Genomic DNA, 56,729 nt, shown 5'->3' on the forward strand with positions numbered 1-56,729 from the left:
GCTTATCGCGCCTGCCTGCCCTGCTTAAGCAGCATCAACCGCGATGGGTGCTGGTTGAACTGGGCGGCAACGACGGCCTGCGCGGCTTCCAGCCGCAGCAGACGGAGCAAACGCTGCGTACCATTCTGCAGACGATTAAGGCCGCTAACGCCCGGCCGCTGCTGATGCAAATTCGCCTGCCCGCTAACTACGGCCGTCGGTATAATGAGGCGTTTAGCGCTATCTATCCTAAGCTTGCCAAAGAGTTTGATATTCCGCTGCTGCCATTTTTCATGGAGGAGGTCTACCTCAAGCCCCAGTGGATGCAGGACGATGGCATTCACCCCAATCGCGATGCCCAGCCGTTTATTGCCGACTGGATGGCAACCCGGCTGGCACCTTTAGTAAAACATGACTCGTCAAACAGCTGAGAACCTGACAGGTAAAGTTATGCAAAAATCGGTCTTAATAACAGGATGTTCCAGCGGAATTGGCCTTGAAAGCGCCCTTGAACTGAAGCGTCAGGGGTTTTGGGTGCTGGCAGCCTGCCGCAAACCCGATGATGTGGAACGCATGAGAGGGCTTGGCCTTACCGGCATCCTGCTGGATCTGGATTCGCCAGAGAGCGTGGACCAGGCCGCCGATGAGGTCATCGCCCTGACCAACAACCGTCTTTACGGCCTGTTCAACAACGCGGGCTACGGCGTGTACGGTCCGCTACAGACCCTCTCACGGGAACAGCTGGAGCAGCAGTTCTCCGCTAACGTCTTCGGCGCGCATCAGCTCACCATGCGCCTTCTCCCCGCCATGCTGCCGCACGGCGAAGGGCGAATCGTGATGACCTCCTCGGTCATGGGCCTGATCTCCACGCCGGGTCGCGGCGCTTACGCTGCCAGCAAGTATGCCCTTGAAGCGTGGTCCGATGCGCTGCGCATGGAGCTGCGCCACAGCGGCATCAGGGTCAGCCTGATTGAGCCAGGCCCCATCCGCACCCGCTTTACGGAAAACGTTAACCAGACGCAGGCGGACAAACCGGTCGAAAACCCCGGTATTGCCGCGCGTTTTACGCTTGGGCCGGAAGCGGTTGTCGCCAAAGTGCGCCACGCTTTCGAGAGCGACAACCCAAAAATGCGCTATCCGGTCACGCTGGTGACCCATGCCGTCGGCTGGTTAAAACGCCTGCTGCCGGGACGGATGATGGACAAAATTTTGCAGGGTTGAGTTGAAGCGACGACGCTTACCCCCATGTAAAGAGTAAACCGACAAAAGAGAATGCCGCATGTCCGTACAGAATATCGTCAACATCACTGAAGCTAACCTGCAACAGACGCTCGAACAGTCGATGACTACACCGGTGCTGTTCTACTTCTGGTCTGAACGCAGCCAACACTGCCTGCAGCTGACGCCAGTCCTGGAAAGCCTTGCAGCGCAATACGGTGGTCAGTTCATCCTGGCGAAGCTGGATTGCGACGCCGAGCCGATGGTGGCCTCCCAGTTTGGCCTTCGTGCGATCCCAACCGTTTACCTGTTCCAGAACGGGCAGCCGGTCGACGGCTTCCAGGGGCCGCAGCCGGAAGAGGCGATCCGCGCCCTGCTGGACAAAGTCCTGCCGCGCGAAGAAGAGCTGAAGGCGCAGGAAGCCATGGCGCTGATGCAGGAAGGTAAATACGACGAGGCGCTGCCGCTGTTAAAAGACGCGTGGCAGCTGTCGAATCAGAACAGCCAGATTGGTCTGCTGCTGGCTGAGACCCAGATTGCGCTGCACCGCCCGGAAGACGCGGAAGCGGTTCTGAAAACGGTGCCAATGCAGGATCAGGACACCCGTTATCAGGGGCTGGTGGCGCAGATTGAACTGCTGAAGCAGGCGGCCGATACCCCGGAAATTCAGCAGCTCCAGCAGCAGGTGGCGGATAATCCGGCGGATGCCGCGCTGGCAAGCCAGCTTGCGCTCCAGCTGCATCAGGTCGGCCGCAACGAAGAGGCGCTGGCCCTGCTGTTCGGCCATCTGCAAACGGATCTGGCCGCCGCAGACGGGCAGGCGCGTAAGGTATTCCAGGATATCCTGGCCGCGCTCGGCACCGGCGACGCGCTGGCGTCGAAGTATCGTCGTCAGCTGTACGCGCTGTTGTACTGATGCCGAATGCCCGGTAGCGCTCGCGCTTACCGGGCCCCCCTCACCGCTCGTTTTTCAACGATGACGCCACCAGCTGGTGACGTGAGTTGTAGAATTTCCGATAGGTTAAGTAGCAGGCAACGATCGTCGACAGGCTCGCCGTTGCGAGCAGCATGAACGTCACCATAATTTGATACTTAATCGCTTTGACCGGATCGATGCCGGCAAAAATCAGCCCTGACATCATCCCCGGTAAGCTCACCAGCCCCACCGTTTTTGCGGAATCCACGGTTGGGATCAGCGATGAACGAATGCTGTCGCGGATCAATTGCGCCGAGGCCACCTTCGGCGTTGCCCCCAGGCTCAGCTTTTCCTGAAGCTGCTGCTGCTCGCTGCTGAAGCGCTGCCCCAGGTTGTTGTAGCACAGCCCCACCGCTACCATCGCGTTACCCGCAATCATCCCGGAAATGGGGATCACCTGCATCGGGGTAAACTCGATCGATCCGGACAGTACCAGCACGACCAGCGTTAATGCGGTTCCGGTAGTAATGGCGATAAGCGAAGAGATAAAGGCTTTATCGATGTATTTACTGCGCTTTTGCGCATTCCACGCCGCGTTAAAGCAGATAAACAGCACCATCAGCAGGGTCAACACCGCATTGTTGACGTTGAAGATGTATTTCAGCACATAGCCAACGATTATGAGCTGGATCACCGCGCGGGCGATACTCCACAGGATGTCTTTTTCCAGCCCCAGCTTTTCCCGGTAGCTCACCACAATCGCCACCAGCACCAGCACCATCGACAGCGCCAGCGATTCGTTCGTTATATTATGCTCACCCACGGCCAGCCTCCTGCATTTTTCCGCCCTGCGGCACGAGCGTGATGACGTCATCCGCATGGGTAATTTCGTTAGAATCGTGCGTCACCCAGAGCACGGCAATATGCTGTTCCCGGGCGTAGCGATGAATAATGACGTTGACGTTGCGCTTGTTGGCGTCATCCAGCGCGCTGGTGATCTCGTCCAGCAACAGCACCTTCGGCAAGAACTGCAGGTTACGGATCAGCGATACGCGCTGCTTTTCCCCGCCCGACAGGTCATTGATCGATTTGGTCAGCGTCTCCTTCGAAAGCCCAAACCGGGCCAGATCGGCGGTAAACTTCTCAGGTTCAGGCGTTTGGCTGCGGATTTGCCAGGGAAAAATCAGATTGTCGTAAACCGTATTGCCAAACAGCGACGGCGTTTGCACGCAGTAGGACACCTGCTGGCGATAGCGTTCCGGTGAAAGCGTAGCGATATCCTTGCCTTCAAAAAGGATCGTTCCCTCCGTTGGGCTCAGTAACGACGCCACGATTTTGAGGAGCGTACTTTTGCCGCAGCCGGATGGCCCGGTAATAAGCTTGAACTCACCCGGTGAAAGGCAAAAATCGACGTGCTGAAGGATCGTGTTGTCCCCCACGCGAAACCCAACGTCCCTGATATCCAGAAGATTTTTTTTATTATCCATTCCGATTCCATTAACCGCTTTTGTATGAACAGCCTGTAGCATAATCCTTTCAGGTTCACAGTGCGAATAGCCTTAAGCTATGGCTAGTGTTAAACTTTTTGTTTGCTAATTGTCACCTCTATCACTACAGGTAGTAAGCCGCATGACACATATCTTTTACGAGTTTTCTTCCCTGAAGCCAGGCGTTCCTGATGTCGAAACATTAATGGAAGTCATCAATTCTTCGGAACTCACGCGTTTTGTTATGGGTGCAGAGGTGGTCGATTTTGTTAAGAAGGCGCTCATCGTCAACACCACGATTGGCAGCTTTAAGAACTGCTATTTTGCTTTCGATGACGGGGCCTACTTTCTGGAATTTGACGGCAAGGGTAAATCCAGGCGTTTTACCGACGTGCCGGACTGGTTCGTCACGCCTGCGGAATTTGCCCGCTCCCAGTGGCTGATCAACCATGACCTGGCCGAGGTAAAGGCGACCGAGTTTATCGAGGTGCTGATGTCCTACCCGCTCAAAGAGCGCCGCGCGCACTGCAACCTGTTGTTTGGTCTGGACCTGCATAAGGTCAACGTGGTGCCGGCACCCGCGGCGCCTGCCGGAAAAATGGGGAATAAAAACGGCAAAACCACCAAGCCTCGCGTTACGGATCTCGGCTCATTCGAGCTTTTCACCGCGTTCTTCGCGCGTATGAAAGCGGCCGTTAACGCTAACGAATTTCCGACCCTACAGGTGCTGACCGGCCGGGAGGATCTCGCCAGGGCACCGCACAGCTTAAAGCAGGGGATCAGAACCTGGTTTAAGGCGATCGCGGGGGATCTGCCGCCCAATAACAAACGCGTCGGCGCGGGTAATGCAATCCTGTTTTGCGCCCCCATTCGTGAGCAGATCCGGCAGATAGAGGCCATTGGGCTGGAAAAATACTATCAGGGGTTATCGAAAGCCATCGCTGACGCCGGTGACGGGTTTATCACCGACTTCAGCTACACCCACTCAGAAAACTAATATTCTGCGCCCTGCTCTCCGGGCGGGGCGTTTTATTTTTACCAGTCCGGTTCCCACCTCTTTACAGGGGCGAAATCCAGCCCGTTAGCCGATATACTTACGTTCAACAATTACGCCGTTTTTCTCGTTACAGCATGCAAAACAGGAGGTTTTTATGCTCATCGTTATACCCGTACTTATTTTCGTTGCGCTGGTTATCGTCGGCGCAGGCGTCAAGATTGTTCCGCAGGGTTACCAGTGGACCGTTGAGCGTTTTGGCCGTTATACCACCACCCTTCAGCCTGGGTTAAGCCTGATCGTCCCGTTCATGGACCGAATTGGCCGCAAGATCAACATGATGGAGCAGGTGCTGGATATCCCTTCCCAGGAAGTCATTTCGAAGGATAACGCCAACGTCACCATCGACGCGGTCTGTTTTATTCAGGTCATTGACGCGCCGAAAGCGGCCTATGAGGTGAGCAACCTGGAGCTGGCCATCGTCAACCTGACGATGACCAACATCCGTACCGTGCTTGGCTCGATGGAGCTGGATGAGATGCTCTCCCAGCGCGACAGCATTAATACCCGCCTGCTGCATATTGTCGATCAGGCAACCAATCCGTGGGGGATTAAGGTCACCCGCATTGAGATCCGCGACGTGCGCCCACCGGCAGAGCTGATCGCCTCCATGAACGCCCAGATGAAGGCCGAGCGCACCAAGCGTGCCTATATTCTGGAAGCCGAAGGGGTGCGTCAGGCCGAGATCCTCAAAGCGGAAGGGGAAAAACAGTCGCAGATCCTGAAAGCCGAGGGCGAGCGGCAGTCCGCCTTCCTGCAGGCGGAAGCGCGTGAACGTTCGGCAGAAGCAGAAGCGCGCGCCACGCAGATGGTGTCAGAGGCGATCGCCGCCGGGGACATTCAGGCGGTGAACTACTTCGTCGCACAAAAATATACCGATGCGCTGAAGGAGATTGGCTCCGCGAACAACAGCAAGGTGGTGATGATGCCGCTGGACGCCAGCAGCCTGATGGGCTCTATCGCGGGGATTACCGAGCTGATCAAAGACAGCGGAAACGAGCGTAAAAAATGATTGAGCTCATCGTTGCACATCCTCATGCGTTCTGGCTAAGCCTTGGCGGCCTGCTGCTGGCCGCCGAGATGCTTGGCGGCAACGGTTACCTGCTCTGGAGCGGCGTTGCCGCGGTGATTACCGGGCTGCTCGTCTGGCTGCTGCCTGTCGGCTGGGAGTGGCAGGGCGCCCTGTTTGCCGGCCTGACGCTGGTGGCCGCCTGGCTGTGGTGGCGCTGGCTGAACAAACGGGTACAGGCGCAGAAACCGGTCGATGCGCATCTCAACCAGCGCGGGCAGCAGATCGTGGGTAAACGGTTTACGCTCGATACCGCGCTGATCAACGGACGCGGCCATATGCGCGTGGGCGACAGCTCGTGGCCGGTGATGGCCGACGATGACCTCAGCGCCGGAACGCGGGTTGAGGTCATTGCGGTGGAAGGGATAACCCTGCGGGTTAAGGCCTGTTAAGCATGCGTTTTACGATGGCAGCAGCCGGAAAGATTATCGATAATCGGACATTCGGCGCTGTCGTCCCCCGGGCAGGATTCAGCCAGCTGCAGCAGCTGTTCGCGCATCGCCTGTAGCTCGAGGATGTGGCGTTCGATCTCCGCCACCTTTTCCAGCGTGCGTTTTTTCACGTCGGCACTGTGGCGCTTCGGATCGTTAAACAGGTTAACCAGCTCGCCGCACTCTTCGAGGTTAAACCCCACCTGTCTTGCCTGGCGCAGTAACGTCAGTTCATCAAGGTGCAGTTGCGTATAGCTGCGGTAGCCGTTCTCACTGCGCAACGGTGGCGTCACCAGCCCTTTTTCTTCATAAAAGCGAATCGCTTTGCTGGTTAAGCCGGTTTTTTTCGCAACATCACTGATATTCACATTTCCCCCTTGACCTTCCCCTTGATGGAAGGTTTAACCTTCATAACAGTTAGCGAAAAGCGTTACTCCGGTCAACAACTGACCAGACTATTATACGGGAGTTTTGTTATGTCTCACACTATTGACCTGACGCTGGATGGCCTCTCCTGCGGCCACTGCGTCAAACGCGTTAAAGAAAGCCTGGAACAGCGTCCTGACGTCGAAAGCGCAGAGGTGACTATCGATCGTGCCGCCGTAACCGGCAGCGCCAGCGCCGACGCCCTGATTGATACCATTAAGCAGGCCGGTTACGGGGCGGAGTTAAGCCACCCAAAGGCTAAACCGCTGGCAGAGTCATCATCCCCGTCGGAAGCACTGACAGCGGCCACTCCTGAGCTTCCGGCAGCGGATGATATTGATGACAGCCAACAGCTGCTGATCAACGGCATGAGCTGCGCCAGCTGCGTTTCACGCGTACAGAATGCCCTTCAGGCGGTTCCGGGCGTCGCACAGGCACGGGTAAACCTTGCGGAGCGCACCGCGCTGGTGATGGGCAGTGCCTCCGCCGCAGATTTAGTGCAGGCCGTGGAAAAAGCGGGCTACGGGGCTGAGGCCATCGAAGACGATGCCGAGCGCCGCGAGCGCCAGCAGGAAACGGCTATTGCTACCATGAAGCGCTTCCGCTGGCAGGCGATTGTCGCCCTGCTGGTGGGTATCCCGGTGATGGTGTGGGGCATGATGGGTGACAACATGATGGTCACCGCTAATAACCGCACGCTGTGGCTGGTGATTGGCCTCATTACCCTTGCGGTGATGGTATTTGCAGGCGGCCATTTTTATACCAGCGCCTGGAAAAGCCTGAAAAACCGCACGGCGACGATGGATACGCTGGTCGCGCTCGGAACGGGCGCCGCCTGGCTGTACTCGATGAGCGTAAACGTCTGGCCCCAGTGGTTCCCGATGGAAGCCCGCCATCTCTATTATGAAGCCAGCGCGATGATTATCGGCCTGATTAACCTGGGCCATATGCTGGAAGCGCGCGCTCGTCAGCGCTCGTCGAAGGCGCTGGAAAGATTGCTCGATTTAACCCCGCCGACGGCCCGCGTGGTGACGGACGACGGGGAGCAAAGCGTGCCGCTCGCCCAGGTACAGCCGGGTATGACGCTGCGCCTGACCACCGGCGACCGCGTGCCCGTTGACGGTGAAATCACCCAGGGCGACGCGTGGCTTGATGAAGCGATGCTGACCGGGGAACCCGTTCCTCAGCAAAAATCGCAGGGCGACGCGGTGCATGCGGGTACGGTGGTGCAGGACGGCAGCGTGCTGTTCCGCGCCAGCGCCGTCGGTAGCCACACTACCCTGTCGCGCATCATTCGCATGGTCCGCCAGGCCCAGAGCAGCAAGCCGGAGATTGGTCAGCTTGCCGATAAAATTTCCGCCATTTTTGTGCCGGTGGTAGTCGGTATTGCCCTGCTGAGCGCGGCAATCTGGTATTTCTTCGGCCCGGCACCGCAGATTGTCTACACCCTGGTAATCGCCACCACGGTGCTGATCATCGCCTGCCCCTGCGCGCTTGGCCTGGCAACGCCGATGTCGATTATCTCTGGCGTCGGGCGCGCCGCCGAGTTTGGCGTGCTGGTCCGTGATGCCGATGCGCTGCAGCGGGCGAGCACGCTGGATACGATTGTCTTTGATAAAACCGGTACGCTGACCGAAGGCAAGCCGCAGGTGGTGGCGGTAAAAACCGCTGGCTTCCCGGAGGCTGACGCGCTGCGCCTTGCCGCCGCGCTGGAGCAAGGTTCCAGCCACCCGCTGGCCCGCGCCATCGCGGAGAAGGCCGGAACTATCCGCCTGCCGCAGGTAAGCAACTTCCGCACGCTGCGAGGTTCAGGCATCAGCGGTGAAGCCGAAGGGCACGCGCTGCTGCTGGGTAATCAGGCGCTGCTGAATGAAAAAGGTGTTGATACGTCCGCGTTCGAAGATGAGCTGAACGCCCAGGCTTCTCGGGGCGCGACGCCGGTTCTGCTGGCGATTGATGGTCAGGCGGCGGCGCTGCTTGCCGTGCGCGACCCGCTACGCCAGGACAGCGTGGACGCCCTTCAGCGCCTGCATCGTGCGGGCTACCGCCTGGTGATGTTGACCGGCGATAATCCGACCACCGCTAACGCCATCGCCAAAGAAGCAGGCATTGACGAGGTAATCGCTGGCGTACTCCCGGATGGCAAAGCGGATGCCATCAGGAAGCTGCAGGACGAAGGTCGTCAGGTGGCGATGGTGGGTGACGGCATCAACGACGCTCCGGCGCTGGCTCAGGCTGACGTGGGAATTGCCATGGGTGGCGGGAGCGACGTCGCCATTGAAACTGCCGCGATAACCCTGATGCGCCACAGCCTGATGGGCGTGGCGGATGCGCTGGCGATATCGAAAGCCACGTTGCGCAACATGAAGCAAAACCTGCTCGGAGCGTTCGTCTATAACTCGCTGGGCATTCCGATTGCTGCCGGCATTTTGTGGCCGCTGACCGGCACCCTGCTAAACCCGGTGGTTGCGGGTGCGGCGATGGCGCTCTCGTCAATTACCGTGGTGAGTAACGCCAACCGTCTGCTGCGGTTTAAACCGAAGGATTGAACCTAGTTCTCCTACGCGCTAGCATGAACCTTTCCGTTCATGGAGCGCGTATGGGTCTGTTTAATCGTATAAAAGCATCGTGTCGCGCCCTTTTCCCTCGTCGCTATCCCTGGCCCGGTATGGATATCTCTCTTCCCGGCGGGCAACATCTGCACCTCGTTGGCAGCATCCATATGGGCACGCAGGACATGTCCCCGCTGCCAGCCGGCCTGATAAAACTGCTCAGGAATGCCGACGCGCTGGTCGTTGAGGCCGATATATCGGGTCATGAGTCACCGTTTGCGGGGCTGGAGAGCGACCGCCCTCTTGCGGAACGCCTCAGCGAAGCGCAGCTTAGCGAACTGACGCGCCTCGCGGACGAAACCGGGGTCTCGCTCTCCATGCTCGACACCCTGCCCCTGTGGCAAATTGCCATGGTGTTGCAGGCGACACAGGCACAGCGCCTTGGGCTACGCGGCGATTACGGAATAGACTATCAGCTGCTTAACGCGGCAAGGGCGCGCAACCTCCCGGTCATCGAACTGGAAGGCACGGACAGCCAGATCGCTCTCCTGCGACAGCTTCCCGATGACGGCCTGATGCTGCTGGATGACACCCTGACCCACTGGCACACCAACGCGCGTCTGCTGCAAACGATGATTGGCTGGTGGCTGGATGCACCGCCCACGGGAAGCAGGCTTGCGCTACCGTCGACGTTCAGCGAATCGCTGTATGACGTACTGATGAACGCGCGCAACCGCGCATGGCGGGAAACGCTGCACGCCCTGCCTGCCGGTCACTATGTTGTCGCGGTTGGCGCGCTGCATTTGTACGGAGAAGGGAACCTGCCGTCGCTGCTGAAATAAAAAAAAATGGCCAATATCGCTATTGGCCCGTCAAAGAGGAATTTCATCGTTTTTATTATGCCGAAGTGACCTTCGGTTGAGCCGATTGTCGCTCAAAGTGACCATCACTGCCAATACTATTGCGCAAGATGGTGCTATTTTTTAGACAAACGTCAGGCGTATGCTGCTGGCATTAATCGTCTGTCGCAGGAAGGATAGCCATGACTCCCGCCGTTAAATTACTCGAAAAAAACAACATTACTTTCCGGATCCACACCTACGATCACGATCCGAACGAAACCAACTTTGGTGATGAAGTGGTGCGCAAGCTGGGGCTGAACGCGGACCGGGTTTATAAAACGCTGCTGGTCGCGGTGAACGGGGACATGAAGCACCTCGCCGTGGCGGTAACACCCGTCGCCGGACAGCTTGACCTGAAGAAAGTCGCCAAGGCGCTGGGTGCGAAAAAGGTGGATATGGCGGACCCGACGGTTGCGCAACGTACCACCGGCTACCTCGTAGGCGGCATCAGCCCTCTGGGGCAGAAAAAACGCCTGCCGACGCTGATCGATGCCCCTTCACAGGAATTTGAGATGATCTATATTTCTGGCGGCAAACGCGGGCTGGATATCGAGCTGGCCGCCGGCGATCTGGCGAAAATGCTGGACGCGCAATTTGCGGATATCGCGCGCCGGGATTGAGAACGTTGCCCGGTGGTGGCGTTTGAGCCGCCATGGCACGTTCACAAGTCATGCCGTTAAAGAGTAGCAAGGAATTTAAAGTGAACGGAATTACCTCTACAACCATATGTTCCCCCTCACCCCAGCCCTCTCCCTCAAGGGAGAGGGGGTCCTCCGTGCAGGCATTATTTTGTGGGGATCCCTCAGCCCGGTGGGAGAGGGTTGGAGTGAGGGCATCAGGCCGCACAACGCTACTGCCAGCTCACCTCGCCCTTCGGCTCGTACGCGTTCACGTCAATCGGGGAATTTTGCTGGATATACTGCTTCAGCACCTCCGCATCGATAAAGCCGGTATTCACGAAGCCCGGTTTGTTATCAATATGCGGATAACCATCGCCGCCGGTGGCGTTAAAGCTTAGCGTTGCCAGACGGTAGGTTTTCGCCGGGTCGACCGGCTCGCCTTTGATTTTGAGATCGTTGAGCTTGCCGTCCTTCGCCACGAAGCTGACGTTAGCAAACTGCGGATACGCCCCGGAGTCCGGCTTCATCTGCGCCACGGCTGTGAGGTAGTCAATGACCTCTTTCCCGCTCATATCCGCATACACCACCACGTTGCCAAACGGCTGCACTTTAAGCACGTCTTTGTAGGTGATGTTTCCGCCTTCGATGGAATCGCGGATACCGCCGCCGCTCATCACGGCGAAGTCCGCATTCGTGCGCGCCATTTGCGCGGCCAGCACCAGACGCCCCATGTTGGTCTGCACAAAGCGGACTTTGCTGCGATCGCCTTCCAGGCGACCGTTAAGCGTACCGATCTTCACATCCAGCTGCGCTTTACCCTTGCTCTGGAACGGCGTCAGCAGGGAGAGCATCTGCTGGTTTTCAGCGATTTCCGGGGTATAAAGCACGCGCTCGCTTTTGCCGTCCGGGTAGGTCACTTTTTTCTTCAGATTGACCGGGATGAGCTGATAGTGCACCAGCTTCATCTCGCCGTTACGGAATTCGAAATCCGCGCGGCCAACGTATTTGCCCCACTCGTGGGCCTGCACAATCCAGATCCCGTTCTGACGATCCGGCGCGCACGGCGTGCCCGGCACATAATCCACCTGCTTTTTGTTCTCAGAGGCCATACAGACCGGATCCTGAGAGTGACCGCCCACAATCATCGCCAGCGAGCCAGCCGGGAGGCTGCGCGCCATCTCCACGTCGCCCGGCGCGTTAGAGCCGTGCTGACCGTTGTCGTAGTGCCCCATGTGGGTGGTGGCGATAATCACGTCCGGTTTTTCATTCTGCTGCAATTCCTGAATAACCAGCTTCGCCTCGTCCGCCGGTTTACGGAATTCGATATCGGTGAAATATTCAGGGTTGCCAATTTTAGCCGTGTCGTCGGTCGTTAATCCGATAACCGCAATCTTCAGATCCTGACGCTTGAACAGCGCCCAGGGCTTAAACAGGCGTTCGCCGGTGCTTTTCTGATAAATATTGGCGGAGAGGAACGGGAATTTGGACCACTTCTCCTGCTGGCGCAATACGCTCAGCGGATTATCAAACTCGTGGTTTCCGACGGCCATCGCGTCGTAACCGATTAAATTCATGCCGCGGAAATCAGGCTCCGCATCCTGTAAGTCGGATTCCGGTACGCCGGTATTGATATCCCCGCCCGACAGCAGCAGCACGCTGCCACCCTGGGCCGCCACCTCTTTGCGAATGCCGTCCACCAGCGTTTTTTGCGCCGACAGGCCATATTCACCGTATTCGCTGCGCCAGAAATGGCCGTGATGATCGTTAGTATGCAGAATGGTTATTTTATAGGTTTTATCTTTTTCATACGCCTGAGCGGGCAGGCTTGCCAGCCCCCATGCGGCGATGAGCGCCAGCGCGACGCCACGCTTCATTAACTTCATCTTCTCTCTCCCTGACCAATAGACAAACGCAAAAATTACAGTGACTCACAAGAATAGACAAATAAGTTTTCAGAATTGCGACTTTCTTCAAATGTCACGGACGGGTATGTTAGTCGGATAATAATTACACCCTGCATCTCTAATAACAAATCGACGTGGTATTTATGGCAATCAGTGAATCAACCCAGCCCGTCCAGGGCGCTCCGGCGTCGCGCACCTCCTTTAAGGTCTTAGGCGCCATCAGTCTCTCACATCTGCTCAACGACATGATCCAGTCGCTGATTCTGGCGATTTATCCGCTGTTGCAGTCCGAGTTTTCCTTAACCTTCGTACAGATCGGCATGATCACCCTGACCTTCCAGCTCGCCTCTTCGCTGCTGCAGCCGGTGGTGGGCTACTGGACGGACAAATACCCGATGCCGTGGTCGCTGCCCATCGGCATGTGCTTTACCCTGAGCGGGCTGGTGCTGCTGGCCATGGCGGGCAGCTTTGAGGCGGTGCTGGTTGCCGCGGCGCTGGTGGGAACCGGTTCATCGGTATTCCACCCGGAATCGTCCCGCGTGGCGCGGATGGCCTCCGGCGGGCGGCACGGGCTGGCGCAGTCGCTGTTCCAGGTGGGCGGCAACTTTGGCAGCTCCTTAGGCCCCCTGCTGGCGGCGGTGATTATTGCCCCTTACGGTAAAGGCAACGTCGCGTGGTTTGTGCTGGCCGCGCTGCTGGCGATTGTCGTCCTGGCGCAAATCAGCCGCTGGTATGCCGCACAGCATCGCGTTAACAAGGGTAAGCCGGTGGCGAAGGTCGTCAATCCGCTCCCGCGCAATAAGGTGATCCTCGCGGTCAGCGTGCTGCTGGTGCTGATTTTCTCCAAATATTTCTACATGGCGAGCATCAGCAGCTATTACACCTTCTATCTGATGCAAAAATTCGGATTATCGGTACAAAACGCTCAGTTTCACCTGTTTGCCTTCCTGTTTGCGGTGGCGGCAGGCACGGTGATTGGCGGGCCCGTGGGAGATAAAATTGGGCGTAAATATGTGATTTGGGGCTCTATCCTCGGCGTTGCGCCGTTTACGCTTGTTTTACCGTACGCCAGCCTGGAATGGACCGGCATTTTAACGGTGATCATTGGATTTATACTGGCATCGGCCTTCTCAGCCATTCTGGTTTACGCGCAGGAGCTGCTGCCGGGACGTATCGGTATGGTTTCCGGGCTATTTTTCGGCTTCGCCTTTGGCATGGGCGGCCTTGGAGCCGCTGTGTTAGGGATGGTTGCGGACCATACCAACATCTTCCTGGTTTACAAAATCTGCGCTTTCCTGCCACTTCTGGGGATGTTGACCATATTCCTGCCTGACAACCGTCATAAAGCGTGATTTCCCGGCTGCCAAAGTTAAACTTTGGCAGCCGGATAACCTGATGCCATAAGGCTTTCCTCTCCCTCCCCTCTGCAAATTTACCAAAACCTGCCCTTTTTCACGCTTATTGCTCTTTTATTCTGATTTCAACAATTATTCATAAACATAAGCGTAAAAATTGTCATAAACTATTACTCGGCTTTTTGGTATTTACGCCAAAAATGGATCACTCACCACGAAAGGAGACGGAATGCACCACGCCACACCGCTTATTACCACCATTGTTGGTGGACTTGTGCTCGCTTTTATTCTCGGCATGATTGCCAACAAACTGCGTATCTCCCCTCTCGTCGGCTATCTGTTAGCGGGTGTACTGGCGGGGCCCTTCACGCCCGGTTTCGTGGCAGATACCAAGCTGGCACCTGAACTGGCGGAATTAGGCGTGATCCTGCTGATGTTTGGCGTAGGTCTGCATTTTTCACTCAAGGATCTGATGGCGGTAAAGTCGATCGCCATACCGGGAGCTATCGCTCAGATAGGGGTAGCGACGCTGCTGGGGATGGCGCTTTCCGCGGTGCTGGACTGGTCGCTGATGACCGGTATCGTATTTGGGCTGTGTCTTTCAACCGCCAGTACCGTGGTGCTGCTGCGCGCGCTTGAAGAGAGGCAGCTGATAGACAGCCAGCGCGGACAAATCGCGATAGGCTGGCTGATTGTGGAAGATCTGGTGATGGTGCTGACGCTGGTGCTGCTGCCCGCCGTCGCCGGAATGATGGAAAAAGACAACGTCGGCTTCGCCTCGCTGGCGCTGGATATGAGCATTACCATCGGTAAGGTTGTCGCGTTTATCGCCATCATGATGCTGGTGGGCCGCCGTCTGGTGCCGTGGATCATGTCCCGCAGCGCCGCCACCGGTTCGCGTGAGCTATTTACGCTCTCCGTCCTTGCGCTGGCGCTGGGTATTGCCTTTGGCGCCGTAGAGCTGTTTGACGTCTCCTTCGCGCTGGGCGCGTTCTTTGCCGGGATGGTGCTGAACGAATCCGAGCTGAGCCACCGCGCCGCGCATGACACCCTGCCGCTGCGTGATGCGTTTGCGGTGCTGTTCTTTGTCTCCGTCGGGATGCTGTTTGACCCGATGGTGCTTATCCAGCAGCCGCTGGCCGTGCTGGGCACGCTGGCGATCATCATCTTTGGTAAGTCCGCTGCCGCCTTCTTCCTGGTGCGGATGTTCGGCCACTCGCCGCGCACGGCGCTGACCATTGCCGCCAGCCTGGCACAGATTGGCGAGTTTGCCTTTATTCTGGCCGGTCTGGGTATGGCGTTAGACCTGCTGCCGCAGGCGGGACAAAACCTGGTGCTGGCGGGGGCGATCCTCTCCATCATGCTCAACCCGGTGCTGTTTGCCCTGCTGGAGAAATACCTCGAGAAGACCGAAACCCTCGAAGAGCAGACCCTGGAAGAGGCAATCGAGGAGGAGAAGCAGATCCCCGTGGATATCTGCAACCACGCGCTGCTGGTCGGTTTTGGCCGCGTCGGCAGCCTGCTGGGTGAGAAGCTAATCGAGCAGGGTATTCCGCTGGTGGTCATTGAAACCTCCCGTACCCGCGTGGACGAGCTGCGCGAGCGCGGTATCCGCGCGGTGCTCGGCAATGCGGCGAACGAAGAGATTATGAATCTCGCGCACCTCGACTGCGCCCGCTGGCTGCTGCTGACCATTCCGAACGGCTATGAGGCCGGCGAGATTGTGGCCACGGCGCGAGAGAAATGCCCGAATATTGAGATTATTGCCCGCGCCCATTATGACGACGAAGTGGAGTACATTACCGAGCGCGGCGCGAATCAGGTGGTGATGGGCGAGCGTGAGATCGCGAACACGATGCTGACGCTGCTGGCGAAACCGCCGGTTGCTGAGGCGGTGACGGGTTAGGTTTTGCGGCGGGTCACCTCACCCCGCCCTCTCCCCACAGGGGCGAGGGAGAAAAGACGGCTCTGTGCTATCCCCTCTCCCCTGTGGGGAGAGGGTTAGGGTGAGGGGTCTTCTTTTACCTGTCCCAGTACGCCTCTTCGAGGCTGTCTTCCCGCTCCGGCAGTCCGCGCGTTAAGCGCGGCGAATGCTGGTTCAGCACCTGATAGCTCACGCGGTTCGCGTACTTACACACCTGCGCCAGCGAGGAGTAGGTCAGCCAGCTGAACCGGTGCTTGCTGGAGTTTGGCACGTTAGTTTTGTGGTAGGCGTTAGCGGTAATGTCGTGCAGCAGCGCGGCCAGCGCGCCATCGCCCGCGCCGTTGGTGTTCATGATCTTCTCAGGTCCGCCCATGTACGGTGCGATGTGGGAGAAAATGCGCAGCGGGTTGATGCAGTCCTTATGACGCATGGCGCGGCTGAACTCGTACTGGTTAAATTCGGCAATCGCTCCCGGCAGCAGCGGATGCTGGGTTTTGCGTTTGCTCTCCTCTTCCGTGAAGCCCGCCATGTACAGCCCGACCGGGCCGGCAGTGCAGAGCACCAGATCCACCCAGTCCAGCGCCTTATCAGACGCCAGCAGCGGATCGCTCTCGCCGGTCAACGCTTCGGCTTCTTCTTCGTTCATCGCCAGAATGGAGACGTGCTCTTTCAGGAAGGCCTGCCACCACTCCGGGTTGTCGGCGATGACAAATTTCGTGCCCAGCGTCAGCACCACCGGCACGTTGTATTTCTTCGCATACTCTACCGCCTTCATGGTCGCTTCCGGCATCGGCTCGCCCGGCTTGCAGCGCACCAGATAGGAGGTCAGCACCAGTGCAGACGCGCCCGCAATCACCTCTTCAGGAATGCTGTCAGCGCGCAGCTGGTTCATATGGCCCGGGCTGATGGCAAAGGTACGTTCGCCAGAATCGCTAATCAGCGTAAAGCAGCGGCCAATCGGCCCGTCAACGCCCTGCAGATAGTTCAGATCGGTACGGCTGGAGGTATTGCACAGGTAGCGGTAGGCATAGCCACCGATTTCGATATTGCTGCACATCACGCCGAGCAGGACCGAGCGGTCATCAGCCAGTACGGAATAGTTGTGCATGGTGTTGCCGATGGTTCCGCCGGCAAACTGGTGGGTAATGAGATTTTCGCGCACCAGCTCCTGGTACAGCGCCTCGGCAACGTCGTCCTCAATCACCAGCGAGTGCCCGGCGCTCAGACCGTAACGTGCGACAAACGCATCATCCACTTTGGCTTCAATATCCACCAGCGTCTGATCGATACCGACCACCCAGGCAGCGCTGGTTTCGCTTTCTGGCTGAATTTGCTGAAGCAGCGGATCGCGGGCATCGACAGGGAAATAGTGTTTGGACTTGCGTTTACCGGGAAATTTCATGGTCTGAACTGTGCATTGAATACGGGCCGGGAATGGTAGCACAAACCCGGCCGTTAACGCGATCAGCGGCTGGTGGTGACCAGCGACACCATCATGTCAATGTGTTCAGGGGAGTCGTTAAGCGCAGGAATATACTCGTATTTCGTTCCGCCAGCCTCCATGAAGAACTCTTTGTTCTGGACGGCAATCTCCTCCAGCGTTTCCAGACAGTCCGCCGAGAAGCCCGGCGACATCACCTGAATATGCTTCACGCCCTTCTCGCCCAGCATCTTGAGGGTTTCATCGGTGTACGGGGTTAGCCACGGCTCGCGCCCAAAGCGCGACTGGAAGGTCATCATCACCTTCTCCGGCGGCAGGCCGAGGGCGGACACCAGCTCGCGGGTGGTATCGCGACAGCGCTGGGGGTAATCGTCCCCTTCATTAGCGAAACGCTGCGGAATGCCGTGATAGGAGAGCAGCAGCAGATCCGGCTCGCCGTGTTTTTCAAACGACGCGCGCGCGCTGCTGGCAAGGGCTTTAATATACAACTCGTTATCAGCGTAGTCGCGAATAAAGGTAACCCCCGGAATACGGCGACGGGTCGCCAGAATGCGGGCCAGTTCGTCCCAGACTGCCGCTACCGTGGAGCAGGAGTACTGCGGATACAGGGCCAGCACCACAATATGCTCAACGCCCTGGGCCAGCAGCGCGTCTACGGCGCTCTCCAGTGAGGGCTTGCCGTAGCTCATGCCGAGGGCTACGGGCATGTCCGGCAGGCGGGCGGCCAGCGCTTTCTCCTGACGACGGCTGTAGACCATCAGCGGCGAGCCCTCTTCCATCCACACGGACTGGTAGAGCTTTGCCACGCGCGGCGAACGAATCGGCAGAATGACGCCGCGCAGCAGTGGCCACCACAGCAGCCTTGGCGTATCCACGACGCGCGTGTCGCTTAAAAATTGTCGCAGGTAGCGTTTTACCGCCGCTGGAGTAGGTGCTTCTGGGGTACCCAGATTGGCAAGCAGGATGCCGGTTTTCGCCTGACTCATTCACGCCTCTTAACCATTTGATAGGTTGTCAATTGTAGCGGAAATGCGTTTAAACGAAACCCATTGCTGTAATAGGTAAGATGAGAATTTTTCTCACCCGGGAGTCCGGGTGAGAGGGATGCAGTTAGCCGAGGATCTTTTCCAGCTCTGCACGTACGTCAGCCACGGCTTTGGTGCCGTCAACTTTTGCGTATTTGGTGTTACCCGCCTGCGCTTCTTTGGAGTAGTAGCCGATCAGCGGAGCGGTCATCTGATGGTATTCCACCAGGCGCTTACGCACGGTCTCTTCCTGATCGTCTTTACGGGTGGTCAGCTCTTCGCCGGTCACGTCGTCTTTGCCTTCAACCTTAGGCGGGTTGAATTTGATGTGGTAAACGCGGCCAGAGGCAGCGTGCACGCGGCGGCCAACGATACGGTCAACGATCAGCTCGTCCGGCACGTCGAACTCCAGCACGTAGTCCACGTTGATGCCCGCTTCTTTCATGGCGTCAGCCTGAGGAATGGTGCGCGGGAAGCCGTCCAGCAGGAAACCGTTGCGGCAGTCTTCCTGCGCAATGCGCTCTTTAACCAGCGCGATAACCAGTTCATCGGTTACCAGCTTGCCTGCGTCCATGATGTCTTTAGCTTGTTTGCCCAGCTCGGAGCCAGATTTAACAGCGGCACGCAGCATGTCACCGGTAGAGATTTGCGGAATACCGTATTTCTCCATGATGAACTGAGCCTGAGTTCCCTTACCCGCGCCCGGAGCGCCAAGCAGAATAATACGCATTGCGAAAATCCCCTCAAATGTCGATTCAATTTTTCAAAAGCGCTAAACAATACCACCAGAACGGGTATCGCTCAAGGAAGGCGGGGAAGCTGAAACGGTTAACGGGGGGAGATTATTTGGGGGAGTGCGAGAATGCCCCCTTACCCTAACCCTCTCCCCAAAGGGGAGAGGGGACGATTATACCCTCTCCCCTTTGGGGAGAGGGCCAGGGTGAGGGGCAGGTGTTGAATTACGCCAGCAGCAGCGCATTCACACGTTTAATGAACAGGTTAGGATCTTCCAGCGTGCCGCGCTCGGCCAGCAGAGACTGATCCAGCAGCAGTTCAACCCACTCGGCGAAGCGCGCGTCGTCCTGAGTATCCGCCGCGCGTTTCACCAGCGGATGATCCGGGTTCAGCTCGAAGATATATTTCACTTCCGGCACCGCCTGGCCCGCCGCGGCGAACAGTTTCGCCATCTGGGTGCTCATTTCATCCGCATCGGTCGTGACGATGGCCGGGGTATCGGTCAGACGGTGCGTGAAGCGCACCTCTTTCACGCGGTCGCCCAGCAGGGTTTTCACGCGCTCAACGAACGGCTCCAGCGCCTTCTCGGCTTCTTTCGCGCTTTCATCCACCTCGTCCGCCAGCTTGTCGATAGATTCGTCGGCTTTGGCAACGGACTGGAAGGATTTACCGTCGAACTCGGTCAGGTAGTTCATCATCCATTCGTCGATGCGGTCAGAAAGCAGCAGCACTTCGATGCCTTTCTTACGCAGCAGCTCCAGATGCGGGCTGCTCTTCGCTGCCGCGTAGCTGTCGGCAGTGATGTAGTAGATCTTCTCCTGCCCTTCCTTCATGCGGGAGACGTACTCTTCCAGCGACACGGTCTGCGCGGAGGAGTCGTTGTGCGTAGAGGCGAAGCGCAGCAGCTTAGCGATAGCCTCCACGTTCGCGGTGTCTTCCGCCGGGCCTTCTTTCAGCACCAGGCCGAACTGTTTCCAGAAGGTCTGGTATTTTTCCGCATCGTCTTTCGCCAGTTTTTCCAGCATCTGCAGCGCACGCTTGGTCAGGGCGTTACGCAGGTTACGGGTGACGGTGCTGTCCTGCAAAATTTCACGGGAGACGTTCAGCGGCAGATCGTTGGAATCTATCAGGCCACGTACAAAGCGCAGGTAGTTCGGCATGAACTGCTCGGCGTCGTCCATAATGAACACGCGCTGCACGTACAGCTTCAGGCCGTGCTTGTGATCGCGGTTCCACATGTCCCACGGCGCCTGCGCAGGGATATAGAGCAGGCTGGTGTACTCCTGCTTGCCTTCCACGCGGTTGTGGCTCCAGGTCAGCGGATCGGTAAAGTCGTGGGCGATGTGCTTGTAGAACTCGTTGTATTCTTCGTCTTTAATCTCAGACTTGCTGCGCGTCCACAGCGCCTGGGCCTTGTTGATTTTCTCCCAGGAAACCACGGTTTCACCGTCTTTTTCTTCCTGTTTTTCAATCTCTACCGGCAGCGCAATGTGGTCGGAATATTTGCTGATGATGGAGCGCACGCGCCAGTCGTTCAGGAAATCATCTTCGCCTTCACGCAGGTGCAGGGTGATTTCGGTGCCGCGATCCGCTTTGGTGATGTCATCAACGGTGTATTCGCCTTCCCCTTTGGATTCCCACAGCACGCCGTTCTCGGCGCTATCGCCCGCCGCACGGGTGCGCACGGTGACTTTGTCCGCCACGATGAACGCCGAGTAGAAGCCAACGCCGAACTGGCCGATCAGCTGGCTGTCTTTCGCCTGGTCAGAGCCCATGGACTCGAGGAACGCTTTGGTGCCGGATTTAGCGATGGTCCCGAGATGGTCGATCACCTCGTCGCGGTTCATACCAATACCGTTATCGGCAATGGTCAGGGTGCGGTTCTCTTTATTGAAAGAGACGCGCACGCGCAGCTCGCCGTCGCCTTCATACAGATCCGGGTTGGACAGCGCGCGGAAGCGTAGCTTGTCCGCCGCATCGGAGGCGTTGGAAATCAGCTCACGCAGGAAAATTTCTTTGTTGGAATACAGGGAATGGATCATCAGATGCAGAAGCTGTTTTACTTCTGACTGGAAACCACGGGTTTCTTGTCCTTTCATCTAAGTCGACCTCAACAATGCCATTTAATGGGGTTGTAAAACGTTGAGTGAGAGATGGGGATAAGGGGGGAAATTTTCAAGCGGAGGCCGCGCGCGCAGCCTCCGTTTGGTCAGAAAATAATCTTATGGCGTCCGGCCAGAGAGTGCGACAGCGTGGTGCCGTCGACCATCTCCAGCTCACCGCCAACCGGCACACCGTGGGCGATGCGGCTGGCGTCAACGCCGTACTGCGCGCACAGCTCGGCGATATAGTTGGCCGTGGCTTCCCCTTCCACCGTTGGGTTGGTGGCGAGAATCACCTCTTTGATCGTTTCCGATTCAAGGCGCTGTTCCAGGCGATCGAGACCGATATCGTCCGGGCCGATGCCGTCCAGCGGGGAGAGATGCCCCATCAGCACGAAATAGCGGCCGGAAAACTGCCCGGTTTGCTCAATGGCGTAGATGTCCGCCGGACTCTCCACCACGCAAATCTGGCCGTTTTCCTGACGGCGCGGGTTCGTGCAGATGTTACACACGTCCTGCTCGGTAAAGGTACGGCAGTCCGCACAGTGACCAATCTCTGACATGGCGCGGGTCAGAGCCTGCGCCAGGCGCATCCCGCCGCTGCGGTCGCGCTGCAATAGCGTAAACGCCATGCGCTGCGCCGACTTCGGGCCAACGCCCGGCAGGCAGCGCAGCGCTTCCATTAACTGCGTGAGCAGCGGACTGGTTTGCATCAGAATGGCATCTTAAAGCCCGGCGGCAGCTGCATACCGCTGGAAACAGAGGCCATTTTCTCTTTCTGGGTTTCGTCGATACGGCGAGCGGCATCGTTGAATGCGGCTGCAACCAGATCTTCCAGCATCTCTTTGTCGTCTTCGAGCAGGCTTGGGTCAATTTCAACGCGACGGCAGTTGTGCGCACCGTTGATGGTCACCTTGACCAGACCGGCACCGGATTCGCCCGTGACTTCCAGCTGAGCGATCTCTTCCTGCATCTTCTGCATTTTTTCCTGCATCTGCTGAGCCTGCTTCATCAGGCCACCCAGACCGCCTTTTCCACCAAACATAGGCTTCTCTCTTCTTTCACGTTAAGGATTACAACCGTAAGTCAGACTCACGATCAAATGGGGCGAATACTCTCTTCATCCAGGTCCGCGTCGAAGAACCGTCGCAGGGTCTGGATGTTGTTATCCGCGATAATCGACTCGCGCGCCTGCGCGAGCTTCTCTTCATAAATGGCCTGTCGCCACTCCAGCGGCGTGCGCACCGCCGGATTATCATCTTCAATGATAATCAATTCAACCGGCGAGCCCTGCAATGTGGCGAGCGCCTCGGCCAGCGCCTTTTGTGCGCCGGGGGAATTAAGGTGCCGCTGGCCCGGGCGCAGGTGCAGACGCACCTGATTGCCGTCCTGCTCTTTCCAGGCGTTCAGCGCGACCTGCTCCACCAGCTTCGGCAGCTGAAGTTTGCTGACCTCAGCGGCCCAGGCGTCGCGCTCGATGGACTCTTCGGCCAGCTTCGCGGACAGCTCCGGCGTTTTTTCATGCTCCAGCGCCTTTTTCAGCGCCTTCGGCGTGGCGACCACTTCCTTGACCGTTTCAACAACGGTGGTCGCCTTCCAGCGGTAAGCCTCTTCTTTTGCCGGGGCTTTCTGCTCGAGCGCGGACGGCGCCGGACGCGACTGCACGCGCTCCGTTACCGAGGCCAGTCGTTCAAGCGCGGCGTTGTTCACCGGCCGCGCTCTTCCTGGCGCTGCCGGTTCACTCTTTTTTGGTTTGGTTGCTCCCTGCGCACGCTGCAGCTGGCTTCGTGCGGCAAGCACCGAACTGGTGGCATCCGACAGCGGCACGTTTTGCGGCGGAGGCGGCGTCGGCTGCGGTGGCACCTGCTGCGGTGACATCACCGCGGTCGGGGCGACCGGCGCAAAAGACTGCCTGGGAGCTTCCGGCTCCGGCAACGGCATGCGCGGATGGAAGGCCAGCGCGCGCAGCAGCGTCATTTCAACGCCCATCCGGCGATCCGGTGCAAACGGCAGCTCTTTGCGGCCAATCAGCAGCGTCTGATAATAAAGCTGTACGTCAGCCGGCGGCACGGTTCGCGCAAGTTCACGCATCCGCTGTTCAATGGTCGCCATGTCCGCGCCGATGGCCGACGGAGACAGCTGCAGCATCGCCACGCGGTGCAGCAGGCTGAGCATCTCGACCAGCAGCGCTTCCCATTCAACGCCACGGGCAGCGGCGGCGTTGACGAGCGACATCACCCGCTCACCGTTAGCGGCAATCATCGCTTCGATAAGCGAGAGCGCCTGGTCGTCATCCAGCGTGCCGAGCATGGTGCTGACCGCGTCGGTAGAAAGTTTACCGTCACCGCTGGAAATGGCCTGGTCGGTGAGGCTCAGCGCATCACGCAGGCTGCCGTCAGCCGCGCGAGCCAGCAGCTGAAGCGCGCGCGGCTCGTGGACAATCTTCTCTTCATCGAGAATGTGCTCAAGCTGAGCGCGGATCTGCTCGACGTCCAGCGCCTTCAGGTGGAACTGCAGGCAGCGCGACAGGATCGTGACCGGCAGCTTTTGCGGATCGGTGGTCGCCAGCAGGAACTTCACGTGCGCAGGCGGCTCTTCCAGCGTTTTCAGCAGGGCGTTAAAGCTGTGGCGCGACAGCATGTGCACTTCATCGATCAGATAGACCTTGAAGCGGCCGCGCGCCGGGGCGTACTGCACGTTGTCGAGCAGATCTCGGGTGTCTTCCACCTTGGTGCGCGAGGCGGCGTCAATCTCGATCAGATCGACAAAACGCCCCTGCTCGATCTCGCGGCAGTTATCGCATACGCCGCACGGGGTGGCGGTGATCCCGGTTTCGCAGTTCAGACCTTTTGCCAGCAGGCGGGCAATAGAGGTTTTACCGACGCCGCGGGTGCCGGAAAAAAGATAGGCGTGATGGATGCGACCTAGCGACAAGCCGTTCGCCAGGGCCGTCAGCACATGTTCCTGACCGACAACGTCAGCAAAGGTTTGTGGTCGCCATTTACGGGCTAACACCTGATAACTCATGGGCAGGCTCTGCAACGCTGGAAGGTGAATTAATGGAGGGGAATGCTATCACAACCTCACCCATTGAGCGAGGTTGTGAGAAACGGGATTAATGACCCGGGAATGGCACCAGGCTGTAGCTGGTAATGCCCTGTTTTTCCAGGCGCTGTTCGCCGCCAAGATCGAACAGGTTGATGATGAATGCCGCGTCGGTCACTTCACCACCCAGACGACGGATCAGCTTCACGGTCGCTTCGATAGTACCGCCGGTTGCCAGCAGATCGTCCACCACCAGCACTTTGTCGCCTGGCTTGATAGCGTCAACGTGGATTTCCAGCTGATCGGTGCCGTACTCCAGCTCGTAGCTCTCAGCGATGGTTTCACGCGGCAGTTTGCGCGGCTTACGCACCGGCACAAAGCCCACACCCATTGCCAGCGCAACCGGAGCGCCAAACAGGAAGCCACGGGCTTCGGTACCTACTACTTTGGTGATCCCGGCGTTTTTATAACGCTCGACCAGCAGTTCAATGCTGAGCGCGTACGCTTTCGGATCTTCCAGCAAGCTGGTGACATCGCGGAAAAGAATGCCAGGTTTCGGATAGTCCTGGATACTTTTGATGCTGTTTTTCAGATATTCAAGCTGCTGTGCAGTTGCGGTCATCGGTTTGTGCCTAAATGAAACAGTGTTACTCACGGCGCGCGACGAGTCGGTCAAAGTAAAAGTTGTTTAACCTTTGACCAGGCGCACCTGTGCTCGAAAACGGTCGAATTTACTGGCTGTGCGCCATAATTGCAACAGCCATGATGAGGCTTCAGTGCTTTTGTTGCTTTTCATCAACCACCGGGATCCGCCACATAAAGATCAGCAGACATGCCAGGATCGCCAGCAGCAGAATGCGTACCCACATCATTTTCACCAGCCATAGCGAGACGGCGAAGGTGATAAGTATGAAGACAATGGCGCGCGGCTTGGCTCCGGGCGGCATTGCCCGGTGTTTTTGCCAGTAGCGCAGGTAGCCGCCAAACCACGAGCGGTACAGCAGCCAGTGGTGAAAACGCGGCGACGAGCGGGCGAAGCACCAGGCCGCCAGCAGGATAAACGGGGTGGTCGGCAGCAAGGGCAAAACCACGCCCAGCGTACCCAGCACTACCGCGAGCCAGCCAATGATGATTAAAATAGTACGCTGCATAATGCGAATCGTTATCAAACTGAACGGCTACTTTACCACTGGAGAGCGCATTGAAAACAGCACTGCTTCTTGAGAAGCTGCAAAATCAGCTGATCGCTCTGCGCGCGCAGGCCACACCGCTGATGGGACATGCCACGCTGAAACCGCGCTTTGACCGACAGCTTTTCCGCACCCGCAGCACCGTCCTTCAGGATTACCTTGCTGAGGCGCAGACGAGCCTTGACGAACTTCGCCATGCGGTTGAGGGTGAACAGCGGGAACAGGTGGCGTGGCTTGCGGAGCATCTGGCCGAGCAGATCGCTGCCCTGCATCGCGAAATCGCCGCCTGGCCGCTACGCGCCTGGGACAGCGCCTCGCCGGGCCTCGGCAAATGGCAGCGCAGGCGGCTGGAAAACCAGGAGTTTGAGCGCCGTTTGTATGAGATGAAGCGCGAGCGCGAAGCCCGACTGAACGACAGCGAAACGCTGGAAGAGCAGCAGTTATTAATGCGTGAAATCAGCGCGCTGGAAGGCCGCATCGTCCGCTGCCGCCAGGCGCGGGATGAGATTGAACGCGTGATTGAACGCCTGACCCGTTAACAGGAGCCACACTGATGTCACTGGAAAATGCACCCGACGAGGTCAAGCTGGCCGTCGATTTAATTATGCTGCTGGAGAATCATGAGATCCCGGCGGAGACGGTGCTTAAGGCGCTGGAGATTGTGCGGCGTGATTTTGAGGGAAAATTACCCCCTCACCCTGCCCTCTCCCCTGAGGGGAGAGGGTAAAAGCAGCCCGCACCAGATTATTCCCTCTCCCTTCAAGGGAGAGGGTTAGGGTGAGGGTCATCCCCCTTAATCTCGCGCTTCACTTCCGTATGTTCGTCACCTTTTTCGTTACGCAGGTGAACCTCCAGCTGGTTGAAGGCGATATTAATGTTGTTTTCACGGCACAGACGGTCAATGGTGCGGTTCAGCTCATCGACGGTATAGCTGCGGTCGCGCAGCTCGCGCACGTATAGGCGCAGCTCATGATCCAGCGTGCTTGGCCCGAAGGTGGTGAAGAACACGTCTGGCGCAGGATCGTGCATCACTTTCGGGTGTGTATTCGCCGCTTTCAGCAGCACCTCTTTAACCTTGTCCAGATCGGAGCCGTAGGCCACCCCAAGTCGGATCACCACGCGGGTGGTGGTGTCAGAGAGCGACCAGTTGATCAGACGCTCGGTCACAAAGGCTTTGTTCGGGATGATCACCTCTTTGCGATCGAAGTCGGTGATGGTGGTCGCACGAATACGGATCTTGCTGACGGTCCCGGAGAAGGTGCCGATGGTGACGGTATCGCCAATACGCACCGGACGTTCGAACAGGATTATCAGGCCAGACACAAAGTTACCGAAAATCTCCTGCAAGCCGAAGCCCAGGCCCACCGACAGCGCGGCCGCCAGCCACTGGAGCTTATCCCACGAGACGCCGAGCGAGCCGAATACCGTCATCGCCCCAACGATAATAATGACGTAATTAAGGATGGTGGTAATGGCATACGATGCCCCCTGGCGCAGGTTCAGCCTTGAGAGCACCAGCACTTCCAGCAGACCCGGCAGGTTGCGAATCAACGCCCACGCAACCACCGACGACACCAGCGCAAAAAGCAGGCTGCCCATGGTTACGCTTTTCATTACCGCCGCGCCCGCTTCGGTACCGTTGTACTGCCAGAGGGTAATACTGTCGAGATAGGCGAAGACGGTAATTAAATCAGACCAGATAGCCCAGAACATCACCGCAAACAGCGCGATCATCACCAGCATGGTGATACGCAGGGTTTGCTGGTTGACCTGCTCCAGCGCAATGGTCGGCTCTTCCTGCGGCTCGGCCCCTTCCGCCCCCTCTTTCACCTGGTTCTGACGACGCGCGACGGCGCGGCGATAGGCGATACGGCGCGCCGCCACGCTCAGGCCGCGCAGCACGGTCTGGTAGAGCAGGTTCCAGATAATGACCAGATAGACGGTTTCAATCCAGCGGCCGGACAGGCGCAGCGTGGTATAGAAGTAGCCCGTTGCGGTGAGCACCATCAGCGCCAGCGGAACAATCGCCAGCACCGTCACGGTGAGCAGCCGAATGTTGTGCGACTCTTTATCGCGCCAGCTGTCGCGGCACATCGGCCACATCAGGACGGCAATCAGCAGCAGGTTCAGCATGATCGCCAGCTGGCCCAGCACGTCGTCCATTAAATGCAGCGGAGAAAGCTCCGCAACCACGGACCAGAAGTGCAGCGGCAGCAGCGCGAGGCTAATGCGCACGATCTGGCGACGCCAGTGGCTGGTGAGTTTCTCCGGCATGTTGAAGTGGCGAACGGCGACCCCGTCTTTTTCGAGCACTTTCCAGCACACGCCAAACACCAGCCAGAACAGCGCCAGCTTCTTGCTGAACGCCCACAGCAGATCGCTGATATTAAGCTGCATGGTCAGCAGGATCAGCCCGGCGGCCAGAATTAGCAGGCAGACCGGCAGGGCTCGAACGAGATCGATAAGGATCGCTTTCGGCGTGTGCAGCTGGCTGTCGTTACGCAGCTGCCCCACTTCCGAGGCCAGCTTCGCCTGGTACTGCTTCAGCCACTTCAAACGCCAGCGAATTAATCCGGCGATGAGCAACAACGGCAGGCCAGCAAGGAAGGCAATCATTACCGCAGGCCAGGCTTTCTCCCAGTTCACGGTGATTTTCATGCCCTGAATCTGGGATTTCAGCGTCTCAGGGAAAGATTTAAACCAGTCCCAGTCCATCGGTTTATTGCTGTTCACCCAGAAAATCTGCTGGGTCAGGATCTCCTGCAAGCTTTTGGAGACGCTCACCAGCTGCTGCTGGTTGATTTGCAGGTTGATCGCCATCATCAGCTGGTTGCCCAACTGCTTGTTGAGCTGATCCAGCAGTTCGCGGCGCATATCCACCACCTGCAACAGCGCGTCGTGAACCTCTGCGTTCACTTCACCTGAATGGCCCTCCTCCACTTTGGCGACGAACGCGTCGGTCTGGAAAAGCGCATCGCGCTGCTGGTTAATGTCAAACTGTTCAAGGCGCAAATCCGCAATGCGGTTGGTCATGTCTTCCAGCTCGTCGGCGGACGGCAGCGTCTGCTGCTGCTGGTACAGAATACGCGACAGCAGCAGGCTGCCCTTCAGAACGGCAATCTGCTCCTTAACGTTGCGCTCGGCCTGCAAGGCGCGATCCAGCCAGTTTTTGACTTTGATATTCTGCTGCACCAGGGTGCTGCCGTTTTCCGTCGCCTGAATCAGACGCTCGCTGAGCTGATGGTTAATCTCCAGCTCCTGCTTCACCAGCGGGTTGGCCTGAATGCGCGCCGTTTCATCCGGCGAGACCGCCTCCTGCGCCGTTTTTTCTGTGAGCGTCAGGCGCTTGCTGTTCACCGCTTCCTGCAGCAGCTGGAGCTGATGCTCAAGGCGGTTGATGTTAGCGGTCACGTAGTCACGCTGCTTTTGCAGCGCGTCCTGCAATACGGTATTGCCTTCCAGGCTCTTACGCTGCTGTTCAATCTCAGCATTGAGCAGCGTTTGCTGAATGGTCAGCAACGTTTGCTGCGTCGGGCGGAGCGACCCTTCCCCAACGGTGGTGCCGTTCAGACGGTTACGAATTTGCTGTAGCTGCTGCGACGCGGAATACATCGCGTTCTGCACGCGCTCCGGCTGGGTTTGCAGGGAAACCAGCTGGCTGTTGTAGGTTGAAAGATCGGACTGGGCCGTTTGCAGATCGTCCAGCAGCTGCGCCACGCGCGACTCAAGCTGGCGCAATGACAGCGTGGCGAGCGTTTTCCGGGTCTCTTCGTCATTATCGACGTCGCTGAGCGCGCTTAGGGCCTCGGTGGCCTTGCGCATGTTTTCCGGCGCCTGGGCGACCTTCTGGCGCAGCTGGGCCGTTTCGGTTTTTATGCGTTCGATCTTATCAAGCGTATCCAGAGTTTCCGTCAGATCCTGCTGAACGAGTTTGTCCTGGGCGGTGAGATCTTTCTGCTTATTCAGGGTGTCGAGTTGCGACTGGACCTCGGCACGGGTGGGAACGTCACTGCCGTTGTCTGCACGGGCGTATGAATGCGGTGCGGCTGCAAAGAAAAACAGCAGGATCAAAAAAACGGCCAGAACAGGATGTTTCGAGCGATTGGTGTGCAGCATAGTCGTGAATGTGATCTGAGAAATGACCGAAAATAGTCGGGCGTGAAGAATATCACGCCCGGCTGAAGCAGAATAGTACGACGGAAAGGGTCTCCGAATTTTCTCAGGCGCGATCAGGCAGAATGCTGAGGATGCTTGCCCTGAAGGGTCGGACAGAGCCGGCACATCTCCAGGAATATCTCGACGTAGCTGCGCGCCTCCGCGTGCAGATCGAACGACTGCGGCGCGAAAAGCCAGTTTTCCATCAGGCCGGAAATATAGCTGCGCATCAGGATCGCTGCCCGACGGGTCAGCAGCGTGGCGGGAAGCATGTCGGCCTGCATGCATTCCGTGAGAACCTGCTCGATGCGATCGTAGCTTTCCAGACACAGGTCGCGCTGCGCCTGCTGGACCACCGCCATTTCGCCAACGAACTCACATTTATGAAAGATGATTTCCATCATCAGACGGCGACGCTCTTCAACAACTGTCGCTTCAAGGATATATACTAGAATTTCTCTTAGCACTGAGAGTGGATCATGAGGGAATTTTGCCCGATACTCACTCTCAAGATCGCTAATGCTGGACTCTGAAAGCTCCCAGATTTCACCGAACAGATCTGACTTGTCTTTAAAATGCCAGTAAATCGCTCCCCGCGTGACGCCCGCGGCCTGAGCAATCTGTGCCAGCGAGGTTGACGAAACACCCTGCTGTGAGAACAAACGCATTGCCACATCCAGAATGTGTTGTCGGGTTTCCAGCGCTTGTTGTTTGGTTTTTCGTGCCATACGTTGATGAATTTACAGGAGTCAGATTTACATACATTTATGAATGTATGTACCATAGCATGACGATAATATAAACGCAGCAATGGGTTTTTAGACTCAGGACCCTTGATCAATTTGAAATCGGACACTCGAGGTTTACATATGAACAAAAACAGAGGGTTAACGCCTCTGGCGGTCGTTCTGATGCTCTCAGGCAGCTTAGCGCTTACAGGATGTGACGACAAACAGGCTCAACAAGGAGCGGAGCAGGTGCCAGAAGTTGGCGTCGTGACGCTCAAATCCGAACCTCTCCAGATCACAACAGAACTACCGGGCCGCACCAGCGCTTACCGCATTGCGGAAGTGCGTCCTCAGGTGAGCGGCATCATCCTGAAACGTAACTTCACCGAAGGCGGTGATGTGAAAGCAGGTGAGTCTCTGTATCAGATTGATCCAGCAACCTACCAGGCGTCTTATGAGAGCGCTAAAGGCGATTTGGCGAAAGCAGAAGCGGCAGCCAAAATTTCGCAGCTGACGTTGAATCGTTACAAGAAACTGCTCGGCACGCAGTACATCAGTCAGCAGGATTACGATACTGCACTGGCCGATGCACAGCAGGCCAATGCGGCCGTTGTGGCAGCGAAAGCGGCGGTAGAAACCGCGCGCATTAACCTGGCCTACACCAAAGTGACCTCCCCTATCAGCGGTCGCATTGGTAAGTCCGCCGTCACCGAAGGTGCGCTGGTACAAAACGGCCAAACCAACGCGCTGGCCACCGTGCAGCAGCTTGACCCGATCTACGTTGACGTCACGCAGTCCAGTAACGATTTCCTGCGTCTGAAACAGGAACTCGCCAGCGGCCAGCTGAAACAGGAAAACGGCAAAGCCAAAGTTGAGCTGGTTACCAACGACGGTATCAAGTTCTCACAGACCGGCACACTGGAATTTTCTGATGTGACCGTCGATCAGACCACCGGCTCTATCACTATCCGGGCCATTTTCCCGAATCCGGATAAAACGCTGCTGCCGGGTATGTTCGTACGCGCCCGCCTTGAAGAAGGGACTAACCCAACCGCACTGCTGGTTCCTCAGCAGGGTGTGACCCGTACGCCACGCGGCGATGCGAGCGCGCTGGTTGTGGGTGCCGATAACAAAGTCGAAACGCGCAATATCACTGCAACGCAGGCGATTGGTGACAAGTGGCTGGTGACGAAAGGTCTGAAAGATGGCGATCGCGTGATTATTACTGGTTTGCAAAAAGTTCGTCCTGGCGCGCAGGTAAAAGCGCAGGAAGTGAAATCTGACGACAAACAACAAGCGTCTGCCGCTGGCCAGTCAGAACAAACCAAGTCTTAACTTAAACAGGAGCCGTTAAGACATGCCTAATTTCTTTATCGATCGCCCCATATTTGCATGGGTGATCGCCATTATCATCATGCTGGCCGGGGGACTTGCGATCCTGAAGCTGCCTGTTGCGCAATATCCAACGATTGCGCCACCGGCGGTCACGATCTCCGCAACCTACCCGGGTGCTGATGCGAAAACGGTGCAGGATACCGTCACGCAGGTTATCGAACAGAACATGAACGGTATCGATAACCTGATGTACATGTCCTCAAACAGTGACTCAACCGGTACGGTACAGATCACCCTGACGTTTGAATCCGGTACGGATGCGGACATTGCGCAGGTTCAGGTGCAGAACAAACTGCAGCTGGCGATGCCGCTGCTGCCGCAGGAAGTACAACAGCAGGGTGTTAGCGTCGAGAAATCGTCCAGCAGCTTCCTGATGGTTGTCGGAGTAATCAACACCAACGGCACCATGACGCAGGAGGATATTTCCGACTACGTGGGCGCCAACATGAAGGACGCCATCAGCCGTACGTCTGGTGTGGGTGACGTTCAGCTGTTCGGTTCCCAGTACGCAATGCGTATCTGGATGGACCCGAACAAGCTGAACAACTTCCAGCTGACGCCGGTTGACGTGATTAACGCCATCAAAGCGCAGAACGCCCAGGTGGCAGCCGGTCAGTTGGGCGGCACGCCGCCGGTGAAAGGCCAGCAGCTTAACGCGTCTATCATTGCGCAAACGCGTCTGACCTCGGCGGATGAGTTCAGCAAAATTCTGCTGAAGGTGAATCAGGACGGTTCTCAGGTTCGCCTGCGTGACGTGGCGAAAGTGGAGCTGGGCGGCGAGAACTACGACGTTATCGCGAAGTTCAACGGCAAACCGGCTTCTGGTCTGGGTATCAAACTGGCGACAGGCGCTAACGCCCTGGACACCGCGACGGCTATCCGTGCAGAGCTGAAGAAGATGGAACCTTTCTTCCCGTCAGGTCTGAAAATTGTTTATCCGTATGACACCACGCCGTTCGTAAAAATTTCGATTCACGAAGTGGTAAAAACGCTGGTTGAGGCGATTATCCTCGTCTTCCTGGTAATGTACCTGTTCCTGCAAAACTTCCGTGCAACGCTGATCCCAACCATCGCCGTGCCGGTGGTACTGCTCGGGACCTTCGCGGTTCTGGCGATATTTGGCTACTCGATAAACACCCTGACGATGTTCGGGATGGTGCTCGCCATCGGCCTGCTGGTGGATGACGCCATCGTGGTGGTTGAAAACGTCGAGCGTGTGATGGCGGAAGAAGGCCTGCCGCCGAAGGAAGCAACCCGTAAATCCATGGGCCAGATCCAGGGCGCGCTGGTCGGTATCGCGATGGTACTGTCTGCGGTATTTATCCCGATGGCCTTCTTCGGGGGGTCAACCGGTGCGATTTACCGTCAGTTCTCAATCACCATCGTTTCAGCGATGGCGCTGTCGGTGCTGGTTGCGCTGATCCTGACGCCAGCCCTGTGTGCAACCATGCTGAAGCCGATTAAGAAAGGCGGTCACGGCGAGCACAAAGGGTTCTTCGGCTGGTTTAACCGCATGTTTGACAAGAGCACGCACCACTACACCGACAGCGTGGGTAATATCCTGCGCAGCACCGGTCGCTACCTGCTGCTCTACATCATCATCGTGGTAGGGATGGCCTTCCTGTTCGTTCGTCTGCCAAGCTCGTTCCTGCCAGATGAAGACCAGGGCGTGTTCCTGAGTATGGCCCAGCTTCCGGCAGGTGCGACGCAGGAGCGTACGCAGAAAGTGCTGGATGAGATGACCGACTACTTCCTGACGAAAGAGAAAGACAACGTTGAATCCGTGTTTGCGGTTAACGGCTTTGGCTTCGCGGGTCGTGGTCAGAACACCGGTATTGCCTTCGTTTCTCTGAAAGACTGGTCTGAACGTCCGGGCGATGAGAACAAAGTTGAAGCCATCACCGGCCGTGCAATGGCTACCTTCTCGCAGATTAAAGACGCGATGGTCTTCGCCTTTAACCTGCCAGCGATTGTTGAGCTGGGTACGGCGACCGGCTTCGACTTCCAGCTGATCGACCAGGGCGGTCTGGGCCACGAAAAACTGACCCAGGCGCGTAACCAGCTGTTTGGCGAGGTGGCAAAACACCCTGACCTTCTGGTGGGCGTGCGTCCTAACGGTCTGGAAGATACGCCGCAGTACAAGATCGACATCGACCAGGAGAAAGCTCAGGCGCTGGGCGTTTCCATCAGCGACATCAATACCACGCTGGGCGCAGCCTGGGGCGGTAGCTACGTCAACGACTTCATCGACCGCGGTCGTGTGAAGAAAGTGTACGTGATGTCTGAAGCGCAATACCGCATGTTGCCGAACGATATCAACAACTGGTACGTTCGCGGCAGCAATGGTCAGATGGTGCCGTTCTCCTCCTTCTCAACCTCGCGCTGGGAATATGGTTCGCCGCGTCTGGAGCGCTATAACGGCTTGCCGTCCATGGAAATTCTCGGTCAGGCGGCTCCGGGCCGAAGCACCGGTGAAGCCATGAACCTGATGGAAGAGTTAGCCAGCAAGCTGCCAGCAGGTATCGGCTATGACTGGACCGGCATGTCCTATCAGGAACGTCTGTCCGGTAACCAGGCCCCTGCCCTGTACGCCATTTCACTGATCGTGGTGTTCCTGTGTCTGGCGGCGCTGTACGAGAGCTGGTCGATACCGTTCTCCGTAATGCTGGTGGTGCCGTTGGGGGTTATCGGTGCGCTGCTTGCCGCAACCTTCCGCGGGCTGACCAACGACGTTTACTTCCAGGTGGGCCTGCTCACAACCATTGGCCTGTCGGCGAAGAACGCGATACTTATCGTTGAATTCGCCAAAGATCTGATGGAGAAAGAAGGTAAAGGCCTGATTGAAGCAACGCTGGAAGCGGTTCGTATGCGTCTGCGTCCAATCCTGATGACGTCCCTGGCGTTTATCCTTGGCGTTATGCCGCTGGTTATCAGCTCAGGCGCAGGCTCCGGCGCGCAGAACGCGGTAGGTACCGGCGTAATGGGTGGTATGGTCACCGCGACCGTTCTCGCCATCTTCTTTGTACCGGTGTTCTTCGTGGTGGTACGTCGCCGCTTTAGCCGCAAAAATGAGGATGTGGAGCACAATCATTCGGTAGAACATCACTGATACCGGTTTCACATGATAAAAAGGCCGCATTTGCGGCCTTTTTCATTTTCAGAAAAATTCATAAAATAGACTTATTGTGGTTTTATTTATTTTCACCCGTCCTGATAAGTCTTATCATAATAATCCGATAAGCTAATCGTAGAATTCAGCGTTGTTTTATTATCAATTCATCGCCTAAAATATTCGGACAATTCCTAAACCATCGTAAATACCGAAGATATCTGAATCCGGACTTCAAATGAAACGTTGCGCTAACTCAATGAATCTTAAGGAACGGATTAAAAAAAGTGTTTTTCAGGATAAAATTGTTCGCGTGAGTGGCCACATTTGCGTAAGCGCTCGCAGGGTAACGTTTTAATTGTAATTTTTCGTAATAGCGCGATGAAATCTTGATCAGAGTGGCTTATAGTTAGAGTTATCAGGAACACAGCACCCGTGTGGCTAAGCAAGTTGTATCCATCCCGACATGATGTTCGGTGAGTAAGAAATCACTCAAAAGGGGATGCGCTATGGACGAGTACTCGCCAAAAAGGCATGATATCGCGCAGTTGAAATTTCTCTGCGAATCCTTGTACCATGACTGCCTCGCCAACCTTGATGAAAGTAACCATGGCTGGGTGAACGATCCAACGTCTGCTATCAACTTACAGCTAAACGAGCTGATTGAGCATATCGCGACCTTCGCACTTAATTATAAAATTAAGTACAATGAAGATAATAAGTTGATAGAGCAAATTGATGAATACCTGGACGACACCTTTATGTTGTTCAGCAGCTACGGCATTAACGCACAGGATTTGCAGAAATGGCGTAAATCAGGAAACCGTCTATTTCGCTGCTTCACGAATGTCAGCAGAGCTAATCCGGTTAGTCTTTCCTGTTAAAATTATTACAAATACTAAGGTGAATTTATGTCTGATAAACCATTAACTAAAGTCGATTATTTGATGCGCCTGCGACGCTGTCAGTCAATTGACACGCTCGAACGCGTTATAGAAAAAAATAAATATGAGCTGTCTGATAATGAACTGGCTGTATTTTATTCAGCCGCCGACCATCGTCTTGCAGAACTGACGATGAATAAACTGTATGACAAGATCCCCTCTTCGGTATGGAAGTTTGTCCGTTAATCCCTGAAGAGGCAGTAAAGGCATTACGACCATTGTTAAGCTGAATTTACCTTTCGAATTACGCTTCACGTGCAAAAGCCAGGCTCCCGTGTAAAACGTCTGTACCCGCAATAATGTTGTGACTTCCGTCACAGCCATTTTTAGGGAACGTTCCCTTTCTGGTTAATCCTCATTACGCTACGTAAAACGATCCCAGAGAGGTTTCCCATGAGTGAAGAAAAACAGAAGATGATTGCGGGTCAATATTACCGCCCTGGCGATAACACGCTGCGGTCAGACCGTTTACGCGCGCGTCATCTTGTTCACCGCTATAATCATACCGCTCCCGATGAGAAAGCCGAGCGTAGCGCACTGCTGGCCGAGCTGCTGGGGCAAAGTGAAGGTGCCTACATCGAGCCGAGCTTCCGCTGCGATTACGGCTATAACATCTATCTGGGTAAAAATTTTTACGCCAACTTCGACTGCGTCATTCTGGACGTCTGCCCTGTTCATATTGGTGATAACTGTATGCTCGCGCCGGGTGTCCATATTTATACTGCCACCCATCCTCTGGATGCGGCCGAACGCAACAGCGGGCTTGAGTACGGTAAGCCGGTCACTATTGGGCATAACGTGTGGATCGGCGGGCGTGCGGTTATTAACCCGGGCGTGACGATTGGTGATAATGCGGTTGTGGCCTCCGGGGCCGTGGTGACCAAAAGCGTGCCGGCCAATACCGTCGTGGGCGGGAATCCGGCGAAAATCATAAAAATGCTCTAAACGTTCCCTGAGTAACTGTTATGCATTTTCCCGGCATAACTGTTACTTTCTTCGCGCAGATCCCTCTCATAAAATAGGCAGATCACCTGTATTTTCAACAATCATAAAGGCAAAAAATGACCGAGATACAGCGCCTGCTCATCGCCACCATCGACGATCTTAATATTCGCGAAAAACGTGACAACCGCCCGCGCTTTAGCATCAGCTTTATTCGTAAGCATCCCGGTTTGTTTGTCGGCATGTATGCAGCCTGGCTGGCAACGCTTATCGTGATGCTGAGGTCCGACACGCTGGCAGATTCCGTCTGGCTGCTTGTTGTGCTGTTCGTGGCGTTTAATGCGTTCTTCTTTTTCGACGTCAATCCGCGTTACCGGTATGAAGACATCGACGTACTCGATTTCCGCGTGTGCTACAACGGGGAATGGTATAACACACGCTATGTGCCGCCTGAACTTATCGACACCATAATGCGCTCACCTTCAGTCGAACCCGGTCTTAAGGAAAAGCTGAAAAAAATGGTTTCGACCAAAGGTGAACTCTCGTTTTATGACGTTTTCACGCTCTCCCGCCCTGCCAACGGCTAACGGGCCCCTCCCTGGAAGAGGCGCTAAGCGTTTGTTTAGCGCCTTTTTTTCCCCCCCTGAACCGCTTTAAAGCGCGGGTTGGATTTGCAAATAACGTACAGACGCCCTTTGCGCTTCACGATCTGACAGTCAGGATGGCGCTGTTTTGCGCTGCGCAGCGAGTTAAGTACCTGCATGGCTAGCCTCGCTTCGCGTCAAGAAAACCGCCAAAACGCTTGCGGAAGCGTGCCGCGCTACCGTCCGTCGAGAAGGTCTTCTGCTTCCCGGTATAGAACGGATGTGACTTTGACGAGACGTCAAGGGTGACGTAAGGATACGTGTTGCCATCAAGCTCAATCTCGCGGTCTGTCTTAATCGTCGAACCGACCTTAAAGAATTCATTGGCCGTGGTGTCGTGAAACACAACGGTACGATAGGTTGGATGGATATTGGGTTTCATTTCAGGCTCTCATGCATTGTTATAACATAACAAAATACTATCCGAGCCTTGATGCAAAAACAACCCTTCTGATAATGCAGCGGATCGCGGTATTTTTATGAAAGGCTTATCCGAGTACCTGCCTGAGAATTTCGCATGCTATAACTATATCATTTAGCGATAAAATCTTTCTTCACTGGCGAGCAGACTCAGAGCCTCCGGCGGGCAGATGAGAAGGAAACAGCAGCATGAAAACCCGACACCTGGTCAGTCTGGTAACAGGCGTACTGATCTTTTCTGTGCTGGTCCCGGTTTGCCTCAGCATCTGGCTGGCTCATCGCCAGGCAGAGGAAAAATTTGTGGATGCGCTGGACAACTATGCCTCACGCGTTCTGGTACGTACCGACAGGGTTGTCGCTCAGGCAAAGCAGGCGCTTACACACCTGCAAACCTTTGACGCTCCGCCCTGCAGTCCCCTGCATTTACATGAAATGCGTCGGGTCGCCTTTTCATGGCGCTACGTTCAGGAAGTCATGTACATCGACAGCCTGAAACCGCTCTGCTCTTCGCTTGAACAGTCCAGTAATACCGCGACCTTACCGCCCCCTTTGCGCATCACCGGGGATGGCTACAGCGCGTGGCTCACCTCGCAAAACGATCTTGGCATTCACCGCTATATGGTTGTGATGGGGAAAGGACACTACGTGGTAATGATCGATCCGGCGTCGCTTGTGGACGTCGTCCCGTTCGGCGAAATTACCACGGATGCGGCTCTGGTGGGCAGCACAACCCATCTTATCTTCGCCAGCAGCAACCGCTTCGATCCGCATCTTCTCAGGTATGTTAAGGATCGGCAGGATGTGACGAGCGTCCAGTACAACGGCTCAATGTACATCCTTAAGCCCGTACCCGAGCTGGGCTTTACGGTGATTGCCTGGGCGTCGCTAAAACCCCTGGCGGAAACCTGGCACCAGCAGCTGTTCATCTGGCTACCGGTGGGTATGCTGATAAGCCTGCTCGCAGCCCTTATTGTCCTGCGGATCCTCCGCCGCCTGCAGTCCCCGCGCAACCGCCTGATCGACGCGATCAACAACCGCGAGATCCAGGTTCATTACCAGCCCATTGTAGCGCTTTGCAGCGGCAGGCTGGTGGGGGCTGAAGCCCTGATGCGCTGGCCGCAGCCGGACGGCAGCAACCTGGCGCCGGATCTTTTTGTGCCCCTGGCCGAGGAAACGGGGCTCATCTCTCAGCTGACGCAGCTGGTGGTCAGCAGGGTATTTGAGGATCTGGGGTACTGGCTGCATCTTCACCCGGAGCTGCACATATCGATCAACCTTGCGCCCGGTGATTTAACCTCTCCCGAGCTGCCCCGTCAGTTGAGCAAGCTTCTGAACAAATGGGAAGTCCACCCGCAGCAAATCGCCCTTGAATTAACCGAGCGCGGGTTTGCCGATCCCGCCGTCAGCGCGCCTGCCATCGCCGCGTTTCGCCGTTCCGGGCACGCCATCTATATTGATGATTTCGGTACGGGCTACTCCAGCCTGAGCTATTTGCAGGATCTGGACGTGGATATCCTGAAGATCGATAAATCCTTCGTGGATGCGCTGGAGTATAAAAACGTCACGCCGCATATCATCGAAATGGCAAAATCGCTAAAGCTGGCGATGGTGGCGGAAGGGATTGAAACGGAGGGGCAGCTGGCATGGCTGCACCGCCACGGCGTGCAGTACGGACAGGGCTGGTACTACAGCAAGGCGCTGCCAAAAGAGGATTTCATTCTCTGGGCCGGGCAAAATATCAGCAAGCCTTCCTGCTGAGCGGGATGACGCGGCCACTGGCGTGGCCGCGCGTTACGTCTCAGCCGTTCTGCTGCCAGCTAAAGCTGTAGCGCAGCTGGCGGTTTTGCAGGATGAAGGCCGGCGCCACGCTCGGGCTCCAGGAGTCATCTCCCCCAACGCCCATGTGGAAGGCATCCAGGTTCAGCCAGCAGCCTGCCTCTTCCCGCAGCAGATGCTGATGCGTTGCCTCAGTCAGCTGCCGCTGGCCGTAGCGGCTCAGGGAGAAATGGAACCGCCCCTGCAGCTGATGCGAACCAAACGACAGCTCGCGGGTGTCGCAGCGCAGGCCGTTTTCCGACGGAAAGATATACGGCGTATGCATAGCCTTCAGCGGTAACGCCCACCGTCCCTGCTGCGCCGCCAGCTTTCTGTCCGGATAGTTTTCCAGCGGACCCAGCCCCAGCCAGCGTACCGTTTCCGGAATATCCACCAGCATAACGCTCAGGCCTACCCGGGCAGGCTCCGGAATATCGGACGCCACCGTCACCTGCACTTCACCGTGCAGCACGCCGTGGTCATCAATCCGCCAGATCTTGCGGCTCACGAACAGCGCTCTGTCCCGGTATTCCCAGACGTGCTGCGTGGTCACCACGGCTTCACGCTCGTGCTGCTCCGCATCACACCGGAGCAGGCGTGGCGACATCTCATACATACCCGCCGCTTTCCAGCGCTCCACCCATGCGTTCGGATCGATGCGGGTCGCCTCGCTGACGCCAATATCATTGTCCAGCGGCGCGCGGGTAAAGTTATCCGTGACAGGAGTAAGCAGCGTTTCAGCGCCCGTATTCCACCACTGGATCAGGTTCCCGGTGATGCGGCAAAACTGCCAGCGCTGCTGCTGATGGACGATATCCAGCAGCTCGTCCTGCACCGTTAGCTGCGGGGCCGTCCCGCCCGCTTCCGGTGGCGCAACGTACAGCGGAGCCGGAAGCGGCCATTGATCCCAGGCACAGCGGTGGCCGGACGGCGACCATGGCGTGCTCTTGGGTTGAACGATCTCAACGTTGAGCCAGACCTCACCCGGCCCGGCGGCAAGCGCAGGCAAAGGGATCTCAACGCGCTGTACTTCCTGCGGCGCGACAGAGAGCGCAATCTCGCCGGAGGCCACCGCCGCCCCGTCACGCGCTACGGACCAGTGCAGCTGTTCGTTGTCGGTATGACGGAACAGATAGTCGCTTTGAACCTCAACCACCAGCGGAGAAGTACTCACCAGCGTAAAGGTGAAAAACTGCTGGGCACGCTGCGCCTCGTAAAGGGCTGGATGCGGAGTGCGGTCCGGGAACACCAGTCCATTGAGGCAGAACTGACGATCGTTAGGCTTATCGCCAAAATCCCCGCCGTAGGCCCAGAATGGCGTGCCGTTCTCGTCTTCCTTCGTCAGCGCCTGATCGACCCAGTCCCAGACAAAGCCTCCCTGCAGCCGGGGATGGCTGCGGAACGCCTGCCAGTAGCTGGCGAAGCCGCCAAAGCTGTTGCCCATCGCGTGCGCATACTCGCACAGGATCAGCGGACGCGCTTCGTCCGGCATGCCGATCCACTTTTTAATCGACCACTTCGGCACCGCCGGGAACGGCTGATCCCAGTCGACGCGGGCATACATCGGGCAAACGATATCGGTTGCCGCCGTATTGGCCCCTCCGCCTTCATACTGCACCGGACGCGTGGGATCGGTGGTTTTCAGCCAGCGGTACAGCGCGTCGTGGTTCGCTCCATGACCCGACTCATTGCCCAGGGACCAGATGATAATTGACGGGTGATTACGGTCACGCTGGACCATACGGGTAACGCGCTCGCTCATGGCAGGCAGCCAGCGCGGATCGTCCGCGAGGCGGCTCATCGGCACCATGCCGTGGGTTTCGATATTCGCCTCGTCGACCACGTACAGGCCATAGCGATCGCACAGCGTGTACCACAGAGGATGGTTCGGGTAGTGCGAGCAGCGCACGGCGTTGAAGTTATGCTGCTTCATCAGCTCAATGTCGCGGCGCATGGTGGCTTCGTCCATCACCTGACCCTTTTCAGGATGATGTTCGTGGCGGTTCACGCCGCGGATCAGCAGCGGTTTGCCGTTGAGCTTCAGCAGGCCGTTGCTGATTTCAACGCGCCTGAAGCCGACATCGCAGGCTTCGGTCTCCAGCACGGTGCCCTGCGCATCCCTGAGCGTTATGGTCAGGCGATAAAGTGCCGGCGTTTCGGCGCTCCACAGCGCGGGGTTGTTTACCGGTATCGCAACCGTAAGCCGCTCCGCCCAGCTGCCGCGCTCGTCCACGACGGCCGAGCCTGGCTTTTGAACGGCGCGCGCGCAGGCTTCGCCATTACGCCACAGGGTAAACGCCACCTCGCACCCGGCGTAGCGTGATCCTTCCAGCGCAACGTCTGCCCGGAGTACCGCCCGATCGCATTCGGCATTCAGGTCGGTCACAATCCGGTAATCGGCGATCCGCGTTTCTGGCTTGTGCAGCAGCGAGACGTCGCGGAATATGCCGCTCATCCGCCACATATCCTGATCTTCCAGATAGCTGCCGTCGCACCAGCGCAGCACCATCACCGCCAGGCGGTTCTGACCCGGGCGCAGCACGGGGCTGAGATCGAACCCGGCAGGCAGGCGGCTGTCCTGTGAATAGCCAATCCACGTGCCGTTACACCACAGATGAAAAGCCGAATTAACTCCGTCAAAGACGATGCGGGTTTGCCCGCCGTGCAGCCAGGCCTCCTCCACGTCAAATGTGAGCGAGTAACAGCCGGTTGGGTTTTCAGCCGGAACATACGGCGGGTTCACCGGAAATGGGTAGGTGACGTTGGTATAAATGGGGGTATCGAACCCCTGCATCTGCCAGTTTGACGGCACGGGCATCCCGACGGCATCAGCGAGATCGTCCGTCACCCACGCCTCGGGCACCAGGTCTGGCGCGGCGTAGAAATTAAATCGCCAGCGGCCGTTAAGCGAGCGCTTACTCAGCGAAGGCTTATCCTCCCGGGCGAACGTTTCTTCACGCCAGCTGTGAAAAGGCGCGTGTGCGGGCAGACGGTTCCACTGCGTCACGCCGGGGTTTTCCCAGTCACGACGAGCGAGAAGTGCGCTGAGGGTCAGCGGGGGGATAGAAGACATATTAACCTCTTTGCGAAGCGCTCACAATTTACAGCCAACATGCCCTGGTAAACGGTCGCCGTAAAGGCCGAGATCGTCACCAGGCGAGCCCGATCACAAAAGCGTCAGCCTCGGGCCAGCTTCTCCGCCAGCAGCGCCAGCGCTCTGAGCTGTTGCGCCAGCGCTTCACGATCGGCCTGCTGCCCGGCGCGCGGTGCCGTGGAATGGCGAACGATCAACGTAACGGGAAGTTGTTTCTGCCAGCGCGCTTCGCTACGGGCTGGTGCCAGAAGCCATTCCACGCTGCGCTCGCCGGCTTCACGGAACGCCTGCCGAACGGTGGTAAGCGGGGGTGAAAACCAGGCGCTGTCGGCGGTATCATCAAACCCGACCACCGAAATCTGGCCCGGTATCGCTACGCCTTTTTCCGCACAGGCGCGCATGACGCCGAGCGCCATCTGATCGTTTGCAACGAGTATCGCCTCCGGCAGCGCCGGGCCCGCCAGCAGGTGATGCCCTTTTTCATAGCCAGAGGCCGCGCTCCAGTCACCGTGCGCCACAGCCAGCGCGTCCACGCCTGCCTTAGCCAGCGTGGTTTTCCATCCCACCAGACGTGCCCGGGCAGAGACAGAACTTTCCGGCCCGGCGAGCAGAGCGATTCGCCGGTGCCCGAGCGAAAGCAGATGCTCCGCCCCCAGGCTGGCACCCTGCCCCGCATCGAACACGAGGCTGTTCACCCGCGCGGAAGGGGACACGTCGAGAAAAAGCACCGGAACCGGCGAAGCCATGTCCTGTAGCGCTTCTGCCTGCGTATCCTCCAGCGGAACGTTCACCAGCAGCGCCTCCACGCGCTGGGCCAGCAGCTCCTGCAGCGCGGCCCCGCACCGGGCAGGCCGATCCACCATCGAGATAAGCACGCTTGCCCCCTGCTCCACCGCGCGGGATTTTACGGCTGAGGCAATTTGCGACGGCGCGTGCAGCGCAAGATCGGCCGTGATCAGCCCCAGCGTGCGGGTGCGCTTTCCGGCCAGCTGCTGCGCGCCGCGGTTAGGCACATAGTGCAGCTCCGCCATGGCCTGCCGGACCTTTTCCCGCGTGCGCGGAGAAACGTGCTCCGCGTCGTTAATCACGCGGGAAACGGTCTGATAAGAAACGCCCGCCACGCGGGCAACGTCATAAAGAGTGATGGCTTTCATGCATTCTGACATCGCAAAAAGAGAAGCCGCTATTCTGGCACAGTTACGCCATTAAAGCCTGTGAGCGCTTCGCAAAATCAAACAATGCGCTCCGGCCGCGGTGCGGTCAGCCCCCGTGGCTTCTGGCGAAACCACGGCAAACAGAGCTGGATCAGCGGGCCGATGGTTAACGCATACAGCACGGTTCCGACGCCAAACGCTCCGCCGAGCAGGCAGCCGATGAGTAACACGCTCACCTCAATGGCGGTGCGCACGCTGCGAATCGACCAGCCCAGCCGGGCGTGAATGCCGGTCATCAGGCCGTCGCGCGGGCCTGCGCCAAACCCCGCGCCGATATACATCCCGGTGGCAATGGCGTTCACCACGATGCCGGATACCAGCAGGGTAATGCGGACGGGCATCGAGGTAAGTTCCGGCAAAAGCGCCATCGACGCGTCTGCCGCCAGGCCGATACAAATGACGTTGCTGAGGGTTCCGAGACCAGGACGCTGGCGCAGCGGGATCCACAGCAGCAGCACCGCGGCCCCGGTCAAAATAATCACCGTGCCGATGCTTAACCCGGCCTGGATTGCCACCCCAAGGTGAAACACGTCCCAGGGGTCGACCCCGAGATCCGAGCGTATGAACATGGCGGTTGAAAGCCCGTAGAGGCCTAAGCCGACATAAAGTTGTACCAGACGACGTACCATTTTATCTTCTCCGAAGAACCAGGCTTCCATCTTCGGTGAAAATGGCACTATGATTAATGTCCAGTTTCCAAATAGTGGACTGCACATGTCATCACGTCGTTTTGGGAGCCAGTCTCTGGCACGTCTGTTAGGCCACTGGCAGCATGCCGCTTCCCGTACTCCGCTGTGGCGCCAGCTGGCCGATGCGCTACGGCTGTTAATTCTCGACGGCAGGCTGGCGCTGTATACCCGTCTGCCCGGCGAGCGGGAGCTGGCGGCCGCGCTTGACGTCAGCCGGACCACCATCAGCAGCGCGCTGGCCCACCTGCGGGACGAGGGGTATCTGGAGAGTCGTCACGGCAGCGGTTCGCGGGTGATCCTGCCAGACAGCCGCGCCGTGCCCACCCTCTCTACGGCAAGCGCCGCGCTCGATCTCTCTACCGCCGCACTCAACGCGGGGCCCGAGATCCATCAGGCTTACACCCACGCGCTTGCGGCCATCACGCCGCATCTGGCGCTGACGGGGTACGAAAGGCTTGGCCTGCCGGCACTGCGTGAGGCCATCGCCATCCGCTATACCGCGCGTGGACTGCCAACCCGGCCAGACGAAGTGATGGTGGTAAACGGCGCCGTCAGCGGCTTTGCCCTGGTCTTACGCATGTTGACCGGCCCCGGCGATCGCGTGGTGGTAGATCATCCAGGCTACCCGCTGGCGATAGCCGCTATTCAGGGCGCGCTCTGCCGTCCCGTGGGCGTCTCGCTTCCTGAGACGGGCTGGGATACCGATGGTTTTGCCGCAACGCTTGCCCAGACCTCTCCTCGTCTGGCCTATCTGATGCCGGATTTTCATAATCCGACGGGGCGCTGCATGGACGCCGCAACGCGCCAGACGCTAGCCGACATCGCCGCGCAAACCCGCACCACGCTGGTGGCGGATGAAACGATGGTCGATCTCTGGTTTGACGCGCCCCCGCCGCCGCCGCTGGCCGCGTTTAACCCGGAGGCCGACGTGATTACGCTGGGTTCCGCTGGAAAAAGCTTCTGGGGCGGGCTACGCCTCGGCTGGATCCGCGCCTCGTCCCGCACTATCGCCACGCTCGCCCAGACGCGCGACGCGCTGGATCTGGGCTCGCCTGTGCTCGAACAGCTGGCCACGCTCTGGCTTATCGAAAACGGTGAGACGTTCCTGCCCGCTCGCCGAAAAATGCTGGCTGAACGGCGCGACCGCTGCGGACAGATGCTGCGGGAACATTTTCCCGAATGGCGCTTTCATAAGGCGGAAGGCGGGCTTTCATACTGGATTGAATTACCCGGCCCGCTGGCGACCCAGCTGGCCGCGCGTGCGGAATCAATCGGGATCACCATGGGCACCGGCACGCGCTTTGGGCTTTCAGGGGCGTTTGACCGCTACCTGCGGATGCCCTTCTCGCTCGCCCCGCCCGAGCTTGAAGCGGCATTACTGCGGATCAAACCCCTGTGGCTTGCCCTAAATAACAGTACGCCGCCGGTAAAGCGGAGCCTGGTGTAAATTATTCGACAGAAACAATAAAAACTGCTGACTGTAACGCATGCAGTCAGCAGTTTTCATAACGGCAAGCTTAATGTTGAGGAGGGATCGGGAAGCCTTTCAGGGAAATAATAAAATTATCCCCTTCTTTCTTTATTTTTGCACCGGTATCACACCAGTCAGATGCAATTCTAAAGAACTCATCGCTTCCTACATTCCAGCCGAGACGGACGTGCTTCACGTAGCCGGAACGCAACAGGCTGCAGGCCTCGTTGTAGTCACTGGCAGTCGACAGTTGTTGTTTCATTTTCTCTTCTTCAGAAGTTTACGTAATGCTTTGATTTCTTTAGGAGTAAATGGAGTTACGCTCTCTTCTTCCGTATGCTGATTATCAATATCCTCTTCCGATACTCCCGCCTCTTCTACTGCTTCAAATGCCAGCAGCAGCAATTTCTCCGTGGTCACGCTTAAATTCTCATTATTTACTTCCGCATAGTGGCGAAGTCTTTCTTTTAGCGCTTCATCAATTTTAACGTTTAATACCGCAGTCACCATGATTGTCACATCCCTTCGGAATACGTGTTTTATTTAATACACGAAGATAACATTCTTATCCAGATATATATTTTTTGCTTATAACAACAAAAAGACGCCCGATAATAAAATGACAGTCTATTATTACAGGTTTATGACAATATTATTTCAACTGAATGAAAGATATATTACGCAGCCCGTAACAGGCACAGTAATAACAGGGATATTCTGAAGAAAAGATTGGGGAAGCACAAATGGGTGGGGGCCCTGCCAGCTACATCCCGGCACCCACGTCGTCTGCCCTGGCTGCTTCCTTCCGGACCTGACCTGGTGAACAGAGTAGCGTTGCGGGAGAACCAACAGAGCCCCCATTGAGAGCGTTGATAACCAACGCGCTGGCGCATTATCCCTGTGGTGCACCTCAATTGCAAGCCGTCGGCAACCGGATGCTGGATTATTGCGCAAACTGGCGAAGCAATCCGCGTTATCTTCGTTTACCATTGCCCTTCGCGGATTATTCCTCAGGAGTAACGATGGACGAACATGACACTTTTCCGCAGCGAGTATGGCAGATTGTGGCCTCTATCCCCGAAGGCTGCGTGACGACCTACGGCGAGGTCGCCCGGCTGGCGGGTTCACCGCGCGCGGCGCGTCAGGTAGGCGGTGTGCTGAGGCGGCTGCCGGAGGGGAGCACGTTACCCTGGCATCGGGTGGTCAACCGACATGGAGAAATCTCCCTGACCGGGCCAGATTTGCAGCGTCAGCGTCAGGCTTTACTGTCTGAGGGGGTGCAGGTAACCGGATCGGGCAGGATTGATATGCAGAGGTATCGCTGGGAGTACTGACGCCCTCTTCAGAAAGATGAAGAGGGCGAGAGGAAATTACAGCTGCGTTGGCGCCGTTGGCAGCGTCGGCTGATTGGTCTGAGTTGCAACAGGCACTTCAGTTTGCTGTACCGGGACCAGGGTCAGGTCGATTTTAGTGCCGCCTTTGTTGACCGCTTCCTGCACGGTATCGGTGATAAAGACCAGCTTATCGTTGATCGTTACCGCCGCGCTCAGGAGGATACGGGCGTTTGGCTGAACGTCAGACGGGTTGTACGGCAGTACGAAGCTGAACGGTGCCTGTTTACCCTCTGTACGAACTGCACGCTGTGCAAGCACTTTAGACGGTGCATCCGCCAGAGACGCATCGGATAACGTGACCGTTAAAACCGCGTCCGGCGGCAGAGCAACTTTCTGTTTGATCCAGATGGTACCGGACACGTTAGGCTGTCGAATAGCTTGCTGTGAAAGGGTGTTAATCCCGTTTGGGGTCGCCGTTGGTACCGCTACATCGGCACTCTTATCCGCACAGGCGGACAACGCCACCGCCATTGCAACACCGCTTAACATAGGCACGAGTTTCATTGAAGTCTCCTTATCATCAATGCACCGGCGGGATCGATCCCATCCGATGTCGTTTTATTCACATAACGTAAACAAGTGTGGCACAAATCACGGATTTATGCCTAATTTTGCCCAGGTATTAAGATAATTCCACCCATCGGACCACTATCGTTTCTGCGTTATACTCAGCCTATCTTTCGCCACGGCGTTTATTGAGGACGACTATGAGTCAGGCACTGAACAATCTGCTGACATTACTGAACCTGGAAAAAATAGAAGAAGGGCTTTTTCGCGGGCAGAGCGAAGATCTGGGGTTACGCCAGGTATTTGGCGGCCAGGTCGTAGGACAGGCGCTTTATGCAGCAAAGGAGACGGTTCCGGCAGACCGACTGGTGCACTCGTTCCACAGCTATTTTTTACGCCCCGGTGACAGCGCTAAGCCGATTGTGTACGACGTGGAGGTTCTGCGTGACGGCCAAAGCTTCAGCGCGCGCCGCGTCGCCGCCGTTCAGCATGGAAAACCCATCTTTTACATGACCGCCTCGTTCCAGGCGCCAGAGCCGGGTTATGAGCATCAAAAAACGATGCCCCCTGCCCCGTCGCCGGACGATCTGAAATCGGAAACCGACATCGCCCGGGCGCTGGCCCACCTGCTGCCTCCGCAGGTGAAGGAGAAGTTTCTGTGCGATAAGCCACTGGAGATCCGCCCCGTCGAATTTCATAACCCCATGAAGGGGCACACCGCTGAGCCCGCTCGCCAGGTGTGGATCCGCGCCAACGGCAGCGTACCGGCAGATTTGCGCGTGCATCAGTACCTGCTGGGCTATGCGTCAGATTTCAACTTCCTGCCGGTTGCGCTACAGCCCCACGGCGTCGGTTTCCTGGAAAAAGGGATGCAGGTCGCCACCATCGACCACTCCATGTGGTTCCACCGCCCGTTCGACATGAACGAGTGGTTGCTCTACAGCGTGGAAAGCACCTCAGCGTCCAGCGCCCGCGGGTTTGTTCGCGGGGAGTTTTATACCCAGGATGGCGTGCTGGTAGCGTCGACGGTTCAGGAAGGGGTCATGCGTAACAGGGGATGATGTTGCCCTCACCTCTCCCGCGGGTAAGTGAATACAGACTAAAACGGCAACCAAAGGTTGCCGTTTCGCTTTTTATTATGCGTTATACGCATTCTCACCGTGGCTGTTGACGTCCAGACCTTCGCGCTCCTGCTCTTCCGGCACGCGCAGCCCGACGGTCATATCCGCCAGCTTGTAGCCGATAAAGGCCACAACCCCCGACCAGACAACGGTAATGGCGATGCTTTCCAGCTGTACCAGCACCTGATGCATCATGGTCACGCCTTCCGCGTAGCCGACGCCGCCCAGGGACTGCGCGGCAAAGATGCCTGTCATTATGCAACCGATGATGCCGCACACGCCGTGCACGCCGAATACGTCACACGGATCGTCCACGCGCAGAACGCGTTTCAGCGCGGTAACGCCCCACAGCCCTGCCAGTCCGGCGACGATGCCAATCAGCAGCGCGCCGCCGACGCCCACGTAGCCACACGCAGGGGTGATACCCACAAGGCCGGCAATCGCCCCTGAGCAGGCACCCAGCAGCGAGGGCTTGCCGCGAACGGCCCACTCGCCAAATACCCAGGAGAGTATAGCGCCAGCCGTTGCCACAACGGTATTCACGAAGGCCAGCGCGGCGATTTCGTTGGCGGCACTGGCGGAACCGGCGTTAAAGCCGAACCAGCCAAAGTAGAGAATAGCGGTACCGGTGAAGACCATCGGCAGGTTGTGCGGCTTGAACGCTTCCTTCCCGAAGCCCACGCGTTTGCCAATCAGGTAGGCGCCCACCAGGCCTGCTACCGCGGCGTTAATATGCACAACGGTACCGCCCGCAAAGTCCAGCGCGCCATGAGAGGCCAGCAGACCACCGCCCCAGACCATGTGCGCGATCGGGATGTAGGAGAGGGTCAGCCAGACCACCACGAAAATCAGTACCGCAGAGAAGCGAATTCGCTCGGCCAGCGCCCCCACAATCAGCCCCACGGTGATGCAGGCGAACGAGCCCTGGAACGCGACATGGATATACTGATAGAAGCTGCCCATCACCGCGGTCAGCTCGATGTTTTTCAGCATCGCCCAGTTAACGTTGCCGAAGAAGGCGTTACCCTCGCCGAAGGCCAGCGAGTAGCCATAAACCACCCACAGCACGCACACCAGAGCGAACGTGACTGCAACCTGCGTCAGCATGGAGAGTACGTTTTTGCCGCGGATCAGGCCGCCGTAAAACAGCGCGATGCCCGGAATAGTCATGAACAGCACCAGCGCGGTGCAGATCATCATAAAGGCGTTATCGGCTTTGTCTGCCACGGCAGGTGCCGCCATTGCCAGGCCCGGCAGCAGCGCCAGCGACCCCAGACCCGTTTTGATTGTTGCTATCTTCATTTTCTCGATCCCTATCACTGTGTGCCAGGAGTTACTTACAACGCCGCTTCGTCGGATTCGCCGGTACGGATGCGAATGACGCGCTGAAGTTCGGCAACGAAAATTTTGCCGTCGCCAATTTTGCCGGTGTAGGCCGCTTTGCTTACGACATCAATCACTTCATCGAGCTGATCGTCCGCAATCGCCACGTCAATCTTCACTTTTGGCAGGAAGTTAACGCTGTATTCTGCCCCGCGATAAAGCTCGGCATGACCTTTCTGACGCCCAAAGCCTTTCACTTCGGTGACAGTCAGTCCCTGAATACCCATGGAAGACAGCGCTTCACGCACGTCTTCGAGTTTGAATGGTTTGATTACCACCGTAACCAGCTTCATAAATCCTCTCCTGTCAGAATTCGGTAATGGCCGCAGCTAACACGAAGGGGATATTGCAAAGGGTGTGCCAGAAATGAAATATGAGCAGGAAAGCGGCGCGGTGCGCGGTGCCCGGAAAGAGGCGAAAAAAAACGCACCATGACGGTGCATGGCGCGTTTCGGCTTTGCACCAACAGTTGAGTCTGTTAGCGCATTGCCTTGTTATGGTGCATCAGGCGCTGAGCGACTCTTCCTCGCGCGCGCTGGCGGCCAGCTCGTCGCCTGCCAGCTGCAACTGATACATCTGCCAGTAGCGTCCTTTTGCCTCCAGCAGATGGCGGTGCGTTCCCCGCTCAACGGCCTGTCCGCGGTGCAGCACCAGAATAGTATCCGCATCGACGATCGTTGAGAGGCGGTGGGCGATCACCACAAGCGTAGTGCGATCCCGTACGGCAGCCAGCGCCTGCTGGATCGCCTGCTCGGTGCCGGAGTCGATGCTGGCGGTGGCTTCGTCCAGAATTAACACCTGCGGCGTATCAATCAGCACGCGCGCCAGCGCCAGAAGCTGCTTTTGCCCGACGGACAGGTTGTTGCCCTGTTCACCCAGTCTGGTATTGATTCCCTCGCTTAACCCGCGCGCCAGATCCGCCAGCTGCACGGTTTCCAGCACTTCCCAGACCTGCTCCTGGGTAAAGGGCCGCCCCAGCGTAACGTTGGCGTAGAACGTATCGGCAAGCACCACCGGATCCTGCTGCACCATCGCGACGCCCCTGCGCAACGCGGCGTGGCTTAGCGACGAAAGCGGACGTCCATCCAGACGGATCTCCCCCTGCGTCAACGGATAGTAGCCCATCAGCAGGCTGGCGAGCGTGCTTTTGCCGCTGCCGGTGTGCCCGACCAGCGCGACGAACCCGCGCGACGGCACGTTAAGGTTGATATTCTGCAAAACAAGCTGGTCGTCGCGGTAGGCGAACGAGACATTATCAAACGCGATGGATCCGCTTTCCAGCGGGCGTTCGTCACTGCCGTAGGTCTGGCGCGGCCTGTCCATCAGTTCGAACACGCGCTCGCCCGCAACCACCGCCTGTTGCAGCATCGATTGCTGCGTGGTGAGTTCAATCAGTGGTTCATTAAGGCGGCCAAGGTAGCTGATAAACGCGTACAACACCCCAACTTCAATGGTTCCGCGCGTCGTCAGGCCGAACAGCATCAGCAGCCCGCACAGCACCAGCGCCGAGAAGAGGCTCAGCAGCGGGCGTAAAAGGAAACCGTCCAGGCGTAACGTCTGCATCCGCGCCATATAGTGCGAGCGGCTGGCTTCCCCCATTCGCTCGCCAAAACGCGCCTGCTGGCGAAACTGCTGAATAACGCTCATACCGTTGATCACTTCGTTGAAGCCATCATTGATATCCGCAAGGTAAGCGCGCACGCGGCGCACGATCGGCGTGCTGTAGCGCTGGTAAATCACCATCACGATCAGCACCGCCGGGAAAATGGTGATTGCCACCAGCGCCATCCGCCAGTCCAGGCTGAACATCGCCACCAGCATCGCGCCAATCAGCGCGGCACTGCGCAGTACCGTTGCGACAACGGTGACGTACAGGTCGCGGATCACTTCGGTGTCGTTGGTGACGCGCGAAATTACCTGCCCGACCGGCTGGGTATCAAACTCGCTCAGCGGCTGGCGCAGCGCGGCATCCATTACGTCCGTGCGCAGTTGCTGCACCACGCCCACGGCGGCCCGGTTAAACAGCAGTGACTGCGCGTAATGCAGCCCCGCCGCCGTCAGCTGTAGCCCGACGTATGCCACGCCCAGCCCGGCGACCAGGCCGAGAGGCAGATAGCTCTTCGCCACCATGTTATCGATGAAATAGCTGATAAGCAGCGGGCCGGTCACCTCCGCAATCGCGGCGATCCACAGCAGCAGCACGGCGATGGAAAGCGGCTTACGCCACGGTGAGCCGTAGGCCAGCAGACGTTTTAGCGTCGGCCACATCTTTCCAAACTTACGCATCGACGACCTCCTCATCCAGCGCGGCCTCAAGCTGCTGATAGCGGTACATATCCCGATACCAGCCGGCCTGCTCTGCGAGCTGGTCATGCTGACCGCGCTGGGCAATATGCCCGTGCTGAAGCACCAGAATTTCGCTGGCTTCGGTAAGCGCCGACAGACGGTGCGCGCTGATGATGACCGTGCGCCCCTCCCCCCACTGGCGAAGGTTATGCAGAATTTGATGCTCGGTACGCCCGTCAACCGCCGACAGCGCGTCATCCAGAATCAGGATCTCAGCGTCCAGCAGCAGCGCGCGGGCAATGGAGATGCGCTGCTTTTGTCCGCCGGAGAGCATCACGCCCCGCTCTCCGACCTCCGTATCGTAGCCCTGCGGCAGGCGCAGAATATCCTCGTGAACGCTGGCCAGGCGCGCAACATGCTCGATCTCCTGCCGGGTGGCCGTTGGGCACCCGAGCGCGATGTTGTTGGCTATCGTGTCGGAAAACAGGAACGGCGTCTGGCTGACGACCGCCAGGCGGCTGCGCCAGTCGTCCAGCAGCAGCCGCGGCAGCGGGACAGCGTGGAAGCGAATATCGCCTTCGCTCACGTCAAAATGGCGCTGAATAAGCGACAGGATCGTGCTTTTACCGGCCCCCGTCGGGCCACAGATGCCCAGCATCTGACCGGGCTGCAGCGTGAAGCTGACGTTTTCGAGCACCGGCTGCTCCGTTTGCGGATAGATAAAGGCGCGGATATTGGCCTTCAGCACCCCCGGCCCTTCCGGCACCGGCTCGCTGCCATCGTTCACCACCGGCACCTCTGCCAGCATGGCGCGAATACGGCTGTAGGCGGCGCTCCCGCGCTCAACGATGTTAAACATCCAGGCCAGCGCCAGCATCGGCCAGATCATCAGCCCGAGGTACATCGCAAAGCTGGTTAACTGCCCGAGGGTCATGGTGCCTCGCACCACCATCCAGCTGCCGCCGCCCACCGCCAGCAGGTTCGCCATGCCAATCGCTACGTAGATTGTCGGATCGAAACGGGCGTCGATGCGCGCCACGCGCATGTTTTTCGCGCCGGTGTCGGCAGCGTCTGCGGCAAACAGCGCCGACTGCCGGTCTTCCAGACCAAACGCCTTGATCATGCGGATGCTGGTCATGCTCTCCTGGGTGCGATCGTTGAGCGATGAAAACGCCGCCTGCGCCAGCTTAAAGCGGTCATGAAGCTGTTCGCCGTAGCGGTTAATCGCCAGCGCCATCAGCGGCATCGGCAGCAGCGCCAGCAGAGTAAGCTCCCAGCTGATCTGGGTAGACATTACAATCAGTACCGCACAGCCCATCACCAGTGAATCCACCAGCGTTAACACCCCTTCTCCGGCGGCAAACACCACGCGGTCCACGTCATTCGTGGCGCGGGCAATAAGGTCTCCGGTACGGTGACGCAGATAAAATTCGGGGTGCTGGCGGCTCAGCTGACGATAGAAATCTTCGCGCAGCTCAACGGCGAGCTGGTAGGACGCGCCGAACAGCAGCACGCGCCAGACGTAGCGCAGCAGGTAAACCACCACGGCCGTCAGCACCAGCGTACCGACCCACATCATCACCCGTGCGGCGGTGTAATGTTGTTCCGTAACGCCATCGACGACGTATCCCACCACTTTTGGCGGGATCAGCTGCAGGACGGCAATGATAATAAGCAGAGCCACCGCGCCGAGGTAGCGTTGCCACTCCCGACGAAAGTACCAGCTTAATTGGGCAAATAATCGCACGCGGTATTTTCCTGAAGGTATTTTACGAAGTTATTCAATGGGTAATGCTGTGGTGTATTTAATCTGTTCCATAGCAAAGCTGGAGGTGACATCGGACAAGCCCGGTACGCTGTTGACCAGCCGCTTGTAAAAATCATCGTAGCGCTTCATGTCCGCCACCTGAACGCGCATCAGATAGTCATATTCCCCCGCCATGCGCCAGAAGCCGAGCACTTCCGGCATTTCGGATACCTGCGTGACAAAACGACAGTACCATTCGCTGCTGTGATGCTGCGTTTTTATCAGGACGAAGGCGGTCAGCCCAAGCCCCAGTTTTTCGGGATCCAGCAGCGCCACGCGTCCCAGCAGAATGCCATCATCTTCCAGCTTTTTGAGGCGCTTCCAGCACGGGGTGGTGGTCAGATTAACGGCATCTGCCAGCGCCTGCAAAGAGAGGGTGCAGTCGTTTTGCAGCAATGAAAGCAGCTTGCGGTCAATTTTATCTAGCATGTCCACCTCGCAGAGAAAATTTTTCTCCCTTCATTCTATTTTAAAGGCCAGATAGCAACAATTTTTTCTGTGCTTTTCGCTATGCTGGGCACAAAATGACAAACGGATAATCACGATGAATAGCACCTGGGTTAAACATGCCATCAGCGAAATAAACGCCGACTATCAGCGCTCGGCAGATACCCACTTAATCCGCCTGCCTCTGCCCGGATTTCCCGGTATTCAGCTTTATCTGAAGGATGAAAGTACCCATCCTACCGGCAGCCTGAAGCATCGCCTGGCGCGTTCACTCTTTTTATACGGCTTATGTAACGGCTGGATTAAAGAGGGCACCACGATTATTGAATCCTCGTCCGGTTCAACGGCCGTTTCCGAAGCCTACTTTGCCCGCCTGCTGGGCCTGCCGTTCATCGCCGTCATGCCTTCCTGCACGGCAAAACGTAAGGTAGAACAGATCGAATTTTACGGCGGACGCTGCCACTTTGTGGAAAGCGCCTGCGAAATCTATGCCGCCTCCGAAATGCTGGCCCGCGAGCTGAACGGCCACTATATGGACCAGTTCACCTTCGCCGAGCGCGCCACCGACTGGCGCGGCAATAACAATATCGCGGACAGCATTTTCCGTCAGATGACCCACGAGCCGCACCCCGTTCCCGCTTACATCGTCATGAGCGCGGGCACGGGCGGCACCTCCGCCACCATCGGGCGTTATATCCGCTGCCAGGGTTATGATACGCAGCTGATGGTCGTTGATCCGCAGAACTCGGTATTCCTCGACTACTGGCAATCACGCGACGCCAGCCTGCGCAGCCCGGTGGGCAGCAAGATCGAAGGGATTGGTCGCCCGCGCGTCGAACCCTCGTTCATTCCGGACGTGGTGGATGAGATGCTCCGCGTCCCGGACGCTGTCAGCGTCGCAACGGCGCACTGGCTGGAAACACAGCTTGGCCGCAAGGTCGGGGCTTCTACCGGCACCAATATGTGGGGCGCGCTACAGCTGGCCGCGCGGATGCGCGAAGAAGGCCGTACCGGCTCCATCGTTACGCTACTGTGCGACAGCGGGGAGCGCTACCTCGACACCTACTACAATACAGACTGGGTGCAGGCCAATATTGGCGACGTTGAACCGTGGAAAGCGCAGATTGCGCAGCTGGTGAAATAAAAAAAGCCAGGCCGAAGCCTGGCTTGCTGGAAGGGTCTCGCTATTCGGGGGAATAAGGGAGGTTGTTATTGTCCAGCCAATGCGTCAAAAAATGGGACACCGCTTCGTTACGGCAGTGTCCGATAACCGGAAGATGGGGGAGCGCGGCAATAAGCTGCGGCATCGCGTTCCCCATGATCAAACCACGGCCAACGCTGCTCAGCATCTCGTGGTCGTTCATGGCGTCGCCAAACGCCATACAGTCCTGCATCGTCAGCCCCAGGTGGTCGCTCAGAACCGCAAGCGCGGAACCTTTGTTACAGCCCACCGGCAGCACTTCGAGACAATCCACCGCTGAGAAAGTCAGATGCGCCCGAACGCCCAGCGCCTCGTTCAGCTGAATGCGCAGGCGGCAGAGATCGTCATGATCGCCGCAGAAGCAGATCTTGGTCACCTTATGTGCCGGGATCCGGCGCAGATCGATAAGCTGATACCTGAAGCCGCTATAAACATGAGCGTGCAGCAGGTCCGGAATGTCGCGCCCGGTAAACCAGCCCTCGTCGTTAAATACGTGTACGCTGGCCCGCGTATCCCATGAGCTATGCAGGACGATATCCGCCACTTCCGGATCAAGATCCTGACGGTGCAGCACATCACCGTTGACGG

53 protein-coding genes, 1 other RNA gene and 1 other annotated feature (2 of these 55 cut by a window edge) are annotated in these 56,729 nt (G+C 57.5%); of the genes, 24 read left to right on the forward strand and 30 right to left on the reverse strand.

The genetic code is table 11. The features are described from left to right. The 3 genes in view from tesA to MOQ06_RS12620 are tightly spaced (at most 58 nt apart) and all read left to right on the forward strand, a layout consistent with a single transcriptional unit that may run on beyond the window. Positions 1 to 410, forward strand: the 3' portion of a protein-coding gene (gene tesA, locus MOQ06_RS12610; RefSeq protein ID WP_148419398.1) for a multifunctional acyl-CoA thioesterase I/protease I/lysophospholipase L1. Its footprint begins 223 nt before the window's first position; the window shows 410 of its 633 coding nt (coding positions 224-633); its start codon lies beyond the left edge, outside the window; the stop codon is at positions 408 to 410. Further along, positions 391 to 1,200 carry an SDR family oxidoreductase gene (locus MOQ06_RS12615; RefSeq protein ID WP_242173352.1) on the forward strand — a complete coding sequence of 270 codons (810 nt, stop codon included), beginning with the start codon at positions 391 to 393 and terminating at the stop codon, positions 1,198 to 1,200. Before tesA ends, MOQ06_RS12615 begins: the two co-directional genes overlap by 20 nt. A gap of 58 nt (positions 1,201 to 1,258) precedes the next feature. Next, positions 1,259 to 2,113, forward strand: a complete 855-nt coding sequence (locus MOQ06_RS12620) for a co-chaperone YbbN (RefSeq protein WP_148419400.1) — start codon at positions 1,259 to 1,261, stop codon at positions 2,111 to 2,113. Between the two features lie 40 nt (positions 2,114 to 2,153). Here MOQ06_RS12620 and fetB read toward each other — a convergent pair whose 3' ends face one another. Both fetB and fetA read right to left on the reverse strand, forming a co-directional pair. Continuing rightward, complete coding sequence (gene fetB, locus MOQ06_RS12625; protein ID WP_242173355.1) at positions 2,154 to 2,936, reverse strand: iron export ABC transporter permease subunit FetB; 783 nt, start codon at positions 2,934 to 2,936, stop codon at positions 2,154 to 2,156. Then, positions 2,929 to 3,600 (reverse strand): iron ABC transporter ATP-binding protein FetA, encoded by a 672-nt coding sequence (gene fetA, locus MOQ06_RS12630; protein ID WP_242173358.1) that lies wholly within the window; start codon positions 3,598 to 3,600, stop codon positions 2,929 to 2,931. The genes fetB and fetA overlap by 8 nt, the downstream gene beginning before the upstream one ends. A gap of 142 nt (positions 3,601 to 3,742) precedes the next feature. On the opposite strand from fetA, the gene MOQ06_RS12635 reads away from it, so the two are divergent. From MOQ06_RS12635 to MOQ06_RS12645, 3 genes are all read left to right on the forward strand, one after another. Next, complete coding sequence (locus tag MOQ06_RS12635; RefSeq protein WP_242173362.1) at positions 3,743 to 4,597, forward strand: hypothetical protein; 855 nt, start codon at positions 3,743 to 3,745, stop codon at positions 4,595 to 4,597. 154 nt (positions 4,598 to 4,751) lie between these two features. After that, a complete protein-coding gene (locus MOQ06_RS12640; protein WP_148419404.1) occupies positions 4,752 to 5,666 on the forward strand; it encodes an SPFH domain-containing protein in 915 nt (304 codons plus the stop codon). Continuing rightward, positions 5,663 to 6,115, forward strand: a complete 453-nt coding sequence (locus tag MOQ06_RS12645; RefSeq protein ID WP_193355938.1) for an NfeD family protein — start codon at positions 5,663 to 5,665, stop codon at positions 6,113 to 6,115. Before MOQ06_RS12640 ends, MOQ06_RS12645 begins: the two co-directional genes overlap by 4 nt. Here MOQ06_RS12645 and cueR read toward each other — a convergent pair. Continuing rightward, positions 6,112 to 6,522, reverse strand: coding sequence for a Cu(I)-responsive transcriptional regulator (gene cueR, locus MOQ06_RS12650; RefSeq protein WP_242173364.1), 411 nt, complete (start codon positions 6,520 to 6,522; stop codon positions 6,112 to 6,114). The genes MOQ06_RS12645 and cueR overlap by 4 nt on opposite strands. Before the next feature lie 108 nt (positions 6,523 to 6,630). Here cueR and copA point away from each other — a divergent pair, with 108 nt between their 5' ends. From copA to ybaK, 3 genes are all read left to right on the forward strand, one after another. Then, a complete protein-coding gene (copA, locus tag MOQ06_RS12655; protein ID WP_242173366.1) occupies positions 6,631 to 9,129 on the forward strand; it encodes a copper-exporting P-type ATPase CopA in 2,499 nt (832 codons plus the stop codon). Between the two features lie 50 nt (positions 9,130 to 9,179). Then, positions 9,180 to 9,974, forward strand: a complete 795-nt coding sequence (locus MOQ06_RS12660) for a TraB/GumN family protein (RefSeq protein ID WP_242173368.1) — start codon at positions 9,180 to 9,182, stop codon at positions 9,972 to 9,974. Between the two features lie 200 nt (positions 9,975 to 10,174). Further along, positions 10,175 to 10,654: a Cys-tRNA(Pro)/Cys-tRNA(Cys) deacylase YbaK gene (gene ybaK, locus MOQ06_RS12665; protein WP_242173370.1), complete on the forward strand. Its 480-nt coding sequence runs from the start codon at positions 10,175 to 10,177 to the stop codon at positions 10,652 to 10,654. A gap of 230 nt (positions 10,655 to 10,884) precedes the next feature. Here the strand turns inward: ybaK and ushA are convergent, their stop codons facing one another. Further along, on the reverse strand, positions 10,885 to 12,537 hold the full coding sequence (gene ushA, locus MOQ06_RS12670) for a bifunctional UDP-sugar hydrolase/5'-nucleotidase UshA (protein WP_242173372.1): 1,653 nt from the start codon (positions 12,535 to 12,537) through the stop codon (positions 10,885 to 10,887). 164 nt (positions 12,538 to 12,701) lie between these two features. On the opposite strand from ushA, the gene MOQ06_RS12675 reads away from it, so the two are divergent. Next, the gene (locus MOQ06_RS12675; protein ID WP_242173374.1) at positions 12,702 to 13,910 is read left to right on the forward strand and encodes an MFS transporter; all 1,209 of its coding nucleotides are present in this window, start codon (positions 12,702 to 12,704) and stop codon (positions 13,908 to 13,910) included. A 232-nt stretch (positions 13,911 to 14,142) separates the two neighbouring features. After that, positions 14,143 to 15,819, forward strand: coding sequence for a YbaL family putative K(+) efflux transporter (gene ybaL, locus MOQ06_RS12680; protein WP_148420320.1), 1,677 nt, complete (start codon positions 14,143 to 14,145; stop codon positions 15,817 to 15,819). 115 nt (positions 15,820 to 15,934) lie between these two features. On the opposite strand, the gene MOQ06_RS12685 is transcribed toward ybaL, so the two are convergent. The 9 genes from MOQ06_RS12685 to MOQ06_RS12725 form a co-directional block, all read right to left on the reverse strand. After that, entirely contained in the window at positions 15,935 to 17,239 is a 1,305-nt protein-coding gene (locus tag MOQ06_RS12685) for an inosine/guanosine kinase (RefSeq protein ID WP_148420319.1), read from the reverse strand. Between the two features lie 62 nt (positions 17,240 to 17,301). Then, entirely contained in the window at positions 17,302 to 18,264 is a 963-nt protein-coding gene (gene hemH / locus MOQ06_RS12690) for a ferrochelatase (protein ID WP_148420318.1), read from the reverse strand. Positions 18,265 to 18,388: 124 nt separating this feature from the next. After that, the gene (gene adk, locus MOQ06_RS12695; RefSeq protein ID WP_022647279.1) at positions 18,389 to 19,033 is read right to left on the reverse strand and encodes an adenylate kinase; all 645 of its coding nucleotides are present in this window, start codon (positions 19,031 to 19,033) and stop codon (positions 18,389 to 18,391) included. Between the two features lie 229 nt (positions 19,034 to 19,262). Then, a complete protein-coding gene (gene htpG / locus MOQ06_RS12700; RefSeq protein ID WP_148420317.1) occupies positions 19,263 to 21,137 on the reverse strand; it encodes a molecular chaperone HtpG in 1,875 nt (624 codons plus the stop codon). Positions 21,138 to 21,247: 110 nt separating this feature from the next. Further along, positions 21,248 to 21,853, reverse strand: a complete 606-nt coding sequence (gene recR / locus MOQ06_RS12705) for a recombination mediator RecR (RefSeq protein WP_006809843.1) — start codon at positions 21,851 to 21,853, stop codon at positions 21,248 to 21,250. Beyond that, entirely contained in the window at positions 21,853 to 22,185 is a 333-nt protein-coding gene (locus tag MOQ06_RS12710) for a YbaB/EbfC family nucleoid-associated protein (RefSeq protein ID WP_003858972.1), read from the reverse strand. The genes recR and MOQ06_RS12710 overlap by 1 nt, the downstream gene beginning before the upstream one ends. A 53-nt stretch (positions 22,186 to 22,238) precedes the next feature. Then, on the reverse strand, positions 22,239 to 24,167 hold the full coding sequence (gene dnaX / locus MOQ06_RS12715; protein ID WP_242173376.1) for a DNA polymerase III subunit gamma/tau: 1,929 nt from the start codon (positions 24,165 to 24,167) through the stop codon (positions 22,239 to 22,241). Beyond that, positions 22,845 to 22,909 (reverse strand) — a sequence feature (DnaX frameshifting element). Its footprint overlaps the gene before it by 65 nt. Positions 24,168 to 24,255: 88 nt before the next feature. Beyond that, entirely contained in the window at positions 24,256 to 24,807 is a 552-nt protein-coding gene (gene apt, locus MOQ06_RS12720; RefSeq protein WP_000127359.1) for an adenine phosphoribosyltransferase, read from the reverse strand. Between the two features lie 151 nt (positions 24,808 to 24,958). Further along, positions 24,959 to 25,336: a DUF454 family protein gene (locus MOQ06_RS12725; protein ID WP_176611025.1), complete on the reverse strand. Its 378-nt coding sequence runs from the start codon at positions 25,334 to 25,336 to the stop codon at positions 24,959 to 24,961. Between the two features lie 50 nt (positions 25,337 to 25,386). On the opposite strand from MOQ06_RS12725, the gene priC reads away from it, so the two are divergent. Both priC and rsmS read left to right on the forward strand, forming a co-directional pair. After that, positions 25,387 to 25,914, forward strand: coding sequence for a primosomal replication protein N'' (priC, locus tag MOQ06_RS12730; RefSeq protein ID WP_242173378.1), 528 nt, complete (start codon positions 25,387 to 25,389; stop codon positions 25,912 to 25,914). Positions 25,915 to 25,928: 14 nt separating this feature from the next. Further along, positions 25,929 to 26,102 carry a pleiotropic regulatory protein RsmS gene (rsmS, locus tag MOQ06_RS12735; protein ID WP_023334736.1) on the forward strand — a complete coding sequence of 58 codons (174 nt, stop codon included), beginning with the start codon at positions 25,929 to 25,931 and terminating at the stop codon, positions 26,100 to 26,102. 32 nt (positions 26,103 to 26,134) lie between these two features. Here rsmS and mscK read toward each other — a convergent pair whose 3' ends face one another. Together mscK and acrR are read right to left on the reverse strand one after the other, a co-directional pair. Continuing rightward, entirely contained in the window at positions 26,135 to 29,491 is a 3,357-nt protein-coding gene (gene mscK, locus MOQ06_RS12740; protein WP_242173382.1) for a mechanosensitive channel MscK, read from the reverse strand. A gap of 113 nt (positions 29,492 to 29,604) precedes the next feature. Continuing rightward, the gene (gene acrR, locus MOQ06_RS12745; RefSeq protein WP_148420312.1) at positions 29,605 to 30,258 is read right to left on the reverse strand and encodes a multidrug efflux transporter transcriptional repressor AcrR; all 654 of its coding nucleotides are present in this window, start codon (positions 30,256 to 30,258) and stop codon (positions 29,605 to 29,607) included. A gap of 141 nt (positions 30,259 to 30,399) precedes the next feature. On the opposite strand from acrR, the gene acrA reads away from it, so the two are divergent. The 6 genes from acrA (at position 30,400) to MOQ06_RS12775 (ending at position 37,235) form a co-directional block, all read left to right on the forward strand. Then, complete coding sequence (acrA, locus tag MOQ06_RS12750) at positions 30,400 to 31,593, forward strand: multidrug efflux RND transporter periplasmic adaptor subunit AcrA (protein WP_148420311.1); 1,194 nt, start codon at positions 30,400 to 30,402, stop codon at positions 31,591 to 31,593. Positions 31,594 to 31,615: 22 nt separating this feature from the next. After that, positions 31,616 to 34,762 (forward strand): multidrug efflux RND transporter permease subunit AcrB, encoded by a 3,147-nt coding sequence (acrB, locus tag MOQ06_RS12755; RefSeq protein WP_148420310.1) that lies wholly within the window; start codon positions 31,616 to 31,618, stop codon positions 34,760 to 34,762. A gap of 509 nt (positions 34,763 to 35,271) precedes the next feature. Further along, positions 35,272 to 35,646, forward strand: coding sequence for an Hha toxicity modulator TomB (gene tomB / locus MOQ06_RS12760; protein ID WP_176611029.1), 375 nt, complete (start codon positions 35,272 to 35,274; stop codon positions 35,644 to 35,646). A gap of 27 nt (positions 35,647 to 35,673) precedes the next feature. Further along, a complete protein-coding gene (locus MOQ06_RS12765; RefSeq protein WP_015571250.1) occupies positions 35,674 to 35,892 on the forward strand; it encodes an HHA domain-containing protein in 219 nt (72 codons plus the stop codon). 207 nt (positions 35,893 to 36,099) lie between these two features. Continuing rightward, positions 36,100 to 36,651: a maltose O-acetyltransferase gene (maa, locus tag MOQ06_RS12770; protein ID WP_242173385.1), complete on the forward strand. Its 552-nt coding sequence runs from the start codon at positions 36,100 to 36,102 to the stop codon at positions 36,649 to 36,651. 116 nt (positions 36,652 to 36,767) lie between these two features. After that, a complete protein-coding gene (locus tag MOQ06_RS12775) occupies positions 36,768 to 37,235 on the forward strand; it encodes a YlaC family protein (RefSeq protein WP_242173387.1) in 468 nt (155 codons plus the stop codon). A gap of 35 nt (positions 37,236 to 37,270) precedes the next feature. Here MOQ06_RS12775 and ykgO read toward each other — a convergent pair whose 3' ends face one another. Together ykgO and MOQ06_RS12785 are read right to left on the reverse strand one after the other, a co-directional pair. Then, on the reverse strand, positions 37,271 to 37,411 hold the full coding sequence (gene ykgO / locus MOQ06_RS12780; protein WP_034458060.1) for a type B 50S ribosomal protein L36: 141 nt from the start codon (positions 37,409 to 37,411) through the stop codon (positions 37,271 to 37,273). Between the two features lie 2 nt (positions 37,412 to 37,413). Beyond that, positions 37,414 to 37,674, reverse strand: coding sequence for a type B 50S ribosomal protein L31 (locus MOQ06_RS12785; protein ID WP_148420306.1), 261 nt, complete (start codon positions 37,672 to 37,674; stop codon positions 37,414 to 37,416). Positions 37,675 to 37,901: 227 nt separating this feature from the next. On the opposite strand from MOQ06_RS12785, the gene MOQ06_RS12790 reads away from it, so the two are divergent. After that, positions 37,902 to 39,470, forward strand: coding sequence for an EAL domain-containing protein (locus MOQ06_RS12790; protein ID WP_242173389.1), 1,569 nt, complete (start codon positions 37,902 to 37,904; stop codon positions 39,468 to 39,470). Between the two features lie 40 nt (positions 39,471 to 39,510). Here the strand turns inward: MOQ06_RS12790 and MOQ06_RS12795 are convergent, their stop codons facing one another. From MOQ06_RS12795 to MOQ06_RS12805, 3 genes are all read right to left on the reverse strand, one after another. Beyond that, positions 39,511 to 42,600, reverse strand: a complete 3,090-nt coding sequence (locus tag MOQ06_RS12795) for a beta-galactosidase (protein ID WP_242173391.1) — start codon at positions 42,598 to 42,600, stop codon at positions 39,511 to 39,513. A gap of 104 nt (positions 42,601 to 42,704) precedes the next feature. Beyond that, positions 42,705 to 43,775, reverse strand: a complete 1,071-nt coding sequence (locus MOQ06_RS12800; RefSeq protein WP_242173393.1) for a LacI family DNA-binding transcriptional regulator — start codon at positions 43,773 to 43,775, stop codon at positions 42,705 to 42,707. A gap of 77 nt (positions 43,776 to 43,852) precedes the next feature. Continuing rightward, positions 43,853 to 44,464, reverse strand: coding sequence for a hypothetical protein (locus tag MOQ06_RS12805; RefSeq protein WP_242174431.1), 612 nt, complete (start codon positions 44,462 to 44,464; stop codon positions 43,853 to 43,855). Between the two features lie 85 nt (positions 44,465 to 44,549). On the opposite strand from MOQ06_RS12805, the gene MOQ06_RS12810 reads away from it, so the two are divergent. After that, positions 44,550 to 45,971, forward strand: a complete 1,422-nt coding sequence (locus MOQ06_RS12810; protein ID WP_242173395.1) for a PLP-dependent aminotransferase family protein — start codon at positions 44,550 to 44,552, stop codon at positions 45,969 to 45,971. A 70-nt stretch (positions 45,972 to 46,041) separates the two neighbouring features. On the opposite strand, the gene MOQ06_RS12815 is transcribed toward MOQ06_RS12810, so the two are convergent. The 3 genes from MOQ06_RS12815 to ffs all read right to left on the reverse strand — a co-directional run bounded on the left by MOQ06_RS12815 (position 46,042) and on the right by ffs (position 46,846). After that, positions 46,042 to 46,257, reverse strand: coding sequence for a hypothetical protein (locus tag MOQ06_RS12815; protein ID WP_148420302.1), 216 nt, complete (start codon positions 46,255 to 46,257; stop codon positions 46,042 to 46,044). Beyond that, a complete protein-coding gene (locus MOQ06_RS12820; RefSeq protein WP_148420301.1) occupies positions 46,254 to 46,505 on the reverse strand; it encodes a hypothetical protein in 252 nt (83 codons plus the stop codon). Before MOQ06_RS12820 ends, MOQ06_RS12815 begins: the two co-directional genes overlap by 4 nt. 244 nt (positions 46,506 to 46,749) lie before the next feature. Beyond that, positions 46,750 to 46,846, reverse strand: an RNA gene (ffs, locus tag MOQ06_RS12825) — signal recognition particle sRNA small type. Between the two features lie 84 nt (positions 46,847 to 46,930). Here ffs and MOQ06_RS12830 point away from each other — a divergent pair. Further along, complete coding sequence (locus tag MOQ06_RS12830; RefSeq protein WP_193355732.1) at positions 46,931 to 47,329, forward strand: MGMT family protein; 399 nt, start codon at positions 46,931 to 46,933, stop codon at positions 47,327 to 47,329. Between the two features lie 36 nt (positions 47,330 to 47,365). Here MOQ06_RS12830 and MOQ06_RS12835 read toward each other — a convergent pair whose 3' ends face one another. Further along, positions 47,366 to 47,893, reverse strand: coding sequence for a YbaY family lipoprotein (locus MOQ06_RS12835; RefSeq protein WP_148420299.1), 528 nt, complete (start codon positions 47,891 to 47,893; stop codon positions 47,366 to 47,368). Between the two features lie 203 nt (positions 47,894 to 48,096). Here MOQ06_RS12835 and tesB point away from each other — a divergent pair, with 203 nt between their 5' ends. After that, positions 48,097 to 48,957 (forward strand): acyl-CoA thioesterase II, encoded by an 861-nt coding sequence (tesB, locus tag MOQ06_RS12840; RefSeq protein ID WP_148420298.1) that lies wholly within the window; start codon positions 48,097 to 48,099, stop codon positions 48,955 to 48,957. Between the two features lie 75 nt (positions 48,958 to 49,032). Here the strand turns inward: tesB and amtB are convergent, their stop codons facing one another. The 5 genes from amtB to MOQ06_RS12865 form a co-directional block, all read right to left on the reverse strand. Then, complete coding sequence (gene amtB / locus MOQ06_RS12845) at positions 49,033 to 50,319, reverse strand: ammonium transporter AmtB (RefSeq protein ID WP_148420297.1); 1,287 nt, start codon at positions 50,317 to 50,319, stop codon at positions 49,033 to 49,035. A gap of 35 nt (positions 50,320 to 50,354) precedes the next feature. After that, positions 50,355 to 50,693: a P-II family nitrogen regulator gene (gene glnK / locus MOQ06_RS12850; protein WP_006809867.1), complete on the reverse strand. Its 339-nt coding sequence runs from the start codon at positions 50,691 to 50,693 to the stop codon at positions 50,355 to 50,357. 211 nt (positions 50,694 to 50,904) lie between these two features. After that, positions 50,905 to 52,686 carry a SmdB family multidrug efflux ABC transporter permease/ATP-binding protein gene (locus MOQ06_RS12855; RefSeq protein WP_242173398.1) on the reverse strand — a complete coding sequence of 594 codons (1,782 nt, stop codon included), beginning with the start codon at positions 52,684 to 52,686 and terminating at the stop codon, positions 50,905 to 50,907. Next, positions 52,679 to 54,433, reverse strand: a complete 1,755-nt coding sequence (locus tag MOQ06_RS12860; protein WP_242173400.1) for a SmdA family multidrug ABC transporter permease/ATP-binding protein — start codon at positions 54,431 to 54,433, stop codon at positions 52,679 to 52,681. The genes MOQ06_RS12855 and MOQ06_RS12860 overlap by 8 nt, the downstream gene beginning before the upstream one ends. Before the next feature lie 30 nt (positions 54,434 to 54,463). Continuing rightward, entirely contained in the window at positions 54,464 to 54,922 is a 459-nt protein-coding gene (locus MOQ06_RS12865) for an Lrp/AsnC family transcriptional regulator (RefSeq protein ID WP_023310581.1), read from the reverse strand. Between the two features lie 115 nt (positions 54,923 to 55,037). On the opposite strand from MOQ06_RS12865, the gene MOQ06_RS12870 reads away from it, so the two are divergent. Continuing rightward, positions 55,038 to 56,084, forward strand: a complete 1,047-nt coding sequence (locus MOQ06_RS12870; protein WP_242173402.1) for a PLP-dependent cysteine synthase family protein — start codon at positions 55,038 to 55,040, stop codon at positions 56,082 to 56,084. A gap of 40 nt (positions 56,085 to 56,124) precedes the next feature. Here the strand turns inward: MOQ06_RS12870 and cof are convergent, their stop codons facing one another. Beyond that, positions 56,125 to 56,729 carry the 3' portion of an HMP-PP phosphatase gene (gene cof / locus MOQ06_RS12875; protein ID WP_242173404.1) on the reverse strand. Its footprint extends 214 nt past the window's final position, so the window shows 605 of its 819 coding nt (coding positions 215-819); the start codon falls outside the window, past its right edge; the stop codon is at positions 56,125 to 56,127.

Source organism: Enterobacter sp. I4 (assembly GCF_022669095.1).
Taxonomy (GTDB): domain Bacteria; phylum Pseudomonadota; class Gammaproteobacteria; order Enterobacterales; family Enterobacteriaceae; genus Enterobacter; species Enterobacter pasteurii.

Excerpts from the sequence above, each read along its gene's own strand:
- MOQ06_RS12615 (WP_242173352.1), top strand. The coding sequence starts at position 391 with ATGACTCGTCAAACAGCTGAGAACCTGACAGGTAAAGTTATGCAAAAA.
- MOQ06_RS12620 (WP_148419400.1), top strand. The coding sequence starts at position 1,259 with ATGTCCGTACAGAATATCGTCAACATCACTGAAGCTAACCTGCAACAG.
- fetA (WP_242173358.1), bottom strand. The coding sequence starts at position 3,600 with ATGGATAATAAAAAAAATCTTCTGGATATCAGGGACGTTGGGTTTCGC.
- MOQ06_RS12635 (WP_242173362.1), top strand. The coding sequence starts at position 3,743 with ATGACACATATCTTTTACGAGTTTTCTTCCCTGAAGCCAGGCGTTCCT.
- MOQ06_RS12640 (WP_148419404.1), top strand. The coding sequence starts at position 4,752 with ATGCTCATCGTTATACCCGTACTTATTTTCGTTGCGCTGGTTATCGTC.
- MOQ06_RS12645 (WP_193355938.1), top strand. The coding sequence starts at position 5,663 with ATGATTGAGCTCATCGTTGCACATCCTCATGCGTTCTGGCTAAGCCTT.
- copA (WP_242173366.1), top strand. The coding sequence starts at position 6,631 with ATGTCTCACACTATTGACCTGACGCTGGATGGCCTCTCCTGCGGCCAC.
- MOQ06_RS12660 (WP_242173368.1), top strand. The coding sequence starts at position 9,180 with ATGGGTCTGTTTAATCGTATAAAAGCATCGTGTCGCGCCCTTTTCCCT.
- ybaK (WP_242173370.1), top strand. The coding sequence starts at position 10,175 with ATGACTCCCGCCGTTAAATTACTCGAAAAAAACAACATTACTTTCCGG.
- ushA (WP_242173372.1), bottom strand. The coding sequence starts at position 12,537 with ATGAAGTTAATGAAGCGTGGCGTCGCGCTGGCGCTCATCGCCGCATGG.
- MOQ06_RS12675 (WP_242173374.1), top strand. The coding sequence starts at position 12,702 with ATGGCAATCAGTGAATCAACCCAGCCCGTCCAGGGCGCTCCGGCGTCG.
- ybaL (WP_148420320.1), top strand. The coding sequence starts at position 14,143 with ATGCACCACGCCACACCGCTTATTACCACCATTGTTGGTGGACTTGTG.
- MOQ06_RS12685 (WP_148420319.1), bottom strand. The coding sequence starts at position 17,239 with ATGAAATTTCCCGGTAAACGCAAGTCCAAACACTATTTCCCTGTCGAT.
- hemH (WP_148420318.1), bottom strand. The coding sequence starts at position 18,264 with ATGAGTCAGGCGAAAACCGGCATCCTGCTTGCCAATCTGGGTACCCCA.
- adk (WP_022647279.1), bottom strand. The coding sequence starts at position 19,033 with ATGCGTATTATTCTGCTTGGCGCTCCGGGCGCGGGTAAGGGAACTCAG.
- htpG (WP_148420317.1), bottom strand. The coding sequence starts at position 21,137 with ATGAAAGGACAAGAAACCCGTGGTTTCCAGTCAGAAGTAAAACAGCTT.
- recR (WP_006809843.1), bottom strand. The coding sequence starts at position 21,853 with ATGCAAACCAGTCCGCTGCTCACGCAGTTAATGGAAGCGCTGCGCTGC.
- MOQ06_RS12710 (WP_003858972.1), bottom strand. The coding sequence starts at position 22,185 with ATGTTTGGTGGAAAAGGCGGTCTGGGTGGCCTGATGAAGCAGGCTCAG.
- dnaX (WP_242173376.1), bottom strand. The coding sequence starts at position 24,167 with ATGAGTTATCAGGTGTTAGCCCGTAAATGGCGACCACAAACCTTTGCT.
- apt (WP_000127359.1), bottom strand. The coding sequence starts at position 24,807 with ATGACCGCAACTGCACAGCAGCTTGAATATCTGAAAAACAGCATCAAA.
- MOQ06_RS12725 (WP_176611025.1), bottom strand. The coding sequence starts at position 25,336 with ATGCAGCGTACTATTTTAATCATCATTGGCTGGCTCGCGGTAGTGCTG.
- rsmS (WP_023334736.1), top strand. The coding sequence starts at position 25,929 with ATGTCACTGGAAAATGCACCCGACGAGGTCAAGCTGGCCGTCGATTTA.
- mscK (WP_242173382.1), bottom strand. The coding sequence starts at position 29,491 with ATGCTGCACACCAATCGCTCGAAACATCCTGTTCTGGCCGTTTTTTTG.
- acrR (WP_148420312.1), bottom strand. The coding sequence starts at position 30,258 with ATGGCACGAAAAACCAAACAACAAGCGCTGGAAACCCGACAACACATT.
- acrA (WP_148420311.1), top strand. The coding sequence starts at position 30,400 with ATGAACAAAAACAGAGGGTTAACGCCTCTGGCGGTCGTTCTGATGCTC.
- acrB (WP_148420310.1), top strand. The coding sequence starts at position 31,616 with ATGCCTAATTTCTTTATCGATCGCCCCATATTTGCATGGGTGATCGCC.
- tomB (WP_176611029.1), top strand. The coding sequence starts at position 35,272 with ATGGACGAGTACTCGCCAAAAAGGCATGATATCGCGCAGTTGAAATTT.
- MOQ06_RS12765 (WP_015571250.1), top strand. The coding sequence starts at position 35,674 with ATGTCTGATAAACCATTAACTAAAGTCGATTATTTGATGCGCCTGCGA.
- maa (WP_242173385.1), top strand. The coding sequence starts at position 36,100 with ATGAGTGAAGAAAAACAGAAGATGATTGCGGGTCAATATTACCGCCCT.
- MOQ06_RS12775 (WP_242173387.1), top strand. The coding sequence starts at position 36,768 with ATGACCGAGATACAGCGCCTGCTCATCGCCACCATCGACGATCTTAAT.
- ykgO (WP_034458060.1), bottom strand. The coding sequence starts at position 37,411 with ATGCAGGTACTTAACTCGCTGCGCAGCGCAAAACAGCGCCATCCTGAC.
- MOQ06_RS12785 (WP_148420306.1), bottom strand. The coding sequence starts at position 37,674 with ATGAAACCCAATATCCATCCAACCTATCGTACCGTTGTGTTTCACGAC.
- MOQ06_RS12790 (WP_242173389.1), top strand. The coding sequence starts at position 37,902 with ATGAAAACCCGACACCTGGTCAGTCTGGTAACAGGCGTACTGATCTTT.
- MOQ06_RS12795 (WP_242173391.1), bottom strand. The coding sequence starts at position 42,600 with ATGTCTTCTATCCCCCCGCTGACCCTCAGCGCACTTCTCGCTCGTCGT.
- MOQ06_RS12800 (WP_242173393.1), bottom strand. The coding sequence starts at position 43,775 with ATGAAAGCCATCACTCTTTATGACGTTGCCCGCGTGGCGGGCGTTTCT.
- MOQ06_RS12805 (WP_242174431.1), bottom strand. The coding sequence starts at position 44,464 with ATGGTACGTCGTCTGGTACAACTTTATGTCGGCTTAGGCCTCTACGGG.
- MOQ06_RS12810 (WP_242173395.1), top strand. The coding sequence starts at position 44,550 with ATGTCATCACGTCGTTTTGGGAGCCAGTCTCTGGCACGTCTGTTAGGC.
- MOQ06_RS12815 (WP_148420302.1), bottom strand. The coding sequence starts at position 46,257 with ATGAAACAACAACTGTCGACTGCCAGTGACTACAACGAGGCCTGCAGC.
- MOQ06_RS12820 (WP_148420301.1), bottom strand. The coding sequence starts at position 46,505 with ATGGTGACTGCGGTATTAAACGTTAAAATTGATGAAGCGCTAAAAGAA.
- MOQ06_RS12830 (WP_193355732.1), top strand. The coding sequence starts at position 46,931 with ATGCTGGATTATTGCGCAAACTGGCGAAGCAATCCGCGTTATCTTCGT.
- MOQ06_RS12835 (WP_148420299.1), bottom strand. The coding sequence starts at position 47,893 with ATGAAACTCGTGCCTATGTTAAGCGGTGTTGCAATGGCGGTGGCGTTG.
- tesB (WP_148420298.1), top strand. The coding sequence starts at position 48,097 with ATGAGTCAGGCACTGAACAATCTGCTGACATTACTGAACCTGGAAAAA.
- amtB (WP_148420297.1), bottom strand. The coding sequence starts at position 50,319 with ATGAAGATAGCAACAATCAAAACGGGTCTGGGGTCGCTGGCGCTGCTG.
- glnK (WP_006809867.1), bottom strand. The coding sequence starts at position 50,693 with ATGAAGCTGGTTACGGTGGTAATCAAACCATTCAAACTCGAAGACGTG.
- MOQ06_RS12855 (WP_242173398.1), bottom strand. The coding sequence starts at position 52,686 with ATGCGTAAGTTTGGAAAGATGTGGCCGACGCTAAAACGTCTGCTGGCC.
- MOQ06_RS12865 (WP_023310581.1), bottom strand. The coding sequence starts at position 54,922 with ATGCTAGATAAAATTGACCGCAAGCTGCTTTCATTGCTGCAAAACGAC.
- MOQ06_RS12870 (WP_242173402.1), top strand. The coding sequence starts at position 55,038 with ATGAATAGCACCTGGGTTAAACATGCCATCAGCGAAATAAACGCCGAC.